General features: G+C 65.6%; 46 protein-coding genes and 1 pseudogene (2 of these 47 running past the window's edge). 21 read left to right on the top strand and 26 right to left on the bottom strand.

Annotated elements, in window-relative coordinates:
* Both BO1_RS15265 and BO1_RS51220 read left to right on the top strand, forming a co-directional pair.
* Window positions 1-499: the 3' portion of a class II aldolase/adducin family protein gene (locus BO1_RS15265; protein ID WP_028218289.1), read on the top strand. Its footprint begins 272 nt before the window's first position; the window shows 499 of its 771 coding nt (coding positions 273-771); its start codon lies beyond the left edge, outside the window; the stop codon is at window positions 497-499.
* 3 nt (window positions 500-502) lie between these two features.
* Window positions 503-1537 (top strand): ketopantoate reductase family protein, encoded by a 1035-nt coding sequence (locus BO1_RS51220; protein WP_043284956.1) that lies wholly within the window; start codon window positions 503-505, stop codon window positions 1535-1537.
* A gap of 150 nt (window positions 1538-1687) precedes the next feature.
* On the opposite strand, the gene BO1_RS15255 is transcribed toward BO1_RS51220, so the two are convergent.
* Window positions 1688-2977, bottom strand: a complete 1290-nt coding sequence (locus tag BO1_RS15255) for an MFS transporter (RefSeq protein WP_043284954.1) — start codon at window positions 2975-2977, stop codon at window positions 1688-1690.
* 455 nt (window positions 2978-3432) lie between these two features.
* Here BO1_RS15255 and BO1_RS15250 point away from each other — a divergent pair, with 455 nt between their 5' ends.
* Window positions 3433-4599, top strand: coding sequence for an acyl-CoA dehydrogenase family protein (locus BO1_RS15250; protein WP_028218287.1), 1167 nt, complete (start codon window positions 3433-3435; stop codon window positions 4597-4599).
* Between the two features lie 35 nt (window positions 4600-4634).
* Window positions 4635-5252: pseudogene (locus BO1_RS15245) on the top strand (IclR family transcriptional regulator); the annotation flags it as partial.
* A gap of 429 nt (window positions 5253-5681) precedes the next feature.
* On the opposite strand, the gene BO1_RS15240 reads toward BO1_RS15245, so the two are convergent.
* The 4 genes from BO1_RS15240 to BO1_RS15225 are packed head-to-tail and all read right to left on the bottom strand — an operon-like array spanning window position 5682 to window position 10627.
* The gene (locus tag BO1_RS15240) at window positions 5682-7124 is read right to left on the bottom strand and encodes an MdtP family multidrug efflux transporter outer membrane subunit (protein ID WP_028218285.1); all 1443 of its coding nucleotides are present in this window, start codon (window positions 7122-7124) and stop codon (window positions 5682-5684) included.
* 1 nt (window position 7125) lies between these two features.
* Complete coding sequence (locus BO1_RS51215; protein WP_052409476.1) at window positions 7126-9243, bottom strand: FUSC family protein; 2118 nt, start codon at window positions 9241-9243, stop codon at window positions 7126-7128.
* 17 nt (window positions 9244-9260) lie between these two features.
* Window positions 9261-10310: a multidrug transporter subunit MdtN gene (gene mdtN, locus BO1_RS15230; protein WP_028218284.1), complete on the bottom strand. Its 1050-nt coding sequence runs from the start codon at window positions 10308-10310 to the stop codon at window positions 9261-9263.
* A 17-nt stretch (window positions 10311-10327) separates the two neighbouring features.
* On the bottom strand, window positions 10328-10627 hold the full coding sequence (locus BO1_RS15225; RefSeq protein ID WP_084687977.1) for a YtcA family lipoprotein: 300 nt from the start codon (window positions 10625-10627) through the stop codon (window positions 10328-10330).
* Between the two features lie 937 nt (window positions 10628-11564).
* On the opposite strand from BO1_RS15225, the gene BO1_RS51210 reads away from it, so the two are divergent.
* Both BO1_RS51210 and BO1_RS15210 read left to right on the top strand, forming a co-directional pair.
* The gene (locus BO1_RS51210) at window positions 11565-14279 is read left to right on the top strand and encodes a mechanosensitive ion channel family protein (RefSeq protein WP_052409475.1); all 2715 of its coding nucleotides are present in this window, start codon (window positions 11565-11567) and stop codon (window positions 14277-14279) included.
* Between the two features lie 719 nt (window positions 14280-14998).
* Complete coding sequence (locus BO1_RS15210; protein ID WP_028218282.1) at window positions 14999-15985, top strand: Abi family protein; 987 nt, start codon at window positions 14999-15001, stop codon at window positions 15983-15985.
* 79 nt (window positions 15986-16064) lie between these two features.
* Here BO1_RS15210 and BO1_RS15205 read toward each other — a convergent pair whose 3' ends face one another.
* From BO1_RS15205 to BO1_RS15180, 6 genes are all read right to left on the bottom strand, one after another.
* Window positions 16065-17399 carry an ABC transporter ATP-binding protein gene (locus tag BO1_RS15205; RefSeq protein WP_028218281.1) on the bottom strand — a complete coding sequence of 445 codons (1335 nt, stop codon included), beginning with the start codon at window positions 17397-17399 and terminating at the stop codon, window positions 16065-16067.
* A 16-nt stretch (window positions 17400-17415) separates the two neighbouring features.
* A complete protein-coding gene (locus BO1_RS15200) occupies window positions 17416-19167 on the bottom strand; it encodes an ABC transporter permease (protein ID WP_028218280.1) in 1752 nt (583 codons plus the stop codon).
* A gap of 256 nt (window positions 19168-19423) precedes the next feature.
* Window positions 19424-19594 (bottom strand): hypothetical protein, encoded by a 171-nt coding sequence (locus BO1_RS59140; protein WP_156992265.1) that lies wholly within the window; start codon window positions 19592-19594, stop codon window positions 19424-19426.
* A gap of 909 nt (window positions 19595-20503) precedes the next feature.
* Window positions 20504-20959, bottom strand: a complete 456-nt coding sequence (locus tag BO1_RS15190) for a hypothetical protein (protein WP_028218279.1) — start codon at window positions 20957-20959, stop codon at window positions 20504-20506.
* A 151-nt stretch (window positions 20960-21110) separates the two neighbouring features.
* Entirely contained in the window at window positions 21111-21563 is a 453-nt protein-coding gene (locus BO1_RS15185; RefSeq protein WP_028218278.1) for a zinc-finger-containing protein, read from the bottom strand.
* 203 nt (window positions 21564-21766) lie between these two features.
* The gene (locus BO1_RS15180) at window positions 21767-23032 is read right to left on the bottom strand and encodes an MFS transporter (RefSeq protein WP_028218277.1); all 1266 of its coding nucleotides are present in this window, start codon (window positions 23030-23032) and stop codon (window positions 21767-21769) included.
* A gap of 366 nt (window positions 23033-23398) precedes the next feature.
* Here BO1_RS15180 and BO1_RS51205 point away from each other — a divergent pair, with 366 nt between their 5' ends.
* Both BO1_RS51205 and BO1_RS15170 read left to right on the top strand, forming a co-directional pair.
* Window positions 23399-23980, top strand: coding sequence for a hypothetical protein (locus BO1_RS51205; protein ID WP_052409474.1), 582 nt, complete (start codon window positions 23399-23401; stop codon window positions 23978-23980).
* A 224-nt stretch (window positions 23981-24204) separates the two neighbouring features.
* Window positions 24205-25542 carry a DUF2325 domain-containing protein gene (locus BO1_RS15170; protein WP_028218276.1) on the top strand — a complete coding sequence of 446 codons (1338 nt, stop codon included), beginning with the start codon at window positions 24205-24207 and terminating at the stop codon, window positions 25540-25542.
* Window positions 25543-25602: 60 nt separating this feature from the next.
* Here the strand turns inward: BO1_RS15170 and BO1_RS15165 are convergent, their stop codons facing one another.
* From BO1_RS15165 to BO1_RS15155, 3 genes are all read right to left on the bottom strand, one after another.
* The gene (locus tag BO1_RS15165; RefSeq protein WP_245643803.1) at window positions 25603-26001 is read right to left on the bottom strand and encodes a winged helix-turn-helix domain-containing protein; all 399 of its coding nucleotides are present in this window, start codon (window positions 25999-26001) and stop codon (window positions 25603-25605) included.
* A 130-nt stretch (window positions 26002-26131) separates the two neighbouring features.
* Window positions 26132-26746 carry a nitrogen fixation protein NifQ gene (locus tag BO1_RS15160; RefSeq protein WP_028218274.1) on the bottom strand — a complete coding sequence of 205 codons (615 nt, stop codon included), beginning with the start codon at window positions 26744-26746 and terminating at the stop codon, window positions 26132-26134.
* 76 nt (window positions 26747-26822) lie between these two features.
* Complete coding sequence (locus BO1_RS15155) at window positions 26823-27251, bottom strand: TOBE domain-containing protein (protein ID WP_028218273.1); 429 nt, start codon at window positions 27249-27251, stop codon at window positions 26823-26825.
* 239 nt (window positions 27252-27490) lie between these two features.
* Between BO1_RS15155 and BO1_RS15150 the strand changes: the two genes are divergently transcribed.
* Complete coding sequence (locus tag BO1_RS15150) at window positions 27491-28375, top strand: extracellular solute-binding protein (RefSeq protein ID WP_028218272.1); 885 nt, start codon at window positions 27491-27493, stop codon at window positions 28373-28375.
* A 10-nt stretch (window positions 28376-28385) separates the two neighbouring features.
* On the top strand, window positions 28386-30266 hold the full coding sequence (locus BO1_RS15145) for an ABC transporter ATP-binding protein/permease (RefSeq protein WP_028218271.1): 1881 nt from the start codon (window positions 28386-28388) through the stop codon (window positions 30264-30266).
* A gap of 651 nt (window positions 30267-30917) precedes the next feature.
* Here the strand turns inward: BO1_RS15145 and BO1_RS15140 are convergent.
* Window positions 30918-31940, bottom strand: coding sequence for a hypothetical protein (locus BO1_RS15140; RefSeq protein WP_028218270.1), 1023 nt, complete (start codon window positions 31938-31940; stop codon window positions 30918-30920).
* A 979-nt stretch (window positions 31941-32919) separates the two neighbouring features.
* On the opposite strand from BO1_RS15140, the gene BO1_RS15135 reads away from it, so the two are divergent.
* Complete coding sequence (locus tag BO1_RS15135; RefSeq protein WP_043284949.1) at window positions 32920-33924, top strand: DUF1571 domain-containing protein; 1005 nt, start codon at window positions 32920-32922, stop codon at window positions 33922-33924.
* A gap of 258 nt (window positions 33925-34182) precedes the next feature.
* On the opposite strand, the gene BO1_RS51200 is transcribed toward BO1_RS15135, so the two are convergent.
* Window positions 34183-34809: a thioredoxin fold domain-containing protein gene (locus BO1_RS51200; RefSeq protein ID WP_084687974.1), complete on the bottom strand. Its 627-nt coding sequence runs from the start codon at window positions 34807-34809 to the stop codon at window positions 34183-34185.
* Window positions 34810-35426: 617 nt separating this feature from the next.
* Here BO1_RS51200 and BO1_RS15120 point away from each other — a divergent pair.
* The 3 genes from BO1_RS15120 to BO1_RS15110 all read left to right on the top strand — a co-directional run bounded on the left by BO1_RS15120 (window position 35427) and on the right by BO1_RS15110 (window position 38941).
* On the top strand, window positions 35427-36467 hold the full coding sequence (locus BO1_RS15120) for a glycosyltransferase family 2 protein (protein WP_028218267.1): 1041 nt from the start codon (window positions 35427-35429) through the stop codon (window positions 36465-36467).
* Between the two features lie 124 nt (window positions 36468-36591).
* Window positions 36592-37749 carry a DegT/DnrJ/EryC1/StrS family aminotransferase gene (locus tag BO1_RS15115; RefSeq protein WP_028218266.1) on the top strand — a complete coding sequence of 386 codons (1158 nt, stop codon included), beginning with the start codon at window positions 36592-36594 and terminating at the stop codon, window positions 37747-37749.
* Window positions 37750-37783: 34 nt separating this feature from the next.
* Window positions 37784-38941, top strand: coding sequence for a glycosyltransferase family protein (locus BO1_RS15110; RefSeq protein ID WP_028218265.1), 1158 nt, complete (start codon window positions 37784-37786; stop codon window positions 38939-38941).
* Here the strand turns inward: BO1_RS15110 and BO1_RS15105 are convergent.
* The 5 genes from BO1_RS15105 to BO1_RS15085 form a co-directional block, all read right to left on the bottom strand.
* A complete protein-coding gene (locus BO1_RS15105) occupies window positions 38907-39362 on the bottom strand; it encodes a hypothetical protein (protein WP_156992267.1) in 456 nt (151 codons plus the stop codon). The genes BO1_RS15110 and BO1_RS15105 overlap by 35 nt on opposite strands.
* Before the next feature lie 426 nt (window positions 39363-39788).
* Window positions 39789-40283 (bottom strand): nuclear transport factor 2 family protein, encoded by a 495-nt coding sequence (locus tag BO1_RS15100; protein ID WP_028218263.1) that lies wholly within the window; start codon window positions 40281-40283, stop codon window positions 39789-39791.
* Window positions 40284-40356: 73 nt separating this feature from the next.
* Entirely contained in the window at window positions 40357-41079 is a 723-nt protein-coding gene (locus BO1_RS51195; protein ID WP_084687973.1) for a TetR/AcrR family transcriptional regulator, read from the bottom strand.
* Between the two features lie 172 nt (window positions 41080-41251).
* The gene (locus BO1_RS15090; RefSeq protein ID WP_043284948.1) at window positions 41252-42199 is read right to left on the bottom strand and encodes a DMT family transporter; all 948 of its coding nucleotides are present in this window, start codon (window positions 42197-42199) and stop codon (window positions 41252-41254) included.
* Window positions 42200-42324: 125 nt separating this feature from the next.
* A complete protein-coding gene (locus BO1_RS15085; RefSeq protein WP_043284945.1) occupies window positions 42325-43158 on the bottom strand; it encodes an AraC family transcriptional regulator in 834 nt (277 codons plus the stop codon).
* Window positions 43159-43487: 329 nt separating this feature from the next.
* Between BO1_RS15085 and BO1_RS15080 the strand changes: the two genes are divergently transcribed.
* Complete coding sequence (locus BO1_RS15080) at window positions 43488-44192, top strand: YceI family protein (RefSeq protein WP_084687972.1); 705 nt, start codon at window positions 43488-43490, stop codon at window positions 44190-44192.
* A 13-nt stretch (window positions 44193-44205) separates the two neighbouring features.
* Here the strand turns inward: BO1_RS15080 and tdh are convergent, their stop codons facing one another.
* Window positions 44206-45237 carry an L-threonine 3-dehydrogenase gene (gene tdh, locus BO1_RS15075; RefSeq protein ID WP_028218259.1) on the bottom strand — a complete coding sequence of 344 codons (1032 nt, stop codon included), beginning with the start codon at window positions 45235-45237 and terminating at the stop codon, window positions 44206-44208.
* An 18-nt stretch (window positions 45238-45255) separates the two neighbouring features.
* Window positions 45256-46455, bottom strand: coding sequence for a glycine C-acetyltransferase (locus BO1_RS15070; RefSeq protein ID WP_028218258.1), 1200 nt, complete (start codon window positions 46453-46455; stop codon window positions 45256-45258).
* Window positions 46456-46618: 163 nt separating this feature from the next.
* Here BO1_RS15070 and BO1_RS51190 point away from each other — a divergent pair, with 163 nt between their 5' ends.
* The 3 genes from BO1_RS51190 (at window position 46619) to BO1_RS51185 (ending at window position 49039) form a co-directional block, all read left to right on the top strand.
* Complete coding sequence (locus BO1_RS51190; protein WP_084687971.1) at window positions 46619-47368, top strand: helix-turn-helix domain-containing protein; 750 nt, start codon at window positions 46619-46621, stop codon at window positions 47366-47368.
* A gap of 146 nt (window positions 47369-47514) precedes the next feature.
* Window positions 47515-47928, top strand: a complete 414-nt coding sequence (locus BO1_RS15060; protein ID WP_028218257.1) for a DUF2471 family protein — start codon at window positions 47515-47517, stop codon at window positions 47926-47928.
* Window positions 47929-48043: 115 nt separating this feature from the next.
* Window positions 48044-49039 carry a tyrosine-type recombinase/integrase gene (locus BO1_RS51185; RefSeq protein ID WP_043284943.1) on the top strand — a complete coding sequence of 332 codons (996 nt, stop codon included), beginning with the start codon at window positions 48044-48046 and terminating at the stop codon, window positions 49037-49039.
* Between the two features lie 106 nt (window positions 49040-49145).
* Here the strand turns inward: BO1_RS51185 and BO1_RS15050 are convergent, their stop codons facing one another.
* Window positions 49146-50357, bottom strand: a complete 1212-nt coding sequence (locus BO1_RS15050) for a DNA-binding protein (RefSeq protein ID WP_028218256.1) — start codon at window positions 50355-50357, stop codon at window positions 49146-49148.
* A gap of 2040 nt (window positions 50358-52397) precedes the next feature.
* On the opposite strand from BO1_RS15050, the gene BO1_RS15045 reads away from it, so the two are divergent.
* A complete protein-coding gene (locus BO1_RS15045; RefSeq protein ID WP_028218255.1) occupies window positions 52398-53771 on the top strand; it encodes a replication initiation protein in 1374 nt (457 codons plus the stop codon).
* A 142-nt stretch (window positions 53772-53913) separates the two neighbouring features.
* Here BO1_RS15045 and BO1_RS15040 read toward each other — a convergent pair whose 3' ends face one another.
* Both BO1_RS15040 and parA read right to left on the bottom strand, forming a co-directional pair.
* Entirely contained in the window at window positions 53914-54975 is a 1062-nt protein-coding gene (locus BO1_RS15040) for a ParB/RepB/Spo0J family partition protein (protein ID WP_028218254.1), read from the bottom strand.
* A gap of 24 nt (window positions 54976-54999) precedes the next feature.
* On the bottom strand, window positions 55000-55662 hold the full coding sequence (parA, locus tag BO1_RS15035) for a ParA family partition ATPase (protein ID WP_028218253.1): 663 nt from the start codon (window positions 55660-55662) through the stop codon (window positions 55000-55002).
* Window positions 55663-56489: 827 nt separating this feature from the next.
* On the opposite strand from parA, the gene arsC reads away from it, so the two are divergent.
* Together arsC and BO1_RS15025 are read left to right on the top strand one after the other, a co-directional pair.
* Window positions 56490-56849 carry an arsenate reductase (glutaredoxin) gene (arsC, locus tag BO1_RS15030; RefSeq protein ID WP_028218252.1) on the top strand — a complete coding sequence of 120 codons (360 nt, stop codon included), beginning with the start codon at window positions 56490-56492 and terminating at the stop codon, window positions 56847-56849.
* Between the two features lie 471 nt (window positions 56850-57320).
* Window positions 57321-57671, top strand: the 5' portion of a protein-coding gene (locus BO1_RS15025) for an NADPH-dependent FMN reductase (protein ID WP_028218251.1). The gene runs 204 nt beyond the window's last position; only the first 351 of its 555 coding nucleotides appear in the window; it begins with the start codon at window positions 57321-57323; its stop codon lies beyond the right edge, outside the window.

The following is a 57671-nucleotide window of genomic DNA, read 5'->3' as shown; positions in this document are numbered from 1 at the left end:
GGCGGGCTTCGTGATCCACAGCGCAATCCACGCCCATGTGGAAGACGCGCATTGCGTGATGCATACGCACACCACGGCGGGCCTCGCCGTTGCGTGCATGGAAGGCGGCCTCGCGTACACGAACTTCTATTCGGCGCAACTGCACGACATGGTCGCCTACCACGACTTCGAAGGCATCACCGTGCACGACGAGGAGCAGCCGCGCCTGCTGAAATCGATGGGCGAAAAGCGCCTGCTCATTCTGCGCAATCATGGACTGCTCTCGCACGGCACGAGCCTCGCGCACGCGTTCGTGCTGCTCTGGACGCTCAACCGCGCCTGCGAGATCCAGTGCGTCACCGACTCGATGCGCGGCCAGGCCATTCCCATCGATCAGGCCGTCACCGCACGTTCCACGCGCGACGCGCTGCAATTCTCGCCCGCACATGGCGCCGGCGAGAACGTGCTGGCCGCACTGATCGGGCGCGTCGAGCGCATCGATCCCTCATACAAGGAGTAAGCGGTGAATTCTTCGCAGCGCAGTATCACGGTGGTTGGCGCCGGCGCGATCGGCGGCCTCATTGCGGCGCGGCTCGCGCGCGCGGACAACGGCGCGAACATCAACGTGCTCGCGCGCGGCGCGCATCTCGAAGCCATCCGCCGCGACGGCCTCACGATAGTCGGAGACCCCGAGCACGACATGCGCTACACGGCGCGCGTGAACGCCACCGACAACGCCGCCGCACTCGGCGCGCAAGATATCGTATTCGTCTGCCTCAAGGGCCAGGCGCTCGTGCAGGCCGCCGCCTCGCTGGCGCCGCTCGTCGGGCCGCACACGCATATCGTCTCGGCGATGAACGGCGTGCCATGGTGGTTCCTCGCCGACTTCGGCGGCACGCAAGCGAATGGCCGCCTCGAGTCCGTCGATCCGGGCGGCGCGGTTTCGGCGGCACTGCCGCCCGCGCAGGCGTCGGGCTGCGTCGTGCATCTGTCGTCGTCGATTGCGGCGCCCGGCGTGATCCGCAAGGGCAAAGGCAATCTGCTCATCGTCGGCGCCGCCTCGCAGCGCACGGCGGCGCGCGCAAAGGAAGCGTGCGCGCTGCTCGCGCAGGCCGGCTTCGAGGTCCAGGCGACCGGGCAGATCCAGCATGAGATCTGGGCCAAGCTCTGGGGCAATATGACGATGAACCCCATCAGCGCGCTAACGCGCTCGAGCGCCGACGTGATCCTCGACGACCCGCTTACCGCCGGCCTCGTCAGGGCCATCATGGCGGAGGCGCGCACGATAGGCGAAGCGCTCGGCATCGGCCTTGCGATGACCATCGAAGAGCGCAACGCCATCACGCGCAAGCTGGGCGCGTTCAAGACCTCGATGCTGCAGGACGTGGAGGCGGGCCGCACGCTCGAAGTGGAAGCGCTGCTGGGCGCGCCCTACGAAATCGCGCAACGCGCGGGCGTGGCCGCGCCGTCGCTCGGCATGCTCTATGGGCTCGCGCGCCAGCTCGACGCGAATCTCGAGGCGGCGCGACGCGCCGGGTCGCCGGCCCCCGCGCGCTGAGCGCCTGAGCGCCTGAGCGCCTGAGCGCCTGAGCGCCTGAGCGCCTGAGCGCCTGAGCGCCTGAGCGCCTGAGCGCCTGAGCGCCTGAGTTCCTGAGCGCCTGAGTTCCTGAGTGCCTAAGCGTCTGAGCGCCTGGGCCGCAAGGCGCCCTCAATCCTCCAGCGGCTTGCCGGTCAAATCGCGGATGAATGGCAGCGCCAGGCACGACAGCGCCGCACAGACCATCACGTACCACGCGGGCGCGTGCAGATCGCCCGTGACCTTGATCAGCCAAGTGGCGATGGCCTGTGCGAAACCGCCGAAGATCGCCACGCCCACGCTGTAGACGATGGCCATGCCCGTCGCCCGCACGGCGCGCGGGAACATCTCGGGCAGCATCGTGATGGCGGGCGCCGCCTGCAGGGCGAGCAGCACGCTCAGGCCGCCCACGGTAATCAAGAGGCGCGCGGCGTCCGGGCCGCTCGAGAGCCACTGGAACGCCGGCCAGATCAGCAGCACGACGGCCACGCGCGGCCAGAACACCAGTGCGCGGCGGCTGATGCGGTCCGAGAGCAGCCCCGCCAGCGGCCCGACGACGAAGGTCACCACGCCCGAGACGAGGCCCGCCAGCAGCGCCGTGGGCGCCGGCACCTTGAGTTCGTGGATCGCGTAGGTGGGCATATAGAACGTGACGACATAAGCGATCACCGTGGAGCCCATCGTGAGCAGCGTGCCCAGCAGCGCGCGACGCCAATGGTCGCGCAGCACCGCGAGCACGGGCAGGCGCACGGGGCGCGCATCGGTGTGGGCCTGTTCTTCCAGACGGCGGCGGATCCACATGCCGATCGGCGCGATTGCCACGCCCATCAGAAACGGCACGCGCCAGCCCCACGCGAGCAGGCTCTCGGGATGAAGAAAATTCGTCAGCAATCCTGCCATCAGCGCACCTAGCGAAACGCCGATGCCCTGGCTCGCGAACTGGCAGCTGCCGAGCAGCCCGCGATTGGCCGGCGTGCCCGCCTCGATCAGCAGTGTGGTGGACGCGCCCACCTCCCCGCCCGCCGAGAAGCCCTGCAACAGCCGCGCGAACACGATGATGACGGGCGCCGCCACGCCGATCTGCGCGTAGGTGGGCGCGAGGCCGATCAGCGCGCAGCCCAGCGCCATCATGAAGATGGTGAGCGTCATGGCGGGCTTGCGGCCCGCGCGGTCCGCGTAGGCGCCGATCACGACGCCGCCGAGCGGGCGCATCACGAAACCCACGCCGAAGGTCGCCACCGAGGCGAGCAATTGCCCGTAGCTCGACATGGTGGGAAAGAACAGCTTGCCGATCGTGAGCGCGAAGAAGCTGTAGACCGTGAAGTCGAAGAACTCGAGCGCATTGCCGATGGTGGCCGCGAAAATCAACTGCTTGCGGCTTAGCTTGCCCTTGCTCACTGCGGTCATGCTGACGCTGTTCATGGGCAATCTCCGGTGGCCGCTGCGCGGCCTGGTTGAAGTTTCGTGCAACGGTAGCACCGGGGGTGCGTCGCGCGCCACTGATCAAAACCCGGCCCGGCGCGGGCCGTGCGCGGGGTCCTGGTGCGGAGTGGGCTGAGATCCAGGTTCTTGACTCTTAAATTCTTGTGTGTGAATATAAATTCATGCATGTGAATTTACGAGTCACCGGAACGGCGCGAAGCCACGGGCTGCAAGCCCGCCGGCTATGCGTGCGGCGCCCTGTGGCCGCGCGGCGAGGCCGCCTTGCGGTGGGGTGTTGCGATTGGCTGTTAGTTGCAATATCGCCGATTCATAAAGACGCGCTGCGGCAAGCGCCTGTGCACGTCTCACACCCGCTCCACATAATCTGCAGTCCGTAGCACAGGCCCGTCGCCAATGCGGCTCCGGCCAGGCGCTGCCCCACCAGGAAGCTCGCGATGCAATTCAATCTGACTGAAGACCAGCAAGCCATCGTCGCCGCCATCGAGAAGATTTGCGCGCGTTTCGACGACGCTTACTGGCTCGAACGCGACCGCGAAGGCGGTTTCCCGCACGAGTTGCACCGCACGCTGGCCGATGCCGGCTGGCTCGGCATCGCCATGTCGCCGGAGTATGGCGGCGCGGGGCTCGGCATGACGGAAGCCGCGCTCATGATGCGCACGATCAGCGGCTCGGGGGCGGGGCTCTCGGGTGCATCGGCCGTGCATATGAACATCTTCGGCTTGAACCCCGTGCAGGTGTTCGGCTCCGAAGCGCAGAAGCAGCGCTTCCTGCCGCCGCTCATCGCGGGCCGCGACAAGGCCTGCTTCGCCGTCACGGAGCCCGACGCCGGCCTCGACACCACGCATCTGAAGACGCAGGCCGTGCGCGAAGGCGACCACTACGTGCTCTCAGGCCGCAAGATCTGGATCTCGACGGCGCAGGTCGCCAACAAGATGCTGATCATCGCGCGCACCACGCCGCTCGACCGCGTGCAAAAGCCCACCGATGGCCTGAGCCTCTTCTACACCGACCTCGACCGCACGCGCGTGGAAGTGCGCGAGATCGAGAAGATGGGCCGCAAGGCCGTCGACTCGAACATGCTCTTCATCGACAACCTGCGCGTGCCGGAGGAAGACCGCATCGGCGAGGAAGGCCAGGGCTTCCACTACCTGCTGCACGGACTCAACCCGGAGCGCATCCTGATCGCGGCGGAAGCGGTCGGCCTCGGCCAGGCAGCGCTCGCGCGCGCCACGAGCTATGCGAAGGAACGCGTGGTGTTCGGGCGGCCGATCGGGCAGAACCAGGCCATCCAGCATCCGCTCGCGCAGGCGTGGATGGCGCTCGAGGCCGCGAATCTCATGGTGATGAAGGCCGCCACGCTGTACGATGCGGGCGAACCCTGCGGCGCCGAGGCCAACGCCGCGAAGTACCTTGCCGCCGAAGCCGCGTTCCAGTCGTGCCAGACCGCCATCGCCACGCTCGGCGGCATGGGCTACGCAAAGGAGTATCACGTCGAGCGCTATTTGCGCGAGTCGATGATTCCGCGGCTCGCGCCGGTCAGCCCGCAGTTGATTCTCTGCTTCATCGCGGAGAAGGTGCTCGGCCTGCCGAAATCGTATTGAACCGCCCAGCGCCACGCCGTCTTCCAAGACCCGATATGGACGTCAAACTCGTTGCCCGCACGCTCGACGTGTTCGAGCTCTTCGCCGCCGAGCAGCGGCCGCTACCGCTCGTCGAAATGGCGCGGCTTCTGGACGTGCCCGCGTCGAGCTGCCTCGCGCTCGCGCGCACGCTCGTGAGCCGCGGCTATCTCTACGAAGTGCGCAAGCGCGGCGGCTACTATCCCACGCGGCGTCTGCAGTTGCTCGCGCAGGCCATCGACGCCGTGGACCCCGTCGTGGAGATGATGCATCCGCGCCTTGTCGAGTTACGCGACGCCAGTGGCGAAACCGTCGTGCTCGGCAAGATTCATGGCGCGGCGGTGGTGTATCTCGACGTCGTCGAATCGGCGAAGGCCGTACGCTATGCATGCGTGCCTGGTGCGCAGCGGCCGTTGCATGCGAACTCGATCGGCAAGGCGATCTTCGGCGAGCTCGCGCCCGAAGCCCAGGCCGCGCTCGGCGCGAAGCTCGCGTTCGAGCGCTATACCGAGGCCACCGTGACGAGCCTCGAAGCCCTGGTGGAGCAGGCCGCCGCCGCGAAGGCGCTTGGCTGGTACGCGAATCTCGGCGAGAGCGCGCCCGAGCTTTCCGCGGTGGCAGTGGCGCTCGACTTCGGCGGTGCGCCCTCCGGCGGAGCGCCCTCTGGCGGTGCGCCCTCTGGCGGTGCGCCCTCTGGCGGTGCGCCCTCTGGCGGTGCGCCCTCTGGCGGCGCGCCCTCTGGCGGCTCGCCCTCTGGCGGCGCGCCCTCTGGCGGCGCGCCCTCTGGCGGTGCGCCCTCTGGCGGCGATCTTTACGGGCTCTCGATAGGCGGACCAACCGAGCGCATCCGCCAGCATCTCGACGCACACGTTCAAACGCTGCTCGAAGCGAAGGCGCGCATCCTCGCGAACTGGCGCGAAAACGATATGCCCTGAGGCGTAACCCATTCAGCGATTTCGGCATTTCGCCGTGCAAGCGCCTTCGGGCGGTTCATCGTCGAGTTGACTACGTGGCGCTTGCCGCAAACGCGACCCGGCGGTTCAGCCCGTTCTCCCTTCCCAGAATCACTTCTGCGCCGTTTCAGCGACCTGATAGCCGCCGCCGAGCGCTTTCGTCAGTGCGATGTCCTGATTCAGCCGCTCGCCATCGACCAGCAGCAGCGCCGTTTGCTCGGCGATCAACGGCAAGCGCGCCTGCTCGGCGCTCACGCGGCTGCTCAGCCCGCGCTGGTAGGCGGCGTCGGCCGCTTCCTGCGCAAAGCGTGCCGCCGCGACTTTCTCGCCCTGCAGTTGCCGCTCCTCGTCCAGCGTTTGCAGCCGGCTTCCGCTCACGGCGACGTCGCGCACGGCGTTGAGCACCGCCTGATTGTATTGATCGATCAGCACGTTGCTGCCCGCGCGCGCCTGCTGCAGATTCGCGTTGAGACGGCCGCCATCGAAGATGGGCAGATACAGTCCGGGTATCAGATTGATCTGCTGGCTCGCGCTGCGAAACAGTTTGCTGAGCTGAATGCTGTCGAGTCCGAAGAACGCCTTGATGTCAAGGCTCGGATAGAACGCGGCCTTCGCGGCATCGATCTCGCTCAGCGAGGCCTCCACGTACCATCGCATCGCCTGCAGGTCGGGCCGGCGCGCCAGCAAGCCGTACGCAAGCTGGTCGGGCAACCCCGCTGCGGCTTGCGGCAACCCCACCGGGCGGATCTCAGGCAGCTCGCTCGCGCCAGTGACGGCACGCAGCATTTCGCGCGTCTGCACGATTTGCCCCTTCGCGGCTGCAATCTGGCGTTCGACGCCCAGCAATTGCCCGCGCGCGCCGCGCACCGGCACGAGGGCTTCGAGCCCCGTGCCGGCTTTTCCCTGATGCGCGTCTGCGGCGAACGCCAGCACCTCGCGCGTCTGCTGCAACAGGTCGAGCAGGCGATAGCTCGTCTGCATGCTGAAATAGAGCTGGGCGACGTCCGCCGCAATGCCCAGCTCCACGGCTGCGGCCTCGGCGACGCGCGCGTTGCGCGCACCGATAGCCGCCTCCACGAGCGCACGCTGGCGCCCCCAGAGATCGATATTAAGCCCGGCGAACAAGCCGACGGTCGCTTCGGTGTACCAGGGACCGTTGAGGCCCAGCTTCGGCAAATCCAGCGAGTACGGTGCAAGGAAGCCACTACCGGAGGCCCGTTCCCGATTCAGAAAGCCCAGCGCCGATACCTGCAGGCCGGAGCCGGCCTTGATCAGGTCGACTTGCGAGCCCGATTGCGCCACGCGCGCCTGGGCACCCGCAATGGTCGGGGAATCCTGGAGCGCGAGTTCGATCAACATGTCGAGCTGGGGGTCGCCATAGCGTTTCCACCATTGGGCATCGGGCCAGCCGTCGCGCGCCAGGTGGATATCGCCGGCAAGGTGAATCTGATCGGGCGAGATCCGGGTCTGGGGCGGTGAGTCACGGTGCATCAGCGCGCAGCCGGACAGCAGACCTGCCAGGCAAATTGCGGCGAATAGGGATGTCTTGCTCATGTCACGGGGCTTTTCGGGGGGACGTCGGACCGGCGGTGACGCTGTCCGTCTCTGCGGCAGGCCGCGTCCAGCCCGGAAGATCGGCGGCGAGGCATGCAAGGCGCTGCACGTGCGCGACAACGGGCGGCGCGTCGGCTGGGGCAATCCGCCCTGCGTGGGCGCGCAATTCGGCCTGTCCGGCGCTCGGCGGCTCGCCGCCTTGGGCAACGCGCGCCGCGTAGTGCTCGATCAGGGCGGCTGTCTCGTCGCGCAGCGTCGCGGCCGATGCGAGCGCCACGCCGGCGCCCGGCGCGGCAATCGGAGTGCCGGATGCCTGACCACGAATCCGGTCCTGCTCGACGAGCATCTCGCGCACCACCGCGAGCAGCGCGTCCGCCTGGGTGGCCAGCTGCGCCATCGCGCCGTGCTTGAACTGCGGTTCGAAGCGCACCCGTTCGAGGTCCATGTCGCACTCGTTGAGCGACGACCAGCATTGCATCTGACGCTGCGCATAAACGATCTGCTGCGCCGGCTCGTCCTGGCGCAGGGGGGCGCGCACCAGCTGCGCCAGTGAGCGCAGCAATGCGGCGAGCTTGCTGCGCGTGGCGTCGTGCTCGCTGTCCGGCCAGATGAGGGCGTACACCACCCAGCAGATGCACACGCCAAGCAGGATGCCGACCATGCGGTCGCGAATCTCGGTGAGATCGGTGCTGGGACCGAAATGCTCGAACAGCGCCAGGGCCGCGGTCGCCGCGCCCTGAATCCCCATATAGGCCATCCGTTCGGAGCCGGCGGCAACCCAGGCGCCCAGGGCCATGACCGGCATCGTCGCGAGGAGCAAGCCGACTATCGTGTCGATGCGGGGCATCACGATGAGGAAGACGAGCAGCGCGGCCAGGCTGCCGAACAGCGCGCCGTACAGGCGCAGCGTCATCTGCCGCACCGAGGTGCCCAGGCCCGGCATCGCAACGAGTGCGCTGGTGATCAGGATGGTGTGAATGCCGGCCCATTGCACGCTGTTGTAGACGAAGTAGCCAAGCAGGCCGCTGATCAACACCTTCAGCGCGAAGCGAACGTAAGCCGGGTTGGTGAAGGTATCGGGCGGCAGCAGCGGCGGCTTGGCCGCGGCCTGGTCGGGCATGGCGGCGGCGTCGAAATGACTGATGGCCTCGAGCGTGCAGTAGAGATCGTTCGCCGGACGCAGCGCGGCCAGCGCCGCGCGCTCGTCCGTGTCGGGCGCCCACGTGAGACGGAAAGCGGCTTCTCCCGCCACCGCGGCCTCCAGCGCCGGCAATTGCGCTTGCAGCCGGCCAAGCGCGCTGCGCAAGGCGGGCGACGCCGCAGCAAGCTCGCCGGGCAAGGTGTTGCAGATGTGCTGCGCGCGCGAGACGGCGGCCACGCACGCCTGCAGGTAGACGTTGCCGGCGCGGTCCTTCGGCCTCGCCATGTCGGCAAAATCAAGCAGGCTCTGCAGCGAGGCGACTTGCTGTTGCAACGCCTGTGGCGAGAGGGCCGGCGGGGCGGGTTCGTTCGCCACCAGCCGGCGCAGACGCTCGGCTGCGCGCTCCAGCTGACGATGCACCTCAGCGCGAAGCTGACGCTCCGGATGAGTCGACGAAAACAGCGAATTCACCAGCAACATGATCACGCTGCCGTACGTGATCGCCAACGCGGCCCAGAGCAGTTGCCGCACGAGATAGTCGGCCTGCCCCGTCATGTCGACGAACGACTGCGCGTAGAGCAGCACCAGGGCCGGCCCGAGCAGCACATAGAACGCCTTCGAAATCCGCACGCAGAACATGCAGGCGAAGAAGATGATGCTCGAGCAGACGATGCGCAATAGCGGATAGTCGAAGGTGAATTGCAGCACCACGACATAGAACCCAATGGCGATGAGGTTCGCCACGGCCAACGCCACGGAGATCACGCGCGTCATCGTAATGTTGGCCTGCGCGGTGAATAGCACCGCGACGAGAGACATGGCCGTTTGCGGAACCTGGAACGTCTCCGAGATCACGATGGAAATCACGCAGGCGAGCGTCACGCGCAGCGCGAACTGGCCGCGGCCCGGAAACGGCGCGAGCTCTCTCGCCAGCCAGTCCCAGCGGTTCGCGAGCCGTTGTGCAATCGGTTCATTCATGCAGCGGGCCTCCTGTTTCAGTGCGCCTGCGTGCTTGAGCCAGGGTCGAGCTTGACCACGGCCGAGGCGCCCAGCCGGAACAGTTGCGGATTCGGACGCTCGACGCGAATCTTCACGGGGAAGCGCTGGGCGACACGCACCCAGTTCAGACTGCGCTGCACGCGCGGCAGGCCTTCGAGCACGAGCCCGCCGTCGTCCGGCAATACGCCGTAGCCGATGGAGTCGACGCGGCCATCGAACACCTGCCCCGTATCCGCCATCAGATAAACCTTCGCGGGCGTGCCGGCGCGGATGTGCTTGAGTTCGGTCTCGCGGAAATTGGCCACGACAAACCAGTTGCGGTTATCGATGAGCGTGAAGAGCGGCTTGAGCGGCGACGCAAACTGCCCCACCGTGGTCTTCAACGAGACGATCCGGCCATCGAACGGCGCACGCACGATGGTCATTTCCTTGCGGAATTCCGCGAGCGCGATCTCGGCCGTCACCACGTCGCGCTGCGCGACCAGGGCGTCGACGCCGGTTACCGAGGCGGACGCCTGCTGCGCCTGCAGGCGCGCGGCCTCGAGTTCGGCTTGCGCGGAGCGGCGTGCGGTGCGGGCACGGTCCACCTCCTCCGCGGACACATAGCCTTTGGACAGGAGCGGCTCTGTGCGCTGCAAAGTGAGGGCCGCTTGCGAGGCAGCAGCGCGGGCGCGCTCGACCGCCGCCTGGGCAGAATCGGCGTTGTATTGCTGCGCCTTGACCGTGCGCTGCATCAGCGAGATCTGCTTGTCGAGCGCGGCGAGCGACGCGCGCGAGCGCGCCAGCTCGTCGTCGAAAGGCCGCGGGTCGATGCGAAACAGCACGTCGCCCTGCTTGACCGCCTCGTTGTCGTGCACGGCCATGTCGACGATGCGCCCGTTGACTTCCGGTACGACGTCGATCGAGTCGGCATAGGCGTACGCGTCGTCGGTTCGTGGCGCGGTGTCCACGCGCCAGAGCACGTAAAGCAGGACGACAAGCGTCACCAGCACGAGGAGTACCGGAACGATCCTGCTGGAAAATTGATGCGGCTTGCTACTAGCCATGAAACCGCTCCGTGATTTCAAGAATTGAAGAACAGCAGCCAGAACAGCAGTGAGAAGAGCAACAGCAATGACGAGTACGCGACGAACGGCGGGCCCAACAGGCTTTCTCGCTGCAAACGCACCAGCACGGCCCGCACGATGAGCGTCACGGCGAGACTGCCGAGGAAACAGAACATCCAGTCGGGGAAATAGGCCCCCAGCACGCTAATCGATGGCGAGACCGAACAGCCGGCCAGCCACGGCAACGCGAGGCCGCACAGAATGCGTCCAGCGGCGAGACATCGCGTCGGACGGTGAATTGGGATCAGACTGGGCATGAATCGATCACTGTCGTTCTTTGCGAACCCGCCACAATGTTCTGGATAACGAACGATATGGCGCAGTCCGGAATGGGATAAGCGGTTCTCAACTGCCAACCGATGCGCGCGAGGGTCACTGCGTTACGCCGCCGTGTAACCTTACGGGCCTTTGGCGGCTCTCCCAGGTGCGGGATGACTGGGTCTTTCCAGACGTGGAAGGCACTGCTTACGTGACGAACGGATCGACCACGCGAGCGAACTTGGCGCAGTCACAACGTCCGCGGCAATCCCGCTCGTCAGAAAATTGCTTCGGTTTGTAAGATTTCTTGACTCAGTCAAGGATGATTTCCTTATCAGGGCAGGAATAAGTTGCTGCAATCAAAACAATTTAAATGGCATTGCTCGCCTGAATTCCACATACAAATCTTAAATCTGCTTTTAATTTTTTTATGAACGTAAACTTTTTACTTAAAATTCATCTACTTACCGCAAAAAATCCACGTTGTATCGATTTATCACACAGGGACTTTTTTTAATCTTTATCAAATCATCATAAAAATCGATTTCAAACAATCCCAAAATATTCAGCCGACAGGAACCGTCAGGCCGACAAGCAAATCTCAGAATTGAACGGCGACTACACCGTCCCGCGTGAGCCATCACGACTGCCCGTGCAGCCAGGTCTGCGGCACAAAAATTGCGCTCGCGCGTCCAATATCCGTTCGGACAGAGCGATGACGCGCGCCCGCATCGGCACGCGGCGCCGTGCCCATGAGGTTGCGGGCACGAAAGCGCCTGCTTGCGCACATTCGCCCGTCCGCCTGACAAGGCAAATTACCGAGATTCGTTGCGACTTATTCCCATGACAAGGACGCCCCTTTTTTCCAGCTTACGATCCGCTTGTCGATCCCTTCGGGCAACGCGTATCGACTCCCTGATAACCGCACTCGCCTGCATGCTGCTGCTCGCCGCCACACCGTGCCGCGCGGATGCGCCAGCCGCCGCGTCCGCGGTGAACCCCGCGGCGCCCGTCGTGCTGACGCCCGCGCAGGCGCATTCGGCGCTCCAGGTGCTCGACGACCCTGTGCAACGCGCCCACGTCGAAGACACGCTGCGGGCGATCGCAGCAGCGGGTGCACTCGCCACGCCAGCCTCGGCTAGCGCGGGCGCCAGCGCGCCCGCCGCGACATCGGCGGCATCGGCGACGAGCAGCACAGCGGCATCCGAGCCGCTCGCCAACGCGCTGCGTTCGAACGGCCTCGTGCTGCAAATCGCCGACGGCGCCGCCCACAGCGCGCGGATCGTCGGCCAAAAGCTCCTGCGAGCACGCGGGGCGCTCTTCAACGTCACGTCCGCGCGCGACTGGTGGAGCATGCGTCTTGGCACGCCCGAAGGCCACGCAATCCTGGGTTCCCTCCTGCGCGTGCTGTTGCTCACGCTCGTGCCCGCGCTCGCCATCGAAGCCCTCTTGCGCCGCGCGATCCTCAGGCCACATCGCGCGCTCGCCGCGCATGCAGCGGCCACGCAAGACACCGTGGACAAGAGCGGTCCAGCTGCGGCGTCGAACGCCGCGGGCGCGGCGAGCCCATTGCCAACGTCGCCGCTATCGCCCGAAGCGGCGGTGGTGCAAACCGAAGCCGATCAGGAAACCCTGCGCGCCGCCGCCGGGATGGTGCCAGCTACCGCGGACGGCAATGTCGATGAGCAGGCCAGCGCAAAAGCAAGCGCCCTCGCCGCCGCGGCCGACGACGGCTACAAGCCAGGCATCGCCTCGCTCGCGCGCGAGGCGCGCCACCGCATTCGCGGTGCGCACCATTGGCGCCTGCTCAAGCGCCTGCCCTGGGCGTTCCTCGTCGCCCTGCTCGAACTCGTGCCCGTGATCGCGTTCGGACTGTGCGCCGCAGGCGTGCTCTCGCTGTTCGGCCCGGAGGACGCCGCAGCAGCAGCCGCCGTCGGCCATGTCGTCGATACGTGGGTGATCTGCCGCGTCATCATCGCCATCGGCACTATGCTGTTCGCGCCGGATTCGGATGCCCTGCGGCTCATGCCGCTCTCCGACACGTGGGCCGCATTCGCGCAGCGCTGGCTCGTGCGCATCGTCGTCATCGGCGGCGTGGGCGGCGTGCTGGGCGGGGCGGTGCCGCTCGGCATGACCGAGGACGCGCACCTCGCGCTGTTGAAGCTCGTCATCCTGTTCGCCCACATCGCGCTCGCGGTGGCGATCCTGCAGTGCCGTCCTTACGTGGCCGACGCGATCCGCAAGTGGGCCGCCGGACGCGGGTCGTTCGCCTATCTCGCACACTGGTTCTCCGATATCTGGGCCGCCGCCGCGGTCTTCGTCGTCATGGCGCTGTGGTTCGTGTGGGCGCTCGACCTGCGCGGCGGCTATCAGGAGCTCTTGCGCGACGGCGGCGTCTCGCTCGCCGTGCTGCTCGCCGGGCGCATGGTGGCCATCGTCGCGCTCGGGGCGCTCGGCCGCGTGTTCGATCCGAGCGGCAACGGCGAGAACATGACGATCGCGCAACGCCGTGCCTATCGCTACTACCCGGCGCTGCGGCGCATCTTGACGGCCGCGATATGGATCGTCACGCTCGACGTTGTGGTGCAGGTGTGGGGCCTGCACCCGGGGCGTCTGATCGCGAACGCGCCCATCGGGCATCTGATCGGCTCCGCGCTGCTGACGATCGTCATCGCCATCGCCGTGGCCGTCGTGATCTGGGAGGCGGCGAACGGCGCCGCCGAGCGGCGCCTGAACGCCTGGACCGATGCGGGCGACTTCGTTCGCGCCGCGCGCCTGCGCACGCTGCTGCCGATGTTCCGCACCACGCTCTTCGTCGCGATCCTCGTGGTGGTCGGGCTCACGGCGCTCTCGCAGCTCGGCGTGAACACCGCGCCGCTCATCGCGGGCGCGAGCATCTTCGGCGTAGCGCTCGGCTTCGGCTCGCAAAAGCTCGTGCAGGACTTCATCACCGGCATCTTCCTGCTCACTGAAAACGCCATGCAGGTCGGCGACTGGATCACGGTCGCGGGCGTCTCGGGCACGGTCGAATTCCTCTCGATCCGCACGGTGCGCCTGCGCGGCGGCGACGGCTCGCTCTACACCGTGCCGTTCAGCTCGGTCACGACGGTGAACAACACGAACCGCGGCATTGGCAACGCGGCGGTGAAGGTGTTGATCGCGCACGGCGCGGATTTGCAGCGCGCCATCGACACGCTCAAGGAGATCGGTGCCGAGATCCGCAGTGACGAGGCCTACAAGAAGGGCATTCTGAGCGACTTCGCGTACTGGGGCGTGGATCAGGTGGACGGCGCGAGCGTGACGCTCGTAGGCCAGATGCAGTGCAAGGACTCGGCGCGCTGGGGCGTGCAGCGCGAGTTCAACCGGCGCGTGCTGGCGCGCTTCACGGAGCGCGGCATCGAGCTCGCGAATCCGCAGCGCAGCTTCCTTGTTGGCCCGGGACATGAAGGCGATGTCGAAGGACGCCTCTATGGCGAGCGCGAAAGCGGCGCGGGCGATGACGACGACGATCGCGGCACGCCGCGCGCACGCGATGAAGCACGCAGCGGCCCGAGGGGCACGCAAGGCGACGGTAGCAACACCAAGCCGCGCAATGGCAAGGGCAGCGGCACGGGCGGCGCACAGGGCGCGACGCGCGGCAAGCCGAATTGATGCGGTGGCCAATGCGGTGGCTAGTGCGGTGACTCATGCCGTGGCTAGTACCGTGGCCGGTGCGCGGCTCGCGTGCACCGGCCTCACCCTCGCTTCGCGCGGGCACTCCCGAAAATACTCACCTCAAGCGGCACGGCGCGGCCGCCACGCGTGCGGCGCGCGGCGGACTTTCCAGTCCAATCAATGACCTGCGTGCAATGCGATGCGTTGATGCGAGCGCAATTGCACGAGTCCCGAAGAAGCTCACCTTTGCGCGCGCGTCCTGAACATCGTCCCAGAGGTGGCAACTGCGGCCAATACGTTAGTGCGCGCAAATTCCACAGAAGCACTTTGCGCAGTGTCTCCAACCAGGCGGACATGGTGAGCGCGCAAGGTGCAATTGACACAAGGCTTGGCCGTTTGACTGAGCTGACGAAGCTGCGCTTCCGATGGGAAAGTTGAGCGTGATCAGACCGGCATGGGGTCTGGAGGCCGGCTACATCGTTTGGTATCTGAACGAGAGGCCTGGCCAGGCGAAGATTTCGTTGATGTTCAGGGCTACGGTAACAGAGCCCTGACGAAGTCCGCGTTGCGCAGAAGAAACCGCCAGCGCCTGGCATAAAGGCAAACGGCCGCTTGCGCGGCCGTTTCCTCTTTTGCGTCTTGGAACCTGGCGTCCGTCCGGAGAGGGAGCTACCAAGCCATGTAATCCAAGCGCTTACCGTTTCATGGTAACACGTATGCTTAAACAGATCAAAGCTGACCCAGCGGGGAATCTGGCACGCGTCCAGGCATTGTCACACGCACGCCTGAGCAATTACCGCAGCTTCTTCGGCGCCGCGGACGATGCGCAAGCGCTTGCGCTCTATCAATGGAACGACGACTTGAGCGCGGTGTTGTTCCGCACGATCTCCCTCGTCGAGGTGGTTTTGCGCAATCAGTTCCACCGTGCCATGAGCCTGCGTTATGGCACCGTTGGCACCCATGGTTCGAAAGACTGGTACGCGCATGTCGCGCTTGGCGCCCATTCCAGGTCCAGGATCACCGGCATCACGCACTACAGGCAAGGGCAACACATGCTTCCCCGCTGTCCCGCCCCGTCACCCGACGACGTAGTGTCGAGCCTGACGTTCGGATTTTGGCCGCATCTCCTGAATCTGCAGGCAGATTGTCACAACCACGCCGTGGACTGGGGCCCCATCCTCGTCGACGTCTTACCGGGTCATCGGCAACGCCAGGCGACCTACTGGACGAAGCTCAGACACCGCGACGCTCTGTTTGCCCGGCTCGACCTGTGCAATGAGTTGCGCAACCGCATCGCCCATCACGAACCCATCTGGAAGCTGGGCCCACTCATGAGGGAGGGTCGCCCTCGAAAAGGGGTACCCCTGCGCATCGAGGCAACCGCCCCTTCGACACCCACCAGTGCGTTGGCGCGCTTGCGCTTGCTGTACGACCGCGTGACCGAGTTGCTGTGCTGGCTGTCACCCGCCGTTGCGGCCCAGCACGACGCAAGCGACATGCATTTGCGCTGCCTGAATCTGCTGCAACCTGAGACCCTCAGGGTCTATCAGCATGCCCGGCCCCTCGCAGAAGTTGACCTTGCCGTGGCAGTCAATCTGCGCACCGTGCGCAAGGCATTGCGGCGTGCGGCGCGCCGCAAACAGTCCGTGGTCATCAGGGACGGGCATCGGCTGATTGGGCACCTGACATGCCTCGTACCGTAGCCCCCGAGATGCGCACAAACAAAACCGGGGCACAAGGCCCCGGTCCGGTATCGCTGCATGTCGCCACGTCAAGCGAACATCAGGCCTCCACGTCTTCGAGGCTGAAGATCTCCGACTGATCGTTATACGAAAAGATCTCGCCGTAACGGCCCCAGTCGATCACCGTATCGAGCGTCTCTTCCGCCGCAACATCGGACAGAAAATCTTCGAGCTCCTGCTCGAAGCGCACGCGCGGCGCGCGATGGCCCGGGCGCTCGTTGAGCACCTTCTTGATACGCGCCGCGAGCGGCACGTTGCGCAGCAGATGATCGGCGAACATCAGCTTGCGCGCCTGCGTGCCCATCTCCGCGAACACGCGCGCGGGCGGCGTGAGCAGCAGGTCACCTTCGCGCACGTCGGCAAAACCGAGCTGCTGCAGCACTTCGGCGATCGGGAACAGGTCGTCCACTTCGAGATGCAGCGAGCGCGCGATTTCCGGCATGTCGGCGCGGCCGTGATACGGCGCGGCCGCCAGCGTCTCGATCAAGCCCGCCATCAGGTTCGTGGAGACGTCGGGCAAACGGCTGCCCACTTCGAGGCGCCGTTGCGAAGCTTCGGCCGCTTCGCGCGCGGTCATCTTCGCGTAGATGTCGTCGACGAGCTTGCGGAACGCCGGGTCCAGGCGATTGCGCGGATGCTTGAACGGCACCTTGATCTCCGCCACCACGCGCCCCGGATTGGACGAGAGCACGAGAATGCGGTCGCACATGAACACCGCTTCTTCGATGTTGTGCGTGACGATCAGCATCGACTTGATCGGCATGCGGCCTTGCGTCCACAGGTCGAGCAAATCGGTGCGCAGCGTTTCGGCCGTGAGCACGTCGAGCGCCGAGAACGGCTCGTCCATCAGCAGCAGTGCCGGGTCCACGACGAGCGCGCGCGCAAAGCCCACGCGCTGGCGCATGCCGCCCGAAAGCTCGCGCGGGTAGGCGTTCTCGAAGCCGTCCAGGCCGATCAGGTCGATGGCGGCCAGCGCCCGCTCGCGGCGCTCGCGCGCGCCCACGCCCTGCGCTTCGAGGCCCGCTTCCACGTTCTGCAGCACCGTGAGCCACGGGAACAGCGCGAAGGTCTGGAACACCATCGAGACACCTTCGGCGGGCCCTTCGAGCGGCTTGCCGAGCCAGTTCACCTCACCCGAGGTGGCCTCGATCAGGCCGGAGATGATGCGCAAGAGCGTGGACTTGCCCGAGCCCGAACGGCCGAGCAGCCCGACGATCTCGCCTTCGCGCAGCGAGAGATTGACGTCGTCGAGCACGAGGCGCTCGTCGTCCTTCTTCGCGAAGCCGCGCGAAACGTTCTTGACCGCGAGCACTTCCTTGCCCGGCACGGGACGCACCGACAGCAGGTCGGCAGAGACGGTTTGGGGATTCAGCATGTTGGTCTACTCCATCTCAATCGAGCCGCAGCCGGGACTCGGCGAACGTGTACAGCGGACGCCAGAGCACGCGGTTGAACAGCGTGACGAACAAGGACATCATCGCGATGCCCAGAATGATCTTCGGAAAATCGCCGGCGGCGGTCGTCTGCGCGATATAGGCGCCCAGGCCATGCGCCTCGAGCTTCGTATCGCCCCACTGCACGAACTCGGACACGATGCTCGCGTTCCACGCGCCGCCCGATGCGGTAATCGCGCCCGTGACGTAGTACGGGAAAATTCCCGGCAGCATCACCTGGCGCCACCATTGCCAGCCGCGAATGCGGAAGTTCCTGGCCGCTTCCTTGTAGTCGTTCGGATAGGCGGTAGCGCCCGCGATCACGTTGAACAGGATGTACCACTGCGTGCCGAGCACGATCAGCGGCGAGAGCCAGATATCCGGGTTCAGGTGGAAGCGCACGATCACGATCACGAACACCGGGAACAGCAGGTTCGCCGGGAACGCCGCGAGGAACTGCGCGAGCGGCTGGACTTTTTCGGCGAGCGCGGGACGCAGGCCGATCAGCACGCCGATCGGCACCCAGATCACCGAGGAAATCGCAATGAGCAGCGCCACGCGAAACAGCGTAATGAGCCCGAGCACGAACACATGCTCGACTTCGTCGAGCGTCACGCCGGTGCGCACGAAGGCGACCACGCGCCAGACCACGTACGCCGTGAGCGCGATCACAAAAATGGCCCAGAGGATGTCGCCCACGCGCGAGCGTTTGGTGAGCGCGGCGCTCGCCACGGGCATGGCCTTCGGCAACTGCACGCGAATGGGCACGCGCGCGAGCGTGGCGAGCATGAAGCCCATCGGCACGAGCAGACGGTGAATCAGGCGCGTGCGGCGGATCAGGTCGAGCAGCCACGACTCGGGCGCGTCGCCCGAAGAGGTGGTCTCCATGCGGAATTTGTCGGCCCAGGCCACGAGCGGGCGGAACAGGAACTGGTCGTAGGCCAGAATCACCACCGTCATCGCGAGAATGACCCAGCCCACCGCGTGCAGGTTCTTTTCCGTGATCGCCTGCGCCAGGTACGCGCCGATGCCCGGCAGCGTGATCGTGTTGTTGCCGACGGTAATCGCCTCGGAAGCCACCACGAAGAACCAGCCGCCCGACATCGACATCATCATGTTCCAGATGAGACCCGGCATCGAGAACGGCACTTCGAGCTTCCAGAAACGCTGCCATGCCGTGAGGTGAAAGCCTCGCGAGACTTCATCGAGATCGCGCGGCACGGTGCGCAGCGACTGGTAGAAGCTGAAGGTCATGTTCCAGGCCTGGCTCGTGAAGATCGCGAAGATCGCCGCGAGCTCCGCGCCCAGCACGCGCGAGGGAAACAGCGCGAGGAAGAAGGTGACCGTGAACGAGATGTAGCCGAGCACGGGCACCGACTGCAGGATGTCGAGGATCGGCACCAGCACCTGGCCCGCGCGGCGGCTCTTGGCCGCGAGCGTGCCATAGACGAGCGTGAACACGAGCGAGGCGACCATCGCGGCGAGCATGCGCAGCGTGGTGCGCAAGGCGTACTCGGGCAGCATCGCCGGGTCGAGCGAGATCGTCTCCGTCTTGAGCACGCCAATCGGCGCCATGGTCTGATGAAAGCCCACGACGGCCATGGCGATCAGGCCGATGATCAGCGGGAACGCCACGAAGTCCCAGCGATTGGGCAGCACGCGCCACGCCGAAGCGTTGGCCGTGCGGTTCAGGTTGAAGCTGAACTCCATCAGCGGCCTCCTTGGGCGGATGCATGCACGACGCCGCGTGCGCGCGGTGCGCGGCGAGTCGTTCGCATCGAGCGGTTGAGCAGATTGAACTGATTCATGTGTTGAAGCACCGGCGTTTCTGGATGTTGCTGTTTATTACTGTTTGATGCTGTTGCGCGGCCCTTGTGCCTCGCCTGCATCGCCATGTGCGATCGCGGCACAGGTGAGCGGGGCCGCGCTTTCTTGTCTGGCTCCTGGCTTGCTCTCGCAAGCTACGTCAGCCTCGCGCGCCCCGGAACACCCGTGCGCGCAGGTCTCGCCAGCGCGCGGCGAGTCTCGAATGGCGGCACGGCGGAGCGGCCGGTGCGCGCTGGCGGGCGCCGATCACATCGGGATGGAGGTTTTGCTGCGTTTGCGGCAGGTGCGGCAGAAGAAGGCCGAAGTTCATGCTGAATCTCCTCGCGTCCCGCATTCGCGTGGACGCCATGGCGAGGAAAGCCAGCAGACCCGGCTGCGCGCTATGCAAGGCCAATTCGGCGCGCTACAGCGGCTTTAAGTCTGCGCGCTTTCCTCAGGGAACGAAAAAAGGAAGCGGCATAACGGATAACTGTCACTGTCGGACATCGGAACTCCTCATCGTCACGGCGGCGCGCGTGGGGCCGAATCGGCCTGGGCCATACGGGCCTGGGCCATCTCGGCCTGGGCCATGCGCGGCGCAAGTGGCGGTCCGCGCATCGCAGCGCATCGGCTGCCGATGCGCGCAACGAACGGACCGTGCCGCGAGCGAAATTCGCTCACGGCGCGATATCGACCTGGTGCTGCGCGCGAAACAACAACGCGGCGGCGCCGGGTCGACGCTAATCAGAGTGCACGGAGATTACTGCTGGACGCGCACCATCTGCCTGGCTGGCAAGACGGCGGCTGAAAGAAAGGGAGCGCGGACGTCGTGCCGGTCAGGCAGCGAAACTAATCGAAGATCGACAACTGCTACTGTCCAAGGCGTCAGCCCCTTTTGTTAAGACGGGCGAATTTTAGTCACGCCCACTGCCGGAAGTCAACACGATTCGCGCCTCGCGTCAAATGTCGTGCCAATGCCGCCACAAGGTCACTGCACGGCCAGCACAAGGACACCACGCGGCCGTCCCAAGGCGGCCCAAGGCAGCGATCGTGCAGCGCGGCGATCCATTGAACGTCACCGGCTTTTATCTGGCCCCGCTTGCGGCGGCGCTCACTTCATTCTGCTTCCCAGTCCGCGTTGCGCATTGGGGGCGGACCGCTTGACCACCTCGTACACCACGCGCAATCCCGGTACCCGATGCCCCGCCGTGCCCACATTCGAGCCGCGTGGCCGCCTGCTTCACGCGCGCTTGCGCATCGGCTGCCGTGCCTCGCCCGTGCGCATGCGTTCCAGCCGCTCGCTGGCCTCCGCCAGCACCCAGAACGGCGCGCTCTGCAACTGCTGGTCGTAGACGCTCACGATGGCCTTGACGGCCTCGAACTGCACGTCGTCGAGACGCCAGTCGTCCTCAGCGCCGCCGCGCGAGAAGCACGCGAGGATCGCCTCGTCGGCGCAGCGCACCTGCTCGGGCGTCAGCGCACCGTAGCCCGCGCCGGCAATCGACTGCGCCAGCACATGCGCATGCAGGAGCGCCTGCGCGTCGTGCTGGGTGCCGGCCGCGCGCAATGACGCCAGCGCCAGATGCACTTGCAGCGCGAGGTCGTCCGCGCCCGCGCGCGGCATCGGCAGCAACTCGGCCTTATTGCGCCGGGCGCGGGTGCTCTTGTGCTGCGGAAAGGGGATCGTCTTGGCCATGTCGCACGAAAAAGGTCATTCTTCAGATGCATTAACGGCACCTGGCGCCCAAGGTTGAGCGCCGCCGTGCGAGATGGATGTAACGAATGGTGACAGGCCGGCGCCGGTGCGCGCCGGTTCGAGCCGGCGACGCGATGCGCCGGCCCCGCCGCTAGCGCGCGTCGTCGGACCCGCGACGGGCGGCCATGAAAGCTTCCACGTGGCGGATGGCCGCCTCGCACTGTTCGAGTGTCAGATGATGAATCGAGGGATTCGGCAGATCGAAGCCGAGTTCCTCGGCGAGCCAGCGCAACGCGCGGCCGCGGGCCTCGAAGACGTTCACCTTGTCGCGCCGCACCTTGGCGGCGACGAGCGGCTCGAGCGCATCGTGCAGGCGGCTCTTGGCGTCACGCAGCGCGGCATTGGCGAGCCGCCCGAGCGGCACGTTGCGCGTGCTGCGCGCAGGCACGCCAATCCATGCCTCGCAGGCCGCGCAGACCCAGAGTGGGCCGTGATCGTCGCGGTACGGATAGGCTTCGTCGCCGTAGCGGGCGAGCAGCGCCTTCGCGCCGCAGTAGTCGCACAACGGCTGCGGCAGCGCCTTGACCGGTCGGCCTACGCGCATGCGGGGCTCCCGAAGGTGAAAGTCGATGGTTGCATAAACACTTGCTTGCGTGATGGTGATTGCGTTTGCGGTGTAGCCGCGTTGCTGCTGGAGCGCATCGAAGTGACGGCGCGGTGGGGCAGGAACAACGCGCGCCTCGGTAAAAGGATACCGGGAAAGCGTCAACGGACGGCACGGCGGACCCACGCCCGCCCACGCCTCGCTCACCCCGCGCCTGCGGCGGCCCGCGTCTCCTCGTGCTCGAGCGAGCGCGTCTCGCGCAGGGCGGGAAAGAGCTTCATCCACAGCAGCGCCACGCCAATGGTCGCCACGCCGCCCACCAGCACCGCGGGCTGCGCGCCCCACCATCCGGCAGTCAGGCCCGACTCGAACTCGCCCAACTGATTCGAAGTGCCGATGAACAGCGAGTTGACGGCGCTCACGCGGCCCAGCGTGTGCTCGGGCGTGCGCAGCTGCACGAGCGACGTGCGCACGACCACGCTCACCACGTCCGACGCGCCAAGCACCGCGAGCGCGATAAGCGACACGGCGATGTTGTGCGACAGTCCAAACGCGATGGTCGCGCAGCCGAACACGATCACGCCGCCGAACATCGCAAGGCCAGGACGCCTGCGCAGCGGAAAATGCGCGAGCCAGATCGAGCCCGTGAGCGCGCCCACCGCCGAAGCCGAGCGCAGCAATCCTAGCGCCAGCGGGCCCGCATGCAGGATGTCGCGCGCGAAGACAGGCAAGAGCGCCGTCGCGCCGCCGAACAGCACGGCGAACAGGTCGAGCGAGAGCGCGCCGAGAATCACGGGCTGCGAACGGATGAAGGCGATACCCGAGAACACCGAGGCGAGCGTGACGGGCGCGCGGACGGCGGGCCGCGCCTGCAGCGCGATGCTCGACGAGAGCACGGCGGCCACGGCGAAGGACAGCGCGCACGCGATATAGGCGGGCCCCGCGCCAACGCCGTAAAGCAAGCCGCCCAGCGCCGGCCCGACGATCTGCGCGGTCTGGCTCGCCGAGGTCGACCAGGCGGTGGCCGTGGGCAACTGCGCGCGCGGCACCACGGCGGGCAGCAGCGAAGACATGGCCGGCGACTCGAACGCACGCGCCGCGCCCACGCAGGCCGCCAGCGCATAGATGACCGGCGCGCTCAGCCAGCCGCCGAAGGTGCCGCACGCGAAGATTAGCGCGGCGGCGCACTCGACGCCCTGGCAGACGGCGGCGATGCGTCGGCGGTCGTAGCGGTCCGCGACATGGCCAACGACGAGCGTGAGGAGGAACATCGGCAGGAACTGCGAGAGGCCGACGAGGCCGAGCGCGAACGCGCTCTTCGTGAGCGCGTAGACGTGCCAGCCCATTGCGACGGCGAGCATCTGGAACGACATCGAGGCGAGCACGCGTGCGCCCCACAAGCGCTGGAAACCGCGATTGCGCGCGAGACGCCCGGGCGCAGCCCCGGGTGCGGACGAAGGTGTGTTCATGAACGGCGGGAAGGGCGCGGCGCGCGGGCGACGTGCAAAACAGGAGATTTTAAAGCAGCGGGGCTGAGCGCACCGGCGAGCCCCGATTCATGCGCGCGGCGGATTGCTGGCATCGATATATACATTAGAATATAACGAACGCGCCGGGCCTCCCGATGCGCAAGTTCCGGAATCCATCAGTCAGAGAGAGGTGCTTGAGTGAGCCGTCGGTCCCTGGCGACGAATGCAGCGGGAAGCGCCACGAGCACGCCTCGCGCACCTGGCACGCTGAGCGCCATGCCGCCGCGCGCGGCGTCGCCGTGCGGCGCGTCAGCGCCGGGAGTGGGGGCGGCCGGCAGGCGGGAAGCCGACTCACGGGCGTCTGCCATGCAGGCAACCGGCATCGGTGCATTCGACACGCAGGCGTCTGCCATTCAGGCATCCGGCATGCGGGCAACCGACGCCGTCCCGGCCACGTTCACGATCTTGCGCCCCGCGTCCGGACTCGAGCGCGCGGAGCAGATTCGCGACATCATCGACGCCTTCCGGCGCCTGCGCGAGAGCATCGACCGCTTCAACCGCCTGTTCGCCGCCGCAGCTGGCGAGCCGCAGCCGCGCGGTAACAGCGGCGCTTCGCTGCAGCCGTTGCTCACGGCGCTCGCGCGTCGCGTCGACAGCGCGCGCTTTGCACAGCATCGTGAACTCAAGCGGGCGATTCGTGACGCGCGCCGCCTCGACAAGACCCGCGACGCGCTCTTCTCCGAAGCCTTCAGCCTCGACACGCAAGCGATGCGGCGAACCGCAGCCGAACTGGAGTGTCTCGATACCGTGTTCGTCCGGCTGGGCGTCGGGCACGTGCTCGCGCAACATCAGGAAGGCGCGCGCACCACTATGGACGACGCCGCAGCGAAACCGCCAGCGGCCGCCGATGCCGGCGCAGCCGCTTCCATGCAAAGGGACGCCGCCTGAGCCACCGCGCGCGCACGAGCCGATGCGCGCGCGACACGCGCTACCAGACAGGCATCGCCAGCCCCCGCCATCGGGCACGTGAGCGCGCCGTCTGCGGCGTTCAGCGGCCCGATCACGTTATATTCCATGGTATATTGCGCTTTCGGCAAGCAGCCACGCGTCATCGCGAACGGCTGCGCCACGCGCATCGCCATCCCGCGTTCCCAACCGGATCAGAGGTCACCATGCACGCACCGCCGTTTCGCCTCGCCCGCACGCCGGGCGCCGCGACGCCGGACGAGGCGCCGCATCTGCGCGCCTTCGCCCCCGCCGCCGCCTGCTGCGGTCCTTCCCAGGCCGAGCTCGACCGTTCGCGGCGCCGCACGCGTCTCGCCGATCTCGACGCGCATTTGCACTGCTCGATCATCGGCACCTGTCTTTCCACACACGAACTGCGCAAGCTCGTGCCGAAATACACGCCGCTCGACGGCCAGCGCGCGAGTGACCTCGAGATTCACCACACCGCGGTCGAACACGCGATCCAGGGCGGCGCGCTCAGCAAGGCGCTGCAAAAGGCGCTCGACACGCGTTACGCCGGCGCGCTTCGGCGCTTTGCCGCCGCGCGGGACGTCGACGCGGTCCTCGCGCTCTGGAACGAGGCGCGCACGAACGGCGACATTCCCCCCGCCTACTGGGCGCTGATGACGCATCCGGCCACGACAATGGAGGTGCGCCAGGCGGCGTTCGGCGACCTGCACATGCTCTCGCACCTCGTGGGCGCCGCGAACCGCGCCGATCTGCGCCGCCTCGTGGCACTGGAAGACGAAAACGCTGCCTTGCAGGCGAAGATCGAGCGCCAGCAGCTGCGTCTGAACGAGATCAGCCGCGAGCGCGACGACGCCCGCAAGGCGCTCGACGAACAGTCGGCGCACGCGGTCGCGCGGTCCGAATCGCAGGACAAGGCGCACGACACAGCGGCGCCGCAGCTTGCGGCCTTGCACGTGGCGCTGGCTGCCCGCGACGCGCGGCTCGCGCTGGAAACGAGCCGCCGCGAAGCCGCCGAGCAGCGCGCCGCCGCGGACGCGAACACCCTGCAAACGTTGCGCGCGCAACTCGACGAAGCGCACACGCTGATCGACGCGCTGCGCGCCGAGGCGCACGCGATGGAAACCGCGGCGCAGCCCGATGACGATGAGGCGCCGCGCGCGCTGCCGCGCGAGGCGCTCAAGGGACGGCGCATCGTCTATGTGGGCGGACGCCCCGGATCGAATCACGCGCTGCGGCGCTGGGTGGCCGCGGCCGGCGGCGAGCTCACGGTGCACGACGGTGGCCTCGAGGACCGCAAGGGCCTGCTGGCGGCCTCGCTCGCGGGCGCCGACCTGGCCGTGTTCCCGGTCGACTGTATCGACCACGATTCGATGGCCACGCTCAAGCGCGTGTGCGAGCGGCACCGGGTGAGCTGGCACCCGGTGCGCACCGCGAGCCTCGCGAGCTTCGTCGAGTTGATGATGCGGCTGCACGTGAGTGCCACGCCTGCGCTGACGGCCGTGCCCGTCTCACGGTTCTGCCTGCGCCACGGCTAGACGGCACACGATCGTGCGAGCGCCCGAAACCGCGCGTGACACACACGTGCGGGTACGGGCTCAGCCCTTCACGAGTTTCTTCAGCGCTTCGATTTCGGGCGCGCAGGCGGCGGCGGCCCGCGCCTCGATGCCGCGATAGAGGCGAATGATCTCTTCGCCCACCGGCGTGAGCGTGCTGCCCCCGCCGCTTTGTCCGCCGTGCTCGGACACGGTGGCCGGCGATTCGAGCGCGCGATTGAGTTCGTCCATGAGGAGCCACGCGCGCCGATACGACATGTTCAGGCTGCGCGCCGCCGCGGAAATCGAGCCATGCTCGCGCACGGCTTCCAGCAATTGCACCTTGCCTGGCCCGAGCGCGATGGTGCCGTCCTGCATGACACGCATGCGAAAGCGCACTTCAGGCTCGCTGTGCCGTGTTGGCGCGCTGGCCTGGGTCTGATCTTTTTGGGGTGGGGTCATGGGCGCAAGCATACATGAAGGTCTGGACCATTCGGTCTGGGCCATCCGGTCTGGGCCATCCGGTCTGGGCCATCCGGTCTGGGCCATCCGGTCTGGACCATTCGCCCTGGCCGAACGGCTGGCGGCCTTGCTACTCGTGCCCCTGCGGAAAGCAGAAGCCGAAATCCTCGCAGCCCGGACAACCCGGCGCGGGCCCCGGCACGCCGCCGGTGGCCCATGCAAGTTCGCGCGCGAGCAGTTTCTTCCAGCGCAGGCCTTCGCGATTGCGCGCGACGACTTCCGGGAAAAAGCGCGAGAGCATCTGTGTGACGTCGTCGCGGCCGGAAAGTCCCAGATCGCGCCACAAGTGATCGGGACGCAGGCACGCATGCGCGAGGATCGTGGCAAGACACTGGGCGTCGGCGGCATCGACGTCAGGCGCGGCGAGGCCAATCAGGAATTCACGCATCGAAGCCACGAACGCGGCATGCTTTGCATCCACGACCGGCGCCTGGTGCGCAAGATGCAGCAATGGCACCACCGCGTCCGCTGTGAAGTGCCGCTGGGCGAGCGCCGTCAACGCATGCGCCGATAGCCCGAGCAACGCCAGTTCGCCGCGCACTTCGCGCGCCGCCACGAGCCGCGCGAACAACCACGCGTCGCCGGAGCGCGCGCCGCCGGGCACGCCGGTCAGACGGTCGCGGCAGGCCGCCGCGCGGCGCTCGAAATCGGGCGCCGCCGCATGGCTGGGCAAGGTCTCGGTCATGTCGATCGCGATTGCGGTTGCACGCGCCAGGACCAGCGCGCGAGCCGGTTCAGCGCAGGCCGTCCGCGCGTATGAATCAGGCGTCCACGCCCACGATCACGCTCGACGCCTTGAAGAGCGCCGAAGCCGTCTTGCCCGCTGCCAGGCCGAGGCGGTCCGCGCTTTCGTTCGTGATGATGGCTGCGATCTGCGCGCCGCCAGGCGCCGCGATCACGACCTCTGCATTGACGGCGCCCTTCGTAACCGAAGCGACGGTGCCCGCGACGACGTTGCGCGCGGAGACCTTGCTGGCGTCTGCGTCGACCATGACGATCACCGACGATGCCTTCACGAGCGCAAACGCGCTTTTGCCTGCCGCGAGGCCCAGCGACGCGGCACTGCCATGCGTGATGATGGCGACGATCTCGAGACCGCCGTCGGCGCGCAACGTGACTTCGTCGTTGACGGCGCCGGCCTTGACCGCGGCGATCTGGCCGGAGAAATGATTACGGGCGCTGGTACGCATGATGGCCTCCTGTTGAACCGCACGCTGAGTGCGGCCCCATGCAAAGTTGAGATTTGGCGAAACAACGCGACAACCGGCGCGGCGCGCGCCGGCGAGATGTCCGAATGCAGACGCCCAGTGTAGCCGCGCAGCCGAATCACGCACAGGTGTTATCGGGAAGATTGGCCATGTGGCCAGGTGCATGAACCCGACAGTCCGTCGTAATATATGGACCTTTATAACGCTACGGGGTAGAAGAGATGATCCGCAAGCTGATCGCATCTGTCGTGGTGATGTCGGGCGTGCTCGCCGCAAGCACGAGCGCCTTCGCGGCCGATGACAGCGACGTCAACGTGCTCTACGCAGGCTCGCTCGTGAATCTGATGGAAAAGAGCGTCGGTCCTGCGTTCGAGAAGGAAACAGGCCTGCACTTCAAGGGTTACGCGGCCGGTTCGAACAAGATCGCCAACGAAGTGAAGGGCAAGCTGCGCCGCGGCGACGTGTTCATCAGCGCGAGCCCGAAGGTCAACGCCAACCTCATGGGCGAAGCGAACGGCAATCATGTTTCGTGGTACGTGAATTTTGCCGAATCGCCGCTCTTGATCGGCTATAACCCGAAGAGCCGCTTCGCCGCCGACTTCAAGACGAAGAAGTGGGATCAGGTGCTGCAGGAGCCGGGCATCCGTGTTGGCCGCACCGATCCCAAGCTCGACCCGAAAGGCGCCTTCACCGTCGAGCTGATGACGAAGGCCGCGCAAGCCTACAGCCAGCCCGACCTCGTCGAGAAGACGCTCGGCGCGCCCGAGAATCCCGCCCAGGTGCTGCCGGAAGAAACGCTGGTGGGCCGCCTGCAGTCGGGCCAGCTCGACGCGGGCTTCTTCTACTCGACCGAAACGTCTGACCTGAAGATTCCGTCGATCCACCCCGCACCCGAGCTGGGGATCAAAGCCAACTACACGCTCACGATCCTCAACGACGCGCCCAATAGCGCGGGCGCCGCGCGCTTCGTCAACTTCCTCCTGAGCGCCGAAGGCCGCAAGCTGCTCGCCGAGCACGGCGTGGATGTCACGAAGCCCACGGTCAAGGGCGAGGCGCAGGCCATTCCGCCTTCGGTGCAGGCCGTGATCGACGCCGCCCAGCAATGATGCAGCAGCCATGACCCAACCCGCGCAGCGCGCCGCAAGGCCGCTCTGGTGGCTCGGCGCCCTGCTCGCGGTCTATCTGTGCGCGCCGTTTCTCGCCAGCATTCCGCAGATCGATCAGGCGGACTGGGCCGGCGTCGACTGGCACACCATGGGGTCGGCCGTCGGCGTCTCGGTGGCGAGCGCGAGCGTCGCCTCGCTCATCATCCTCGTGGGCGGCGTGCCGCTCGGCTATTGGCTCGCGCGTTCGCGCGCACGCGGCGTCGCCCTGCTCGGCTTCATCGTGCAATTGCCGCTCGCGCTGCCGCCCCTCACGAGCGGCGTGCTGCTGCTGTTCCTGATCGGCCCGTATAGCGCCATCGGCCAGCTCTTCAACGGCGCGCTCACCGACTCCTTCACCGGCATCGTGCTCGCCGAGACCTTCGTGGCCGCGCCGTTCCTGATCGTCGCGGCGCGCTCGGCGTTCGCCGCCGTCGATCCGGTCTATGACGACGTCGCCGCCACGCTCGGCCATCACGCCGCCAGCCGCTTCTTCCGCGTCACGCTGCCGATTGCGTGGCCCGCCATCCGCGCGGGGCTCGCACTCGCGTGGCTGCGCGCGTTCGGCGAATTCGGCGCAACGGTGATGGTCGCCTATCACCCGTACTCACTGCCGGTCTACACCTACGTGGTATTCGGCGGCCAGGGACTGCCGGCGATGATGCCGCTCCTGCTGCCGACGCTCGCCATCGCCATCGTCTGCGCGGTGCTCTCGGTGTACACCCGCAGCGCGCGCGCCACGCTCGCGGTGAGCGTCGACAACGGCGACGAGCTCACCGCATTCACGCCCGCCGCCACGGCAGTGGATGCCGGCGATCTGCGGCTCGCGTTCGCGGCGCAGCGGCGCCTCGGCGCCTTCACGCTCGACGTCGCCTGGCAGCCGCGCACGAGGCGGCTCGCGATCATCGGTCCCTCGGGCTCGGGCAAGTCGCTCGCGCTGCGCATCGTCGCGGGCCTCGAGCCGAACGACGCGGGCTTCGTCTCGCTCGGCGCGACCGACATCGGCGCACTGCCGCCCGAGCGGCGCCAGATCGGCTACATGCCGCAGGACTATGGCCTGTTTCCGCATATGACGGTGGCGCAGCAACTGGCGTTTCCCGTCGATGCCGATGCCGCCAGCGCACGCTACTGGCTCGCGCATCTGGGCCTCGACACGCTCACGCAGCGCCTGCCGCGCCAGCTCTCGTTCGGCCAGCGCCAACGCGTGGCGCTCGCCCGCGCGCTCACGCGGCACAGCCCGTTGCTGCTGTTCGACGAGCCGTTCGCCGCGCTCGACACGCCGCGCCGCCGCAAGCTGCAGCAATCGCTGCGCGCCCTGCAGCGCGAGATCGGCGCGGTGACCGTGATCGTCACGCACGACCCCGACGAAGCCGCGCAGCTCGCCGACGAAGTGCTCGTGATCGAGCACGGCCGCACGCTGCAGGCCGGCCCCGTCGACGAGGTGTTCGCGCGGCCCGCCTCGCTGCGGGTGGCCGAATTGCTCGGACTGCACAACATTGGCGTTGGCGTCGTGCTTGAGTCGGGCGAGATCGAAACGGCGGGCGGCCTGCGCCTGCCGTGCAGAGACGCTGGCCTCGATGTGCCGCTTGCACGAGGCACGCGCGTGATGTGGCGCGTGTCGCCACGCGCGCTGTGCGCGACGACCGGCGGTTCGCTCGAAGGCCGCCTCGCCGGCATCTCGCTGCGTCACGGCGACCGCTACGTCACGCTCGAGCTGGCCGGCGAGACGTTCGACATTCCCGCCGATGACGCGGCGTTGCCGCACGCTTGCATACACAGTGGCGAGCACACCCGCGCCCTGCGTTTCGAAATCGATCCCGCGGGCGTCACCGCGTGGCCCGCCGCTCACCCCTGAAAAAGCTCACCTTTCGGTGTCGCTACGCTTCGCTGGCGCGATGCCGAGCGTTGCGACACCAGGCAAAAGGCCTTGTTTTCCGGCGCTTTCAAGACTTTCTGCTCGAACGGTTAGTGTTTCGAAACGACCGCGCGCACCGCTCCCGAATAACCTCACCTTTGACGCTCAGGCACGGCTTCGCACGCCGGATCGAGAAAGATTCGCATCGCTTAACCTGGGACTACCAGGAAATTATTTCGCGGCGCGACGAAAAAACCTGCGCTTCGCAGCCGCTTTTCGGCTTGAGGGGTCTTGGTGACTCGCTCGCGCGCCCGCGCAAACGGTGAATAACGAACGATTCGCTGACCTCACCGCATGGCGCCGCTTCGCAAGCTAGCGTCTGCTCCCGAAAACTCTCACCTTGAGTCACACACGCTTGCGCGCCGCGGCGCGAGCAATCGTCTCGCGTGACCTGGGACTCCCAGGAAATTTTTCACCGCAATGTCTCGAAGAATCGCGCGATTTCTTGCGCTGGTGTTGAATCTCGGGTGAGTGGTGCAGAACCACAGCGCTTCACCTCACGTCGCACAACGGCGCGCGCTCATGCCTGCGCCACACTCCCGAAAACGCTCACCTTTCGCGCAACGACGCCCTGTTGCGAACGCCTCCGGCTCAAATCACGAAGCGGCTATCCTCGTCCAATACCCTCGGCAGTGCCATGAGATCCGAGCGCGCGAAGCGTATCAGCGAGAACGCGCGCACGCCCTGCGGACTGCCCGGAAGACGCGCGAGCGGGAACACGATCTCCGCGCCGCCGCCAGGCGCGCCGCGCTCGATCACGACGTTCATCGGGCTCAGCCGCACGTGCTTCATCTCGACGTTCGCGTGCTGCGCGGGATGCGTGAGGACGTCGCAAATCACGTCCATTTCATGCTCGAGCGCATCCGTCTTCAGACCGAGCGCCGCAAGCGCCTGTTCGTTCGCGTCGATTTGCGCCTGCAGTTGCGCAAGCTCCGCGGCGTTCGCGATCGCGCGCTCGCCCACCATCTTCTGCGTGCCCGCGCCCTGACGCGTGAGCAGCTGGCGGCGCGTGCGCAGCAGCGCGCGCTCCTGTTCCAGCGCGTCGCGGCGCGACTCGTCAGCGCCGATCTGCGCGAGACCTTCGAGCGCGATCTGCTCGACCACGCGCTGCACGATGTGCTCGCGCAGGTCCGCTTCGGATTCACCGCAGACACGCACCTGATGATCGTCGAAACTCAGCGTGGTCTGGGCGACGTCGGCATGCACGTGGTCGCCTTGCTGCGCGACGCCGAAGCCGCGGCGCTCGTTCATCGCCATGCCCAGTACCGCCCAGGTTTCGCGCGCGAGCGGATGGCTCTCGAACCACGCATGCAGATCGGGCGAGCGGCTCAGCACGTGCGCGATCTCGTCGGGCACGGCAAAGAACGCGTGAATATAGGGATCGGCAAGCCAGTTCGCGGCGCTCGCCTCACGCGCGGGCGGCAGGCGCTCGACGATGTCGCTCACGTACGTAATCGATTGCGCGAGCGCGGGGCCCAGCCGCTCGCGATAATCGCGCGCCAGCTTCAGCGAGGGGCTGAGCACGATCAGCCGTTCGACGAGCGCGCGTGTCTGCGCCGTCTCCTGAACCGGCAGCGCGCGTTTGCGTGGCCACAGTCGGTCGAAAAAGCCCATGGTGCAACTCCGTAGCGCGGCGCCGGCGGCGCTCGAGGGTCGAGCCGGCCAGCGCATATCGCGAGTCACTATACCGTTTCCATGGTGCACCTCTATGACAGCTTGCCGGAGCGCCCCCCTCCCGAAAACGCTCACCTTTGCAGATTCGCCCAGACGCTTTGGGAGAGAAAATCCGCGAAGCAACTTATCAATGTGCAGGAAAAAACGCTTTTTTGACACCTCTCAGTGAATATCGGCTCCCGCAGACACTCACCTTTGCCATTTGAAAACCCGATTACCCAGTCAACGGCGATTTTTCGACACTCGCCGCATACCTGGCACCCGCGCCCCCCGAAAACGCTCACCTTTGGTGACTACCCCCAAAATCGACTCCCGAATTCCCTCACCTTTAAGCACGCCACGCAGTTCGCAAACGATGGCGTTACACGCACGCCAGTTACTTCGGATATCGAATCAGTTAACCGATTTAGCCAGCAGCCCGAAGCGATCGCGCCGTGCCTTCTTCGACTGTGCGGCAATCGGGGTTTGCCTCAAGCCTTTCGTTGAGTCCTTCAAATAGCCTGCGCTGCGCTCATGTCGTTCACGCGGCGCGCATACTCCGGCCAACATTCGCGCCCAGGCGCACACGGTTGCGCGTCTCATCGCCGCGCTCGGCCTGGAGGCGCCCGTGGGAGTGGCTGCGTGCGGTAATCGCAGGCACAACGCAAGCGAATGGCGAACGGCCGATCGCCGTCGACCAGCACGAGGGCGCACAAGCGCCCATCGCGCCAGCGCCACTGGTCAGCCGGGCGGCGATATAGTCACACCGCCTGCGTCTTAACTATAAAGGAATGCAAACTAATTGTGCGCCACGCGCTGCGCGATGAGGAAATTGAGAAACAGGCCGCAGCGCAGCCCTTACCATCGCGCTTTTTGCCACGCCGTTTGCTGTTCTGTTTGACGTTTCGTTCAAGAAAGTAGCGACACAGGGAGCCAAACCATGAATACCGATCCACTGCATTCGACACCCCCCGGCGCTCAGCCCGCTCGCGCGCCGGCGCGGCGTGCGTGGCGCCTCGCTGCGCCGCTCGCCTGCGTGGCGCTGGCCTTCGCAAGCACCACGGCCTTCGCGCAAGACAACGCGCCGGCCGAAGCAAGCGCACAACCGAACGCACAACCAAGCGCCCAGCAAGACGCAGCGCCAGCCGCGGCGAGCCCATCGGGCAACGCCGCCGCCGAAGTCGGCAAGCTCTCTCTCGAGCAGCAGGTACGCTGGCTACAGCGCGCACAAAAGACCGGTGCGCTCGCGAAGATGAGCGACGCGCAGCTCACGGCGCTGTTTCAGGCATTCGATCCCGTCGTCGTGCCCGCGCTCATCCAGCTCGGGCCTTCGGGCTATCCATCATACGAATTCGTGCTCTCGCGCTGGGAGCGCCTGAACGGCAAATGGCCCAGCAAGCCCGCGCACATGCTCGTCAAACTCACGCACGATCCCCTGCGCATCTACGCGAAATGGCTGCCCGACGGCGAACATTCGGGCGAAGAGGTGATCTACGACGCCTCCAGACGCACCGACCAGATGTACGGGCATCTGGGCGGCCTGCTCGGCGTCATGCCGATGTGGACGGCGCTCGACGGCTCGCTCGCGCGCTCGCAGTCCAATCACAAGATCACGGACCTCGGCACGGAGTTCATCGTGGGCCAGTTCATGACGGACGCGAAGAAGTACGTCGAAGTGGGCGCGCCGTACAAGCCGCAAGTGGAGGTGAGGACGATCGGCGGCGTGCGCGTGGTGGCGCTCACTTATGATTCGCCGGTCGGCAAGCCGCAGTTCCATGCGAAGAAGCAGACGCTCGGGCTCGACCTGCGCCGCCCGTATTTCCGCACCGTCGAAGCTTACGACAACGACGGCCAGATCTTCGAAAAGATCGTGATCGAAAGCATCACGCCGAAGACCTTCGAGGCCGACGCCTTCGATCCGAAGAATCCCGACTACAAGTTCTAGTGCGCGTTGGCAGCGCACCGCGCAGCGCAGCGCAGCTCAAAGGTGAGGCTTTTCGGGATCTGCCGACTCCTGGAATTCCTCACCATTGCCGTGCCGGTGAGATTGCCGCGCCTCGCACGGCTCACCCTGAGCCTGCATCTCCTGGAATTCCTCACCATCACCGGGGCCGGTGAGATTACCGCACCTTCCGCGGCTCACCATAAACCGACATCTCCTGGAACAGCTCACCTCAGCGGCACGCTGCCCTGAATTCCACGCTCAACGATAGCGCTGCAATTCAGGATCCTTGATCGGCTGCGCGGGCAAATTGAGCAAGCCTGGCAGCATGCTGAGCTTCGGCAGGCCGTCGAGATCGGCCCAGCGGCCACCCGAGCCCTGATAAATGATGGTGGGCGTGCCCTGGAAACCCAGGTCCTGGAACAGCTTCATGTTGCTGTCGAGTTGCGCCTGCGCGGCCGGCGGGATGCTCGTGAGCGGCGCGATGCCGCCCGACTCGTCCTTCTCGGAGTAATGCGTCTCCAGTTCCTTCAGGAGTGCCGCGCTGTTCTTCGACTGCAGCAGGGCCGCCGCCTTGCCCGCCGAATCGGGCTTCAGAAAGCCCATTGGAATCCAGTGAACCTGGAGCCCGACGGCTTCATACGGTTGCAGCGCTTTCCACACCAGGTGACAAAAAATACAGTTGGGGTCCATGAAGACATAAAGCGTCGACTTGACGTTCGCACCACTCGCGCCTTCGACAATCGCGCTCGCGCTCTGGAATTGCGTGGCGGCCGTGGCCGGCAGCCACGCGGGCTCGTCGGCGGCCATGCTCGATGCCGGAGCCGCCAATGCGCCCAATGTGCTCAGGGCACCCGCTGTAATCAGTGTCGTGATCCACTTCTTCATTCTATTCACCTCTGGGCCTGCTGCGCGTGCAGTCAGGCGCCCTTTGTCATATCAATCGGCTCGATACCGGCCTCGGCAAGAAGCACCGTATCTTATGGCGCGGGCGTGGCGCGCCCCTGACGCGATTATGGCAAGACTGTCAGGTGAGCACAAAGGTGAGTGTTTGCGGGAGACGCGGCGCGCTTCGCCGGGCGGGCGCGAGCGTGTGTGCATGAGCACACGCGGCGGCACCGCGGATGCGTTCGCTCCATCTCCTGGAATTCCTCACCTTATCGAAGGTGAGCAAAACGCGGTGTCCAAACTGCGCTCCCGTGCGTCTGCGTCATTGTGTTGAACACCGCACACATAGGCATCGATAGCGGTGGCGCGCGCTATCGCCCGTGAGCTATAAGATTACCAATTACTTTCATTTCGCTATCAGCGCCAGCAGAAGTGAAAGTCTTTGGTTGCCGGCGACGCGCAGCACGACGAGCGGCAATCAGGCGAACGGATCGGCAGGACGGACAGGAGCGGTAACGCAGGGCAATACCGACCAGCCGAAACGTGTCAGACAAGCGCTCAAAGCAGCGCACAAAACGTCGCACGAGCATGCGCTCGCTGACTACGGGGGACAAGCGGTGAAGGACATCACAGTCGTCATATGCAGCTACAACTACGAGCGGTTCCTGCGTGAAGCCATCGACTCGGCGCTCGCTCAGGAACCGCAGCGAACCCAGGTCGTCGTGATCGACGATGGCTCGACCGACGGCTCGCGCGACATCATCGCGAGCTACGGTGCGCGTGTGACACCGGTCCTGAAGGCCAATGGCGGGCAGGCGAGCTCGTACAACCTCGGCCTCGAAATGGCCGATACCGAGTACATCCTGTATCTCGACTCCGACGATGTCTTGTATGAAGGCGCGGTTGCGCAAGTGCTCGACACATTCGAGCGCGGCGGCTACGCGAAAGTGCAATTCACGCTGGACGTGATCGACGGCGACAGCCGGTCCATCGGCGTCTGCGTGCCGCATTCGCAACCGCCCGCCGAATGCGCGGGGCTGCTGCGCAGTGGCTGGCTCTACCCGTCGCCGCCGGCGTCCGGCAACGCGTATCGCGTCAGCGCGCTCAAACGCGTGTTGCCATTGCCGAAGACGACGCGCCGCGGCATTGCCGCCGACTTCTTTGCCATCTACGGCGTTGCGCTGGTTGGGCAGGTGGGCGTGATCGACACACCGCTTGGCGGCTATCGCGTGCATCGGGCGGCCGACGAAAGCGGAGCGGCTGCCAAACCGCGCGCCGGGCTCTCGATTGCGAACAGCCAGGACGTTGCCGAGGTCGTGCAAGCGTTTCCGCAACGCTGGGACGCGCTGCGCGAGCTCGTGAGCGAGCGCCTCGGCGAGCAATTGCCCGAGCAGCCCATGGACTTCTCATACGAGAAAGCTCATCTGTGCCTGCGGGTGTACGACGCTCCGTTGTGGCGGCGCTGGCATTGGATCGTTTTCGACTCGCGGCGCTACTTTCGTTCGATCCTCGCCAATCCGTTCTGGACGACGCGCAAGAAGTTCGCGGCGGTCGCATTGACGCTGCTCTGCCTGCTACCGCTGCGCAGCGTCAGCGATCAAGCCATTCGCTTTCTCGCCAATCCGCTCGCGCGGGGCAGCCAGACCCATCGCTCCTGATCCCGCAAGGATTTGATCATCCAACGCCAATTACCCAGGTATTCAATTCGGCATCCTTAATTATTACGACGAAATACGGTCGCTCTGAAAACAACCGATAACCACGCTCACGGGACCCAACATCATGATGAACGACACGAAAGCCGCGGTAGTGCCGGTCACCCAACCCTTTTTGCCGCCCCTCGGAGAATTCCTGCCTTACCTGGAGCAGATCTGGTCGAACCGCTGGGTGACGAACGATGGTCCGCTGCACCATCGGCTGGAGCAGGCGCTCTGCGAGCACCTCGGCGTGGAGCACATCAGCCTGTTCTCGAACGGCACGCTCGCGCTGATCACAGCGTTGCAGGCCCTCGAAATCACCGGCGAAGTCATTACCACGCCGTTCTCGTTCGTCGCGACGACGCATGCGATCCACTGGAACGGCATCAAGCCGGTTTTCGCCGACATCGACCCCGTGAGCATGAATCTCGATCCGGCACGTATCGAAGCGGCGATCACGCCCGCGACGCGCGCCATCATGCCGGTGCACGTCTACGGCAACCCGTGCGAGGTCGAGGCGATCGAACAGATCGCGAATCGCCATGGCTTGAAGGTGATCTACGACGCCGCGCACGCGTTCGGCGTGCGGCGCAACGGCCGCTCGGTCCTGAGCTTCGGCGACATGTCGGTGCTGAGCTTTCACGGCACCAAGATCTTCCACACCTTCGAAGGCGGCGCGATCGTCTGCCGCGACGCGCAGATGAAGCGGCGCATCGACCGGCTCAAGAACTTCGGCATTCAGGACGAAGTGACCGTGGTGGGCCACGGCATCAACGGCAAGATGAACGAGGTACAAGCGGCGTTCGGTCTCGTGCAACTACAGCACGTGGACTGGACCCACACGGCGCGCGCACGGATCGACGCCTACTATCGTGAGCGTCTCGGTCACGTGAAAGGGCTGCGCCTGCATCGAATCAATCCGGACAGCACGCCTAACTATGCGTATTTTCCCGTGCTCGTGACGCCAGACTTTCCGCTCAGCCGCGACGCGCTTTACGCGGAGCTGCGTGCGCGCCAGATCGCCGTGCGGCGCTACTTCTATCCGCTGATCAGCGAATTCCCGGCCTATAGCGGTCTCGCTTCCGCGGCACCCGGGAATCTGCCGGCGGCGCAGGCGATCGCGGAACAGGTGCTGTGTCTGCCCGTCTTCCCCATGCTGGAGCGCGAGGTGCAAGACCGCATCATCGACATCGTGCTGGCCGCGGCGCACGCATCGGTGCAACCGACGCATGCGGTGCAATGAGCGTGCCGGCCAGGACGCGCGAGGAGCACCGCTCATGAGCGACAGCGCTTTTCCCGATGACGAACGCGAGAGCGCACGCGCGTGCGAAGCGCTCCGAAAGCGCACGCGGGTGCCTCGCGTGCTGCTCTCTCCCTTCACCAATACGACGAACCCGTACATCGATTTGCAAAAGCAACTGCTGCGCGACATCGGCTACGACGTCCGGCCGCTATCGTTGCGCTACCTGCTGCGCGGCGGATGCTTCGATCTGTTCAGACGCTCGACGGTGCTGATGCTGCACTGGATCGAGCTGCGCGCCTTCATCGACAAGGGGCAAGGCGTCGTGCCGCGGCTACGCGGCTTGCCGGTGGTGCTGCTCTATTGCGCGTTGATGGCGCTCGGTCGCGCTCGTGTCGTCTGTTTCGTGCACGACCACGCGGTGCACAACGCGCGCGGCGCCGTGCGCGTGCTCTCCGTTGCCTTGATGTCGCTCGTGCGCTGGCTCGCCGATATCCGCATCGTTCACGATCCCCACTACACCGGGCATTTTCGCGCGCGCTATCTGCCGCATCCGCTCTATTGGGACGTGCCGGGTCACGCGGTGCCACCCGCGCGGAGCGGCACGCGCGAGGCGTCGTTTGCGATTCTCGGCACCGTCGAGCCCTACAAGGGCATTGCCGAGGTGCTCGCCGCCTGGCCGGCCGGCCACAGGCTGCTGATTGCCGGACGAGGTCAGGCCGCCTATGTCGATGCGCTGCGCACGATCCTGCGCGAGCGGAATCTCTCGGCATGCGTCACGCTCGATGCGCGCTTTCTAAGCGATGCCGAATTCGACGCGCAAATCAGCGCCGCCGACGTCCTGATCCTGCCGCACGTGGCCGATTCGATGCTCGTGAGCGGCGCGTTCTTCGAGGCGATCGGACGCGTGCCGGTGGTGATCGGGCGGGCCATCCCGTTCATGCGATGGGCCGCTGAGCAGTTCGACAACGTCCTGCTATTCGAGCACGAAGCGGAGCTGCCGGAAGTGGTGCGCTTCGTCACGGAAAACTGGCCGCGTTTTTCGGCGGCGCAGGCGGTGGCCGCGCGTCGACAGCAGGCCATCGACATGTTCGGGTGGGAGACGTGCCGGCAGCGCTATCGGCAATGCTTCGACGCGTTGACGCAAGACCGGGACGCGCTCAGAACTTCACCCGCAGTTGAAACCCGATCGTGAAAGGCAGGTCGTCGGAAGGAATCGGCGGGATGACGATGAAGTTCACGCCCACGCGCTTGTAGGCAACCATCACGATGGGCGCGGCCACGGGCCCGATCGTGTGATTGTGGCCGAGCCCCCAGTCGCCGTAGTTATAGCCCGAGATGATGCCGCCCATCGCCGCCAGACGCACGTAGCCCCAATGCAGGAATTCGGGGGCCCAGACCGCGCCGCCGTACCATGAGGGCCGCCGCAGCGAATTGCGAAAGCCGCCGGCCGTGAGCGCCCATGTGTCGCCGGGCCAGCATTCGATGCCGAGGCCCGGGTTGAACTGCTCGAAGTCTTTGTCGGGGTGAATGTGGTACGAGCCGACCATCGCATCGACCCACAGGCCGGCGCCGCACCAGTTGGCCGCGCGCGCGCTCGTTGCCGCGCCAAGCATGAGCGTCGTGCACGCGATGAGCGTAGCCGCCTTCGGAATCTTCTTGCGCCCGTTGAGTGTTGCGGGGGGCCTGGCGCGCGCGTCGGCCGCCGGGCGCGCTTCAGGACTTGCCCCAGTCTCTCGCACAGCGGGTGCGATCCCGCGCCAACTTGTCCTGCCACCGCGCACTCGCCAACACCGCATGGGCTCTCCGTCCTCTCGCTTGCCGATTCGCTTCGGTTCGTATGCTGCTGGGTCTGTTGAGGGTCTCTTTCCGGTGACTGCAAACTGTACAGCAAGAGCGCCCGCGCGCGTATGGAATCCAGGCTCGGAATCGCGCAGCGAGCCTGCAGGCGCCGCCGCTCGGCGCGTCCATGATGGCAGCCCGATGAGTCTCCGCGATGAAGCTTCGGGCCGCGTGCGATGGCGTGAGACGATGCGTCCCGCTCAGAGCCCGAGATCGCTCAAGCCCGGATGATCGTCGGGACGGCGGCCGAGCGGCCAGCGGAAAAGCCGGTCTGCTTCGCGAATCGGCAAGTCGTTGATGGAGGCATGGCGGCGCGCCATCAGCCCGTTCTCATCGAACTCCCAGTTCTCGTTGCCGTACGAGCGGAACCAGTTGCCCGAATCGTCGTGGCACTCGTAGGCGAAGCGCACCGCGATGCGATTGTCCGTGAACGCCCACAGTTCCTTGATGAGCCGGTAATCGAGCTCGCGGGCCCACTTGCGCGTGAGAAACGCGACGATGGCTTCGCGGCCCGTCACGAACTCGGCGCGATTGCGCCAGACGCTTTGCGGCGTGTAGGCAAGCGCAACGCGCTGCGGATCGCGCGTGTTCCAGCCGTCCTCGGCCGCGCGCACTTTCTGGATCGCGGTCTCACGGGTGAAGGGCGGCAGCGGCGGGCGGACTTCGGCTGGCGTCGTCGGTTGGGTGGCACTCATGCGTCTGCTCCATGGAGAGGGCGGCGCACCGGGACGGTGCGCACACATAGAAACGGCAGCGAAGCTCGCGCGGCTAGCGGCGCGCTCGTGCGGCCTCGCGCTTGTTGGGTACGGCGCCGCGCGTTCGCGGCGCTCGAGGTGATCGAGCCAATCGGTCCGGCCGGGGCGCGAGCGCATCGAGCAAGTGCTGGCCGGCGGCGCGCGCATCGAGCGCCGCGTCCGCCTCGCCGCTCACGAGCGCCACGCCAATCGCGCCGTCGATCAGGATCAGCCACTGGCGCGCGAGCCGCGCCGCCACGCGCCGGTCCGCGCCAACCGCTTCGGCCCATGCTGTGCATTGCTCACCGACGAAAGCGAGCAAGCGCGCCTTGTGCAGGCGGGCGACCTCGCGCACGGGGTCGTCGGGCGAGGCGGTCTCGCCCGCGGCGTTCAGGAACGCGCAGCCGTGAAAGCCGTCCGAGGCAAACCACTCGCGCAACACGTCGAACATGCCGATCAGGCGCGTGCGCGGCGTGCGGCCGCGATGCAACGTGCCTTCGACGAACCAGCGCATCCAGCGCTCGTCGCGGCGCGTGAGCGCGGCGGCGACCAGCGCATCCTTCGACTCGAACCAGGTGTAGAAACTCTTGCGCGCCGCGCCCGCCGCGCGGACGATCGCGTCGACTCCGGTGGCATGGATGCCGCCCGCGTAGATGAGGGCCTCGGCCGCATCGAGCAGACGCTCGCGCGCATCGGGCAGGGAAGCAGGCGGGGAGGCTTGCGGCGCGTCGGCGGCGGCACGCGTGTTGTTGCTCATGACTTCATCTCTTCGCAGGGTGTCCGCTTCGCGCGTGGGTCAATCGGGCCGTGGTCGATCAGACGACGGCACGCGAGGTGGAACGATCGTTCTCCATGCCACGCAATGTAGAACGATCATTCTCCGAAGTCAAGACACCGCGTGGGCGCGCGGGCGCCCGCCGCGTCATGAGTCATGCGTCCTGGCCACCCGGACGCCGCCACACGGCCGGTCCCGCAATCACGAACACGGCCGCGACAACGAGCGCGAGCCCGGCAAGCCGCGCGGGCGTGAGCGGCTCGCCCAGCACGAGCGCCGCGAGCACCACGCCCGAGACGGGCGCGACGGCCGTGAAGATGGCTGCCTCGGCGCCCGTCACGCGCGCCGCACCCGTGTACCAGAGCCAGAAGCCGCCCACGGTTGGCACCAGCGCGTAATACGCCACGGCCAGCACGGCGTGCGAGGGTAGCGCATGCAGCGTGGCCGGCCAGTAGGGCAGCGCCGCGGCGGCGGACACGGCAAGGCCGATGCCCGTCATCGCGGCCGATTGCGCAAGCGGCGGCCAGGGCGTCGCCAGACGCTTGTTCAGCAGCACGAAAAGACTCTCGCAGACCACCGCGCCGATCAACAGCGCGTCGCCCGTCAGCGAGCGGTTGCCTGCGTGCTGTGCGGCGGGCGCGAGCGTGACCAGCGCCACGCCGAGGCTCGCCACCAGAACCGCGGCCAGCGTGCTTGCGTGCAGGCGCTCGCGCAGCACCACGGCGGCGGTGAGCGCGCACACGGCGGGCAAGGTGCCGAGGATGATCCCCGCGTCGGCGGCCGAGGTCCGCTGCGTTCCGGCGATCAGCAATACGGTGTAGCCGACGCTGCCGATCGCCGCCTGTGCGATCAGCAGGCACGCGTCGCGCAGGCCCGGGCGCGGAAACGCGGTGCCGGTCGCGCGCATGAGCACGAGAAACACGGGCAGTGCAAACGCGAAGCGCAGCGCGGTCGCGGGCATCGGATCGAGTCCGGCGCCGATGATCTTGCTGGCAATCACCGTGCTGCCCACGGTGATCATGGCGAGGGTCAACTGCAGATGCGCGACGGACCGCGACGACGATGCGCGCGGCGATTTTGCTGGTGACAGCGAAGAGGACATGGGGTGCTCCAGGAATTGAAGCACCGGTATAGAACGCGGCGGGCGCGGCGTCTTGGATCGGTGTGCGGCAAGGCAAGCGACGACGCCTGGCGGCGGCCGGCCTTTGCAGCCGTCGACAGCAACCGTCAGGCGGGGCCGGCGCCCTGCGCGAGCCGGTAACGGCCCGGCGATACGCCGAACTGGCGGGCGAACGCCCGGTTCAGATGGCTCTGGTCGCAGAAGCCGGCCGCGAGCGCCGCCTGCGCGGGCGCTTGGCCGGCCTTGAGCAGGCGCCGCGCGAGTCCGACGCGGCAATGCAGGATGTATTGATGCGGCGGCACGCCGAACGCCTGCACGAAGCCGCGATGGAGCTGGAAGCGGCTAAGCCCGGCGGCGACCGCGAGCTCGGCGAGCGAGAAGGCCTGGCCCGGATCGGCGTCGATCATCTCGCGCACGCGCGCCACGGCCGCCGGCGAGCACGGCGCAAGCGGCCGGCGGTGGCCGAGGCCGCGCACGAGCCGCGTCATGGCGTCGAGCGCCGCGCCGTCGAAAGCCATGGCCGCGAGGTCGCAGGGTGCGGCCGTGGCATAGCCGAACGCGGCATCGAACAGCGCGCGCAGGCGCGGATCGGCGATCACAGGCGCGAAGAGCGCGAAACCGGCGTCGTCGCCCTGGGTGACATCGGCCTGCAGCGCATCGATCCAGCGCGGCTCGAAATAGAGCATGCGCCAGCGCCGCGCGCCCGTGCCGAGCGGACGCCCGTCGTGCACTTCGCCGGGATTGACGAGAATGAGGTTGCCGGCCACGGCCTCGACCACGCCCGCATCGGAGAGGGACACATGGCCGCCCGCATCGATCACGCCGATGCCGTACTGGTCGTGCGCATGGCGCGCGAAGCTGCGCGCCGAGGCGGCCGTCATGGCGTCGACCTCGCGCACGTGCGTGGCGTGAAAGCGGACCGAATCGTTCGCAGTGGGCATGCGGCGGCTTCCTCCGGGTGGCCCGGGCTCTCCAGACTCCCCACGTTCCAGTAACGGGCGGTGATCCGATATCAAACCCGAAATCGGGCTGCGTTGCAATGCGTGGCGCAAACGCTGCGCTCGAGGCGCCGTGCGAAGGCTGCGCGCGCATGCGCTTCGTCCCTCGTGCCAGGAGACTCGCCGCGCAACGTGCAAGAATGACGACCCGCGCCCGATCTGCGGTCATTCAAGAATCATGGCTGTCGATGGAACAAAAGTGCGCCGCCTTTCGTAACTACATTAACGACGCGAACGATTTTCACTCGCCAGGCACCCGAAATGGAGACCCCATGAACCGCTCCCCAGCCGCAGCCACCCCGCACGCGCGCCGCCGCACGCTGTGCGCCGCGCTGGCCGCGGCCTGTCTGCTGTTCGCCTGCACGCCGCTGCGCGTCGTCACGCACAGCGTGAGCCCCGCCGAGGCGTCCGTGCCGGCGGGACACTACACGCTGGACGCGCATCACTGGAGCATCGTGTTCGACGTCGACCATCTGCACTACACGCGCTTCGTGATGCGCTTCGATCGCGCGAGCGCGCAGCTCGACTGGCGCGCGAACGCGCTGGAGAGTGCGACGGTGGAGGCCGTGATCGACGCGGCGAGCCTCGACACCAACGTGCCACTGCTCGATCGCATGGTGAAGGGTCCGCAGATGCTGGACGTCGAGCGCTATGCCCAGATCCGCTTCGTGAGCACGCATTTCGAGCGCACCGCCGACGTGAATGGCAAGCCCGCCGGCAAGCTCACGGGCGATCTCACGATTCATGGCGTGACGCAGTCCGTCACGCTCGACGTGGTGTTCAACGGCTATGCGCCGAACCCGCTCACGAAGCAGCCGACGCTCGGTTTCGCGGCCACGGGGCATTTCAGCCGCGCGAAGTTCGGGCTGACGACGTGGTATCCGGCCGTCGGCGACGAGATCGACGTGCGCATCCAGGCCGAGTTCGAACAGCGGCCGCCGGGCGAGGCGGCGGCATCGGAGGCGGCGCCGCAATGAGCGGCGCGAAACCTCAGGCGGCAGTCCAGTCGAGAATCACCTTGCCGCTCTCGCCGGAGAGCATCGCCGCGAAGCCTTGCTCGTAGTCGTCCACGCTGAAGCGGTGCGTGATGATGGGCGAGAGATCGAGCCCGCTTTGCAGCATCGCGACCATCTTGTACCAGGTCTCGAACATCTCGCGGCCATAAATGCCCTTGATTTCGAGGCCCTTGAAGATGACCTGATTCCAGTCGATGGCGGTTTGCGCGGGTGGAATGCCGAGCAACGCGACCTTGCCGCCATGGTTCATCGACTCGAGCAGCGCCGTGAACGCGCTCGGCACGCCCGACATTTCGAGGCCCACGTCGAAGCCCTCGGTCATGTGCAGCTCGTTCATCACGTCGCGCAGCGAATCGCGCGCGACGTTCACCGCACGCGTCGCGCCCATCTTGCGCGCGAGCTCGAGCCGGTAGTCGTTCACGTCGGTGATCACGACGTTGCGCGCGCCCACGTGCTTTGCGATCGCGGCGGCCATGATGCCGATCGGCCCCGCGCCGGTGATGAGCACGTCCTCGCCCACGAGGTTGAACGAGAGCGCCGTATGCGTGGCGTTGCCGAACGGATCGAAGATCGCAGCGAGATCGTCGGAGATCTCGGGCGGGATCTTGAAGGCGTTGAAGGCCGGAATCACGAGGTATTCGGCGAATGCGCCTTCGCGGTTCACGCCCACGCCGGTGGTGTTGCGGCACAAATGGCGGCGTCCCGCGCGACAGTTGCGGCAGAAGCCACAGGTGATATGGCCTTCGCCCGAGACGCGGTCGCCGATCTCGAAGCCGCGCACCTCCTGGCCCATCTCGACGATCTCGCCCACATATTCGTGGCCCACGTGCATGGGCACTGGAATGGTCTTCTGCGCCCAGTCGTCCCACTTCCAGATATGGATATCGGTGCCGCAGATCGCCGTGCGGCGGATCTTGATCATCACGTCGTTGTGGCCGACTTCGGGCTTCTTCACGCGGGTGAGCGTGAGGCCCGGGGCCCGTTCGAGCTTGGCAAGTGCTTTCATGTTATTTCGTCATCCTTCTCAAATCACGCCAAGCTGCTTGCCTACGCGCGCAAACGCGGCCACGGCGCGGTCGATCTGCTCGGGGGTATGCGCCGCGCTCATCTGCGTGCGGATGCGCGCGCGGCCCTTCGGCACGACCGGATACGAAAAGCCGATCACGTAGACGCCTTCGTGCAGCAAGGCATCGGCCATCTTCGCGGCCACCTGCGCGTCGCCGAGCATCACGGGGATGATCGGATGCTCGCCCGGCACGAGCGTGAAACCGAGCGCGCTCATCTCGCGGCGGAAATGCGCACCGTTGGCCTGCACGCGCGCGCGCAGTTGCGCGCCTTCGGCGCTCGCGATCAGCTCGAGCACCGCGAGCGACGCGGCCGCGATGCTCGGGGTGAGCGTGTTCGAGAACAGATACGGACGCGAGCGCTGGCGCAGCAGCTCGATCACTTCCTTCTTCGCCGCCACATAGCCACCCGACGCGCCGCCCAGCGCCTTGCCGAGCGTGCCCGTGATGATGTCCACGCGTTGCGCCACGCCGCAGTGCTCGGGCGTGCCGCGGCCATGCGCGCCGATAAAGCCCACAGCATGCGAGTCGTCGACCATCACGAGCGCGCCGTAGCGGTCGGCCAGATCGCAGATGCCCTTGAGGTCGGCGATGATGCCGTCCATCGAGAACACCCCGTCGGTCGCGATGAGCTTGTAGCGCGCGCCGGCTTCATCGGCTTCGCGCAGCTTCGCTTCGAGATCGGCGAGATCGTTGTTCTTGTAGCGGTAGCGGCGCGCCTTCGAGAGCCGCACGCCGTCGATGATGCTCGCGTGATTGAGCTCGTCGCTGATGATCGCGTCCTCTTCGCCGAGCAGCGTTTCGAAGAGGCCCCCATTGGCGTCGAAGCAGCTCGAATAGAGAATGCAGTCTTCGGTCTGCAGGAACGCGGCGAGCGCGCTTTCGAGCTGCTTGTGCACCGTTTGCGTGCCGCAGATGAAGCGCACCGAGGCCATGCCGAAGCCATCGCGCTCGAGCCCGTCCTTCGCCGCGGCGATCAGGCGCGCGTCGTTTGCGAGGCCCAGATAATTGTTGGCGCAGAAGTTCAGAACGTCGCTGCCGTCGGCGAGTCCGATGGACGACGATTGCGGCGTCGCGATCACGCGCTCGCTCTTGTAGAAGCCGTCCGCGCGAATCTGGTCGAGCGTCGCGCGCAGGTGATCGAGATAGGGGGTAGCCATTGCATCGTGCTCCTGGGCAATCTTGCATGGGGCCAGAGGAAGAGCTCTGACCGACACAGCCCAAGCCGCGGCTGCTATAGTCGCCGTCAGCTTTGAGCGAAATTATTCGTTTTTCCGAACTCATGTTCGATATATCGAACAACTTTAATCGATGAGGCAGTCCATGGCAAGCATCGGCACAGGTTCGCGCGCGGGCAAGCGTGCAGCATCGCCGGATTCATCGGCCGAACATTCCGGCGCAGCGAGCCACGCCGGTGCCCACGCAGGCGAGAATGCGGGGACCAAAACCCCCACGCGCAAATCCCGCGCCGCAGCAAACCCGGCGGCGGAGCTCCCGGATCCGTCCGTTCGGGCCGCGCCTGCCGCGCCGCCGCGCGTGGGCGAGCAGATCCAGCGCCTGCGCAGCGAGCGCAAGATGACGCTCGACGAGCTGTCGCGCGCGGCCGGCGTCTCAAAATCCATGCTATCGGAAATTGAGCGCGACAAGGCGAATCCGACGATCGCCGTGGCGTGGCGGCTCACGAACGCGCTGGGCGTGAAGCTCGATTCGCTGTTCGTCGCGCCGCGCGCGCCCGACGCCATCACGGTGGCCGGGCCGCACGACATCCCGACCCTGCATGGGCATGAAGCAGGCTATCAATTGCGCGTCTGGGGGCCGATCGAGCTGGCCGGCCATTTCGAGTGGTATGAACTCACGCTCAAGCCGGGCGGCGCCCTGGTGTCGGCGGCGCACGAGCCCGGCACGCGCGAGCATCTCACCGTTCTGCAGGGCACGATCGAGGTGGAGGCGGGGGACGCGCACGAGCGTCTGAAGACGGCGGACACGGCGCGCTATATCGGCGACCAGCCGCACGCGATCCGCAACGTGGGCAAGGGTGAGGCGCGTGCGCTGCTGATCGTGATCCACGGCTGAGCGGACGGCAGTCGCCCGTCGCCGGCCTTCAGGCGTGTCGCCCCGCATCCGACCATTCGACGATCCCTGGCCGAACGGATGAGGCTGCACGATCGCGCCGACTACTGTATATTCATACAGTAAAAAGAACGACCGGAGCAGCCGCCATGCAATCCCCGCAAACCTCGCGAACCCCGAACGAGCAGGAACTGGCCGCCTTGCGTTTTCAAGCGGCCGCGCGCGACCTCGAGCAGATCGTGCGCAACATCGCACAACGCTATATCGCCCAGCAGGTACCGCTCACCTGGCGCCTGTTGCACGCTATCGAGGCGGAAGCGCTCGCCGACCTCGGTTTCGCGAGCCGTCACGACACGCTGATGCTCGGCCTGTTCCAGCGTCCGGGCGGCCTCGCGTACCCGGAAACCGACGAGACGGTCGACTTTGGCCAGTCCAATGCGCTGCCGGCGGTGTTCGCATTCGCCGTCAGCGCCTATGAGCGGGCAGCCCAAAGCGCGCAGGACGCCCAGCGCGAAGCCCGGCGGCGCGCCGCAGCGAAGCGCTCGCGCGCGTGGGGCGGGTGACGGCTATCGTATGTCGCCGCGCGCGGCAGGGCCGGCTTCGCCGCATGGCGGCGCCCGGTCCCGCGCGGATTTCGCTAGAATCCTTTCTCGTAACGCAACTAACGGAAGGATAGTGATGAGCACCTCCCATTCCTCTCGCGACCTCTTCGACCAGCAGCGCAAGGACTGGCAGCACGATCCGGCCGCCGCCTTCGACGCCTGGCTGGCTTCCCAGGATTTGCGCCAGTCGTCTGCCGACGTCTACCGCGTGCAATGGGGGCGGTTTCTCGAATGGCTCGCGCTCAGGCGCAAGACGATTGTTTCCGTGGACACCGGCACGATCGCCGAATTCGTCGCCGGGCTCGACGTGAAGAAGCCGCAGCGGCTGCGCTATCTGCGCCTCATCGAGCGCGTGCTCGATCACGTGCGCCAGATCGAACTGGCGTCCACGAACCCCGCGCGCTTCATCGCCCAGGACGGCGAGGCCGCCTGGCGCAATGCGCGCGAGAACGAACCTACCGGATTTCTCACTGCCATAGAACGCGCCGCCGTGATCGCGCGGCTGTTCGCGCCGCTTACCGAGCAGTCGGCCGCGAAGCGCTGGCGCGAGCGGCGCGACCGCGCGCTCGTGGCCGTCTTCCTCGGCGGCGGCCTGAAAACCGGCGACGCCATCGCGCTGAAGCTCGACGCCACGGCCATCGGCTCGGAATGGATCACCCTCGAAGCCGACAATCCGGCCTTCACCCACAGCACGCGGCTCGCGCCATTCGCCGTCGACGTGATGGGGGCCTGGCTCGAAGCGCGTCGTCTCGCGGGCCTGCCCGGGCAGCTCGTGTTTCCCGGCTCGCCGAATGGGCGTCCGATGCACAAGGCCACCGTGCTGCGCGCGATCGACGCATTGATGGAGACGGCGGGCATCGCTGAAACCCGCGCCGAACGCGCGAGCCCGCAAACCCTGCGCAACAGCTTTGCAGCCGATTTGTTCGAGCGCGGCACCCACGCCGATCAGGTGGGGCAGTGGCTCGGCTTCCTGCAACCGATTTCCGCGGGGCGGCTGCATCGCGCATGGCGCGTCTGGGCCGACCGGGAAGCATCCGCGAGTCGCGCGGATGTCGCGCCCGAAGCAGACTGAAGCACACTGAGGTTCGAGGCGGAAAAGCGCTATCCGTCTACATCGCGCGCCGTTGCCGCTCCCGTAAAAGCTCCCGTTCCCGGCACCCGGCGCCTCCCGAAAATGCTCACCTCACGGCATTGCGGACATCTTTCTTGCCCGCTGTGAAGCGCGCAACGGCCTCGAGTCGCGACACGCCCAGGCCCGACGTGTAGTCGCACTCGGGACACGACAGTTCGAAGCGGCCATCGACCTGCGCCAGCTCCGGCTCGCCATCCTCGCAGTTCGGGCAATGCGCCGGCAGGCTCACATGGGCGTCGACGCGCGTGCCGAGTTGCGCCAGCTCGTCCTCGCCCAGGCGCCCGGCCTGCGCGAGCGCGCACAACACGCCGGCAACCGAACCGTCGATACCCTGTTGCGTGCGCAACGTCGCAACCTGGCGCGTGAGCACGTCAACCTCGTCCGAGCGCTCGCGCAATACGGCGTCGAGCCGGTCCGCCCGCGCCTTGGCCGTGGCCAGTTGCTGGATGAATTCGAATTCCTTCTTGCTGGCCTCGCGCTGGGCCGACTGCCACGTGGACGACATCGTGCGCAGCGAATCGAGTTCGACCAGCATGGGCTTCACGCGGCGTTCGGCCTCGGCGAGCGCATCCTTGATCTGTTGCGCGTAGTGCTCGGTGCTTTTGCGCATTTCTTCGTGCAAACCGTCGATGCGGTCGCGCAGGCCGGCATTGGTGGTCTGCTCCGTCTCGATACGCTTCTGGAGCGACTCGTTTTCAGCCTCGAGGCGGCGTGCCGTTGCCTGCAGGCTGTCCTGATGCAGTGCGCCATGCGCGGAAGCGGTCGCCAGCTGGTTTTCGAGCTCGCGCACGCGAGCCCAGGCCGCTTCTATGCGGGCCTCGCTGCGCTGGAGCATTTCATCGGCGGCAAGACGTCGGGCCTCTGCATCGCGCAATGCCTGTTCGGCATCGTGGCGGCCAGACTCGATTTCCTGACGCTCGGCCTCGAGCGTCTGCCGGGCCAGCGCTCGGGCCTCTTCATATAGAGCACCAAGGAGTTCGCCGGCGCGCTCTTCCAACGCGGACGGAATAGCGCCGTTGCCGACGCGCACCTTCGACGCCGCACGAATGCGTTGCCAGAAAAGCTCGATGTCTTTGGGAATGTCACTGGCGCTGCCAGTCTGGGTCAAATCCCGGACGGTGGCCATTGAGGGACGGATGCCGAAGTCGAAAAAGAGACGCTTGCAGGCATGTAAGGACAGGTCCTGCCGGCGCGCGCCGTCTTTGCGCAAGGTTTCCAGCTCTTCGCGGAGGGCCTGGCGGTCTTCGTCTCGAATCATGGTCGTCTCTGCGTCTGCGAGGGATAACGGATCGAATAATAACAAATTACGTATTGATCCATACAACTATCCGTGCAGTCTTTCGGAGACGTGTCATTCAGGCGAAGCAGGCACTCCAAATGACGATTTTGCTGTCGCTTGAGTCGGCGCTTCGTGAAACAAAACGAAGTTTGTTCCATAAGCCATTGTAAACGCTTGGCTTTCTGGAAGTGAACCATTTATAGACGTTGTTTCACGAGTGGTTGTACTGGCAAAAACGGATCTTGAGGCTCTGCGGGGTGTGGATATCCCGGAGGGCTCGCGGGGTAGATGGGCTTGAGAGTAATAAAAGTAAACACCCTTGATACCTGTTAAAAGACGTTAACGCCACAGCAAACCCTTACCTGGCGTGGGTTTCAGCCCGAAGAGGTGAACCTTTACGGGAACGGTGGTGAGCCTCTGCGGGACAGGCGGGTGATGGGCTTCGGGGAAGGGGGTGAGTGCTTGCGGGACAGGACGTGAGCGGGTTCGGGACGACCCCGATTCTTGACTCTGCAGCAAGGGTGAGTCAATACGGGAGTGGACGGGGACTCTGCCCCCGACACATCGGGGCAGTGGGTGTTGTTACATGAATTGCAACGGTGAGGGGATTCGGGGTGTGTGATTGGGCGGGTTTTCGGCGTCAATTTGGGTCGCCTGGAAGCTGCGGTGAGGGAGATCGGGAAGAATCGCCTGGCCAAGGTGAAGCTTTTCGGGAGACGAAGGGGCATTTTGACCGAATTCGCGGCTTTTCGGACCTTGAGGTGAGCTTTTACAGGAGCGCAAGAGTGCTTGATCCTGAGAGGAGATGACAATGCCGGAGGAGGCTTCGACTCCGCGTGCGTATTAAGGTGAGCTTTTCCGGGAGTTTGTCGCAGTGCCGCGAAATCGGCCGTGCCTGGCGTGTCGTGCCCGCGTGAGGTGAGTTTATTCGGGGGCCGATTTGGGCCGAAAAGGCTACTCAGGTGAGCCTTTTCGGGAGCAAGTTGGCGTTCACTGACGCCGGAAGGTTGATTTGCAAAGGCGCGTGATGCTGCCCGGTGTTTCGGCTGATCCGCCAAGGTGAGGTTTTTCGGGAGCTACTGGTGCAGGGTGGTGACGCGCGCTTTCAGTCTGCACGATGTATTGAGGTGAGGATTTTCGGGAATGGCCGGTTTCCTCGCGTGGCCGACGTGGATTGTGGATAACCATAGGAATCTATTGGCTTTTTCCGACTTTCCGCGGCAAAGGTGAGCGTTTCCGGGAGGGCTGCGCTGCCCTCATCAGGTCGGGTCCGGCGGGCATCGCCGTTCTTCCAGGCTCCAAAGGTGAGCGTTTTCGGGAGCGTAATGGCGGGTATCGGCTTGCTGTTTTGGCCACAAGCGTTACACGCTCAAACTTCTTGGCGTGTTGAAGGTGAGCTTTTTCGGGGGGCAGTCGAGCCGGAAGGACAATTTGTGGGCGTCTTGCGGACTCTCGTGACGCGCTGAAGCGGGCACGCGACGCTGGCCAAAGGGGGTTGGCGCAAGCGGAGGGGCGTTGCAGTGCGCCAGGCCTGCGCAACGGGCGCACCTGAGGAAGGCTACGGATCGCGGATGCTGCGTACCCAGGCGGGTGCGCTATCCGTTCCAGGTGTTATCCGCAGATGGTCGCGGAGCCGTTCGCTCCATTTGGCTTGCCCCATTATTTGTGCTGCGCCATGCGGGTTGGCTGCTTCCCGCTGGCCCATTAGCGCCGGCACGCCAAGGCCGTGAGCGCATCGGCCTGCTGTTGCGTTTGAGCCAGGAAATTTTTGAGGTGAGCTTGTTCGGGAGCCGATCGACACCTTTCCGAGCGGCTCCGGATGAGCGGTGGGTGCCAAAACCCCGAGTGCGTCGGGAGCCCGGCGGACAGGCGCTTGCCGGCAAGGTGAGTGTTTTCGGGAGCCCGTCGCGGTGAGGTGCGCGCCGCAGACTCGCTTCACCGGCAATGGTGAGAGTGAGCCTATAGACGCGTTTCACCACAGGCGGTATCCTTTCGCGAAATCTCACCTCGACCCGACGCATGGCCACGAAGCGCGTGAAAAAAACCGATGTGGTGAGCCCGAGCTCGGCCGAATTGCGCAAGGCCGTCGAGGCGATCGCGATTCAGCCGAAGAGCGGCAAGATCACCCTGCTGACCCGCAAGCTCTTCAACGTCCTGCTCGCCGTCGCGCAGCAGGCGGATGAGTCTGGCGATACCTACCGTGCGCTCCTGTCCGACATCGTCGCGAACTCGGCGTTCGATTCGAACGACACGGCGCTCGTCAAGGAGCATCTGCGGCGCATGGTGTCGGTGCAGGTCGAATGGAGCCAGGGCACCTCGAGCCAGAAGCCGGGGCGCAAGTGGGGCATCTCCACATTGATCGCCGACGCAGAAATTCTCGAAGACCCGACCACTCGCCGCGTCTGGGTGGAATTCTCGTTCGCACCCAAGATCAAGAAGAAGCTGCTGGATCCGGTCCAGTATGCCCGGTTGAGCCTGCAATTCCAGAGCCAGTTGCGCAGCAGCGCCGGTCTCGCGCTTTACGAAATCTGCGTGCGCTATCTCACCAATCCGAGCCATCTGACGATGCGCGAGACGTGGGAGTGGTGGCGGCCGATCCTGTCGGGCACGCCCGACACCGAGGCCGGCGACGAAGCCAAGCGCGAGTACAAGTATTTCAAGCGCGATTACCTGCGGCCGGCCATTGCGGAAGTCAACGCCGTCACGAACATCTTTGTCGAGCTGATCGAGCATCGCGAAGGCCGGCGGGTTGCGGAAATCCAGTTTCGCGTGACGGAGCGCAAGCAGCCCATGCTCGCGCTCGACGAGCACCCGAACGTCTTCGACAGCACGCTCGTCGACCGCATGGTCAAGATCGGCATTCCGCTGAAGGAAGCCCAGTCGCTTTATGCCGACAGCGAGGAGAACCGTATCCGCGCGGCGCTTCAGTTGACCGAGCAGCGTATGCGCAGCACGAGCTTGCCACCCGTGCGCAGCGCCGCAGCGCTATTCAAGGATGCCTTGAAGAAGGGTTACGCGCCACCGGTGGAGGATGGAGGGGCAGGCACACCTGCCACGGCACGCGCGGTGGCAGGGAGCGCGGTGGCCGGGAGCGCGGCGGCGGACGATCCGAAGGCCCGCCTGATGGACGAATACGCGGCCTACCGGCGCAAGGAGGCGCGTGCGCTCTATGACGAGCAGGGCGAGCTGGAGCGCGAGATTGCACGCACGTCGTTCGAGAACGATGAGTTGCCGGGGCTTGGGTCACATCTGCGCGATGACTGGCGCCGCCGCGGCCTCGACTCGAAACTGGCCGATACGGCGTTCTTCGATTGGCTCGCACGCAAGACGTGGGGCGAACCTACCGACGGCGATCTGCTCGCCTTTACGCTGAGCCAGTCGCGCGCGGCCTGAGCTCCGGCGCTGCCGCTTCTGCCGGCCAGTGGACAGGGCAATGCAGGGTTTCGTCTGATTCGCAGCGGGTTTCCAGTGAAATTCCAATAAAAAAGGTCTTCACGCATGAGGCGTGAAGACCTTTTTTATTTGCTTGCCGCGATTACTTCAGCTTCAGCATTTCTTCGATCTGGTGAAGCAGGGCGTCGCGCCGATCCTTCGTGAGACCCTTCAAACGCAGTTCGAGCCGGTCCTCGCCGTACGACTTCAGGTCGCCCACGGCTACGCCGTCGAGCTTGATTTCCAGGCGCTGGGCGTAACGCTGCCGGCCTGCAGGTTTGGGGCTTTCCTGGGGCGTTGCCCGGCCTTTCACGATGTCCGCGACCTGGCGCGTGCTGAGGTCGTCGGCAACGATCCGGTTGATCAAGCGCAGCGTGGCGTCGGTGCCGCGCGCACCATGATAGCGGCCAACCTGATAGGCCATATTCGAGCCGAAGCGATCGGGGCGCGCGACCATTTCGTGCATGACCAATTCGGGCAGCTTGGCAATGGAGAGCGCCACAGCCACGGTCGATTCATCGAGGCCAAGATGATCGGCGAGCTCGCGCTGGCTCTGGAAATGCTTTTCGTCGATAAAGCGCTTCCAGACTATGGCGTTGTCGAAGACCGTCTGCGAGTCGCGCTGGACGTTGAGATCGTAGCCGAGCTTGTAGCTCGCGAGGCCGATGGGCAGATCGACGACGATTGCCTTGACGACCTCCTTGTTGGCTTCCTTGAGGGCGCGCACACGCCGCCCGCCGTCGCTGACGTAATAGCTGCCCGGCGCCGCGTAATCGGGAATCACGTGGATGGCCTGCTGCTGCCCCTGCTTCGCGAGATTGACTGCGAGCTCGGCAATCGAAGTCTTCAGATAGAAATGACGCGGATTAAACGGGCTGGCTTTGATCGCCTTCAGCGGCAGCTCGATGATCTGGCCGGGACGATAACCCTGCTCGATGCGCCACGCGCGATATTCCGCAGACTCGTGCTCCGTCGAAGCAAGAGCGGCATCCTCCGTGCTCTCGACCGGCTCTGGCTGACTTGCGCGACCGACCGATTCACGTGATTTCGGTTTGTCCTGGACGATGCCGTCGATGGCATTGAGTCGGTCGAGGGCCGTGCGTTTTTCGCTGCTCGTCGTGTCAGGCCGTGCCTGAAAACCTTTGGCAAATTGTGAGGGCTTCATTCAGCGTCCTTTATGCGCATAAAGTCAGGGGAGCATCTCCGCTATTTCGTCGGCGCAAGCGCGCACTTCGACTGCGGCGAGCCGCGCACCACGATCGCTCATCTGCAGGACCGTTTGACCGAGAGCCATGGCCTGCTTGTACGCTTCGCGAGTGGGTATTTGTGTTCTGAGCAACGGGAAACCGAGTTCCTCCAGCGCGCGCTTCAACTCGCGGGTGAGCATGCGCTTCTCTTCGGTCTTGTTCAGCAGGAAGACGGCTTTCAGGTCTTCGTTCATGACCTGCGCCTGCTGAATCAGCTTGACGAGTCCAACGCTCGACCAGTAGTCGGCCGGTGAAGACGAGGTGGGGATGACGGCGACCGTAGCGGCCAGCAGGACCACGCCAGAGACCTTCTCGGTAATCGACGGTGGGCAGTCGACGATGATGATGTCGTAGTCGCCGATGAACTTCTTGATCTCGCGGTGGATCTGGCCACCCGCCTCAGAAAGATTCACCACCGGGAACGGAATCCCAGTTTCCCCGTCTGTGGATGCGCTTGCCCAGTGGACCAGCGTGTTCTGGCCGTCGGCATCGACCACGAGTACACGCTTTCCCCTTTCGTGGAATGCCGCGCCGAGATGCATCGCGATCGTGCTCTTGCCGACCCCGCCCTTTTGCTGCGTGACTGCGATTATCTCTGCTGCCAATTGGTTTTCTCCTTTTGCTAATTGTTTTGGATTTTACCTGGATTAAGTTGCGATTCAACGGCAGTTGTATGATTTTCATCGCACAGCATGAAGGATTGGCCATTCGGCCAAGGTTTATGCGCATAAAGGTCGGCGAATGCGAGGCATCTGGACGGTTCTGGTTACGGAGGGCGTACTTGACGAACGCATGGAAATCGTATGGTTGGCCGCGTAGAGCAGGACCGGCCGACAGATTTATGCGCATAAAGGTTGTGGCGACGGATGACTGGCTGGATCTGAAATTACTCTCGACATTCATTAGGCACATCGGGCGCCAAGTGCCCTCTTCTGCGAGTGCTGCTTTATGCGCATAAAGCCCGAGGGGGCGAGGTGATGCCGCGTCGATCCGGAAGAACAGCACCTGGCCACCGCGCTTCAGCAGGCATCCGAAGTCGAGCCCACGCGACATAACGTCCCCAACTTTATGCGCATAAATCTGCCGGCAAGTGCCGGTCAGCGGCTACGCGATACCTCAGTGATCCATCGATCGGCTCAGGCCATTGCATCCTTATGGGCTGTCTGCCTCAGTGCCTCCAAGTCCCAGCTGCTTTCATCATTCATTACAACCAGCCCGAGGGTAGATTCACGAGCCACTTCTGCCCTCTCCGGCCTGGCCGGTAAAATTCGTCCCTGTGAACGGTCCCCCACGAAACCTGTTCGACCGATCGCGTTTACGACAGGCTTTGGGTGCCGTTGAGTTCACTGCACCGATGTCCGTCCGAGTGACCAGACGGGCACCGCTGTTCCCAATGCAATCCATCTTCCCCGACCAATCTCGCCTTGAACCCATGATTACGATCTATCACAACGCCCGCTGCTCGAAGTCCCGCGCCACTTGCGAGTTGGTCTCGACCACATACAACACGGCCAATGAATCGGTCGAGGTCGTCGAGTACCTGAAGACTCCGCTCACGGTCGACCAGTTGAAGGCTCTGCACGCCCAATTGGGTGGTCCGCTGCGCGACATGATGCGCACCAACGAAACTGAGTACGCGGAGCTCGCACTCGATGCCGATGGCGTGACTGATGATCAGCTCTACGAAGCAATTGCGCGCCATCCGATTCTGCTGCAGCGTCCGATCGTCGTGCGTAACGGACGTGCCGTGATCGGCCGTCCGCCGGAAAACGTCGCCGCGCTATTCGACTGATTTGAGCCGGTTCGCCCGATCTGCGTTTCGTCTTCTTCGGGCAGATCCTGCCGGGCGGTCGTTTCGTGCGCAGGTCTCGCACTCGCGGTCGTTCTCTACAACCTGCCCTGCCGGGTTGGCCGCTCGCGAAACGGTGAATCTCCGCGCAATATCCAGCCGCACAGTCGCGCGGCGCGTGTCGTCACGCGAGTTTCACCGCAGGGCGGCACACCGCGCTGCGCGTCGACGCCTGTCGCGATCCCGAGAATCGCCCGGTGCCATCGGGCTTCGCGCCAATTTGTCCACAAGGTTGTGAACAAAATCTGTGGATAAATCTCCCGCCAGCCTCGCTTATCCACAGTTGCCATGCGCATCGCGCGCGCGGCCCTTCCGACCATCTGACATACCGCCATTTTCTCCCACGCCTATGATGGGGTTTCTTTCCACTGCGCTTCGTGCGCGCTACCGGGGCAAACCGGGGAGGACACTGAGATGGCCTATCAAGTTGCGGTCGTGGTCGGCAGTCTGCGCAAGGCTTCATTCAACCGCCAGCTCGCGCATGCTGTGACGTCGCTGGCACCGGCCGATTTTTCGTTCGAGTTTCTCGACATCGGCGTGTTGCCGCTTTACAGCCAGGACTACGACGCCGACTATCCCGAGGTCGCGCGTCAATTCAAGCAGAAGATCGAGGCCGCCGATGCGCTGCTCTTCGTGACGCCCGAGTACAACCGCTCGATCCCCGGCGTGCTGAAGAATGCGATCGACTGGGGCTCGCGCCCGTGGGGCAAGAACTCGTGGAGCGGTAAGCCAGGTGCCGTACTGGGCACGTCGCCGGGGGCCATC

This window comes from Paraburkholderia oxyphila NBRC 105797, from assembly GCF_000685075.1.
In the GTDB taxonomy this organism is placed as follows: domain Bacteria; phylum Pseudomonadota; class Gammaproteobacteria; order Burkholderiales; family Burkholderiaceae; genus Paraburkholderia; species Paraburkholderia oxyphila.
The sequence above is the reverse complement of the archived record's forward strand: the minus strand, read 5'-3'. Positions and strand labels throughout refer to the sequence as shown.

Coding starts and splice junctions, on each gene's coding strand:
- BO1_RS51215 (WP_052409476.1), bottom strand. CDS start 9,243: ATGAATGAACCGATTGCACAACGGCTCGCGAACCGCTGGGACTGGCTG.
- BO1_RS15190 (WP_028218279.1), bottom strand. CDS start 20,959: ATGGCCAAGACGATCCCCTTTCCGCAGCACAAGAGCACCCGCGCCCGG.
- BO1_RS15115 (WP_028218266.1), top strand. CDS start 36,592: ATGATGAACGACACGAAAGCCGCGGTAGTGCCGGTCACCCAACCCTTT.
- BO1_RS15145 (WP_028218271.1), top strand. CDS start 28,386: ATGACCCAACCCGCGCAGCGCGCCGCAAGGCCGCTCTGGTGGCTCGGC.
- BO1_RS15240 (WP_028218285.1), bottom strand. CDS start 7,124: ATGAGCAAGACATCCCTATTCGCCGCAATTTGCCTGGCAGGTCTGCTG.
- BO1_RS15110 (WP_028218265.1), top strand. CDS start 37,784: ATGAGCGACAGCGCTTTTCCCGATGACGAACGCGAGAGCGCACGCGCG.
- tdh (WP_028218259.1), bottom strand. CDS start 45,237: ATGAAAGCACTTGCCAAGCTCGAACGGGCCCCGGGCCTCACGCTCACC.
- BO1_RS51185 (WP_043284943.1), top strand. CDS start 48,044: ATGAGCACCTCCCATTCCTCTCGCGACCTCTTCGACCAGCAGCGCAAG.
- BO1_RS15140 (WP_028218270.1), bottom strand. CDS start 31,940: ATGGGCTTTTTCGACCGACTGTGGCCACGCAAACGCGCGCTGCCGGTT.
- BO1_RS15200 (WP_028218280.1), bottom strand. CDS start 19,167: ATGGAGTTCAGCTTCAACCTGAACCGCACGGCCAACGCTTCGGCGTGG.
- BO1_RS15090 (WP_043284948.1), bottom strand. CDS start 42,199: ATGTCCTCTTCGCTGTCACCAGCAAAATCGCCGCGCGCATCGTCGTCG.
- BO1_RS51210 (WP_052409475.1), top strand. CDS start 11,565: ATGCTGCTGCTCGCCGCCACACCGTGCCGCGCGGATGCGCCAGCCGCC.
- BO1_RS15205 (WP_028218281.1), bottom strand. CDS start 17,399: ATGCTGAATCCCCAAACCGTCTCTGCCGACCTGCTGTCGGTGCGTCCC.
- BO1_RS15255 (WP_043284954.1), bottom strand. CDS start 2,977: ATGAACAGCGTCAGCATGACCGCAGTGAGCAAGGGCAAGCTAAGCCGC.
- BO1_RS59140 (WP_156992265.1), bottom strand. CDS start 19,594: ATGAACTTCGGCCTTCTTCTGCCGCACCTGCCGCAAACGCAGCAAAAC.
- BO1_RS15210 (WP_028218282.1), top strand. CDS start 14,999: ATGCTTAAACAGATCAAAGCTGACCCAGCGGGGAATCTGGCACGCGTC.
- BO1_RS51195 (WP_084687973.1), bottom strand. CDS start 41,079: ATGAGCAACAACACGCGTGCCGCCGCCGACGCGCCGCAAGCCTCCCCG.
- BO1_RS15070 (WP_028218258.1), bottom strand. CDS start 46,455: ATGGCTACCCCCTATCTCGATCACCTGCGCGCGACGCTCGACCAGATT.
- BO1_RS15040 (WP_028218254.1), bottom strand. CDS start 54,975: ATGAAGCCCTCACAATTTGCCAAAGGTTTTCAGGCACGGCCTGACACG.
- BO1_RS15180 (WP_028218277.1), bottom strand. CDS start 23,032: ATGAACACACCTTCGTCCGCACCCGGGGCTGCGCCCGGGCGTCTCGCG.
- arsC (WP_028218252.1), top strand. CDS start 56,490: ATGATTACGATCTATCACAACGCCCGCTGCTCGAAGTCCCGCGCCACT.
- BO1_RS15165 (WP_245643803.1), bottom strand. CDS start 26,001: ATGACCCCACCCCAAAAAGATCAGACCCAGGCCAGCGCGCCAACACGG.
- BO1_RS15080 (WP_084687972.1), top strand. CDS start 43,488: ATGAACCGCTCCCCAGCCGCAGCCACCCCGCACGCGCGCCGCCGCACG.
- mdtN (WP_028218284.1), bottom strand. CDS start 10,310: ATGGCTAGTAGCAAGCCGCATCAATTTTCCAGCAGGATCGTTCCGGTA.
- BO1_RS15155 (WP_028218273.1), bottom strand. CDS start 27,251: ATGCGTACCAGCGCCCGTAATCATTTCTCCGGCCAGATCGCCGCGGTC.
- BO1_RS15045 (WP_028218255.1), top strand. CDS start 52,398: ATGGCCACGAAGCGCGTGAAAAAAACCGATGTGGTGAGCCCGAGCTCG.
- BO1_RS15150 (WP_028218272.1), top strand. CDS start 27,491: ATGATCCGCAAGCTGATCGCATCTGTCGTGGTGATGTCGGGCGTGCTC.
- BO1_RS51190 (WP_084687971.1), top strand. CDS start 46,619: ATGGCAAGCATCGGCACAGGTTCGCGCGCGGGCAAGCGTGCAGCATCG.
- BO1_RS15135 (WP_043284949.1), top strand. CDS start 32,920: ATGAATACCGATCCACTGCATTCGACACCCCCCGGCGCTCAGCCCGCT.
- BO1_RS15085 (WP_043284945.1), bottom strand. CDS start 43,158: ATGCCCACTGCGAACGATTCGGTCCGCTTTCACGCCACGCACGTGCGC.
- BO1_RS15060 (WP_028218257.1), top strand. CDS start 47,515: ATGCAATCCCCGCAAACCTCGCGAACCCCGAACGAGCAGGAACTGGCC.
- BO1_RS15225 (WP_084687977.1), bottom strand. CDS start 10,627: ATGCCCAGTCTGATCCCAATTCACCGTCCGACGCGATGTCTCGCCGCT.
- BO1_RS15170 (WP_028218276.1), top strand. CDS start 24,205: ATGCACGCACCGCCGTTTCGCCTCGCCCGCACGCCGGGCGCCGCGACG.
- BO1_RS15050 (WP_028218256.1), bottom strand. CDS start 50,357: ATGATTCGAGACGAAGACCGCCAGGCCCTCCGCGAAGAGCTGGAAACC.
- BO1_RS51200 (WP_084687974.1), bottom strand. CDS start 34,809: ATGAAGAAGTGGATCACGACACTGATTACAGCGGGTGCCCTGAGCACA.
- BO1_RS15160 (WP_028218274.1), bottom strand. CDS start 26,746: ATGACCGAGACCTTGCCCAGCCATGCGGCGGCGCCCGATTTCGAGCGC.
- BO1_RS51205 (WP_052409474.1), top strand. CDS start 23,399: ATGCAGGCAACCGGCATCGGTGCATTCGACACGCAGGCGTCTGCCATT.
- BO1_RS15250 (WP_028218287.1), top strand. CDS start 3,433: ATGCAATTCAATCTGACTGAAGACCAGCAAGCCATCGTCGCCGCCATC.
- BO1_RS15105 (WP_156992267.1), bottom strand. CDS start 39,362: ATGCTTGGCGCGGCAACGAGCGCGCGCGCGGCCAACTGGTGCGGCGCC.
- BO1_RS15100 (WP_028218263.1), bottom strand. CDS start 40,283: ATGAGTGCCACCCAACCGACGACGCCAGCCGAAGTCCGCCCGCCGCTG.
- BO1_RS15185 (WP_028218278.1), bottom strand. CDS start 21,563: ATGCGCGTAGGCCGACCGGTCAAGGCGCTGCCGCAGCCGTTGTGCGAC.